55 protein-coding genes (2 of these 55 running past the window's edge) are annotated in these 55,281 nt (G+C 74.5%); 31 read left to right on the top strand and 24 right to left on the bottom strand.

Going from position 1 to position 55,281, the window contains the following annotated elements:
* Positions 1 to 139, top strand: the 3' end of a protein-coding gene (locus ACPPVO_RS38480) for a carbon-nitrogen hydrolase family protein (protein ID WP_426503487.1). Its footprint begins 779 nt before the window's first position; 139 of the gene's 918 nt are visible here — the last part of the coding sequence; its start codon lies off the left edge, out of view; its stop codon occupies positions 137 to 139.
* Positions 140 to 204: 65 nt separating this feature from the next.
* On the opposite strand, the gene ACPPVO_RS38475 is transcribed toward ACPPVO_RS38480, so the two are convergent.
* A complete protein-coding gene (locus tag ACPPVO_RS38475; protein WP_426503486.1) occupies positions 205 to 1,365 on the bottom strand; it encodes a 4-hydroxybenzoate 3-monooxygenase in 1,161 nt (386 codons plus the stop codon).
* A gap of 102 nt (positions 1,366 to 1,467) precedes the next feature.
* Here ACPPVO_RS38475 and pcaH point away from each other — a divergent pair, with 102 nt between their 5' ends.
* Genes pcaH through ACPPVO_RS38455 form a run of 4 tightly spaced genes read left to right on the top strand, consistent with a single transcriptional unit; the run spans position 1,468 to position 4,005 of the window.
* Positions 1,468 to 2,211, top strand: a complete 744-nt coding sequence (gene pcaH / locus ACPPVO_RS38470) for a protocatechuate 3,4-dioxygenase subunit beta (protein ID WP_426503484.1) — start codon at positions 1,468 to 1,470, stop codon at positions 2,209 to 2,211.
* Entirely contained in the window at positions 2,208 to 2,720 is a 513-nt protein-coding gene (gene pcaG, locus ACPPVO_RS38465) for a protocatechuate 3,4-dioxygenase subunit alpha (RefSeq protein WP_426503483.1), read from the top strand. Before pcaH ends, pcaG begins: the two co-directional genes overlap by 4 nt.
* A gap of 5 nt (positions 2,721 to 2,725) precedes the next feature.
* Complete coding sequence (locus ACPPVO_RS38460) at positions 2,726 to 3,376, top strand: 3-oxoacid CoA-transferase subunit A (protein ID WP_426503482.1); 651 nt, start codon at positions 2,726 to 2,728, stop codon at positions 3,374 to 3,376.
* Positions 3,373 to 4,005: a 3-oxoacid CoA-transferase subunit B gene (locus ACPPVO_RS38455; RefSeq protein ID WP_426503481.1), complete on the top strand. Its 633-nt coding sequence runs from the start codon at positions 3,373 to 3,375 to the stop codon at positions 4,003 to 4,005. The genes ACPPVO_RS38460 and ACPPVO_RS38455 overlap by 4 nt, the downstream gene beginning before the upstream one ends.
* Here ACPPVO_RS38455 and ACPPVO_RS38450 read toward each other — a convergent pair.
* The gene (locus ACPPVO_RS38450) at positions 3,988 to 4,800 is read right to left on the bottom strand and encodes an alpha/beta hydrolase family protein (protein ID WP_426503480.1); all 813 of its coding nucleotides are present in this window, start codon (positions 4,798 to 4,800) and stop codon (positions 3,988 to 3,990) included. The two genes, ACPPVO_RS38455 and ACPPVO_RS38450, sit on opposite strands and share 18 nt — an antisense overlap.
* Before the next feature lie 79 nt (positions 4,801 to 4,879).
* Between ACPPVO_RS38450 and ACPPVO_RS38445 the strand changes: the two genes are divergently transcribed.
* The 9 genes from ACPPVO_RS38445 to ACPPVO_RS38405 all read left to right on the top strand — a co-directional run bounded on the left by ACPPVO_RS38445 (position 4,880) and on the right by ACPPVO_RS38405 (position 12,719).
* A complete protein-coding gene (locus ACPPVO_RS38445; RefSeq protein ID WP_360372812.1) occupies positions 4,880 to 5,431 on the top strand; it encodes a TetR/AcrR family transcriptional regulator in 552 nt (183 codons plus the stop codon).
* A gap of 209 nt (positions 5,432 to 5,640) precedes the next feature.
* Positions 5,641 to 5,997 carry a hypothetical protein gene (locus tag ACPPVO_RS38440; protein ID WP_426503479.1) on the top strand — a complete coding sequence of 119 codons (357 nt, stop codon included), beginning with the start codon at positions 5,641 to 5,643 and terminating at the stop codon, positions 5,995 to 5,997.
* A gap of 16 nt (positions 5,998 to 6,013) precedes the next feature.
* A complete protein-coding gene (locus tag ACPPVO_RS38435; RefSeq protein ID WP_426503478.1) occupies positions 6,014 to 6,706 on the top strand; it encodes a class I SAM-dependent methyltransferase in 693 nt (230 codons plus the stop codon).
* A 161-nt stretch (positions 6,707 to 6,867) separates the two neighbouring features.
* Positions 6,868 to 7,506 carry a GntR family transcriptional regulator gene (locus ACPPVO_RS38430; protein ID WP_360372807.1) on the top strand — a complete coding sequence of 213 codons (639 nt, stop codon included), beginning with the start codon at positions 6,868 to 6,870 and terminating at the stop codon, positions 7,504 to 7,506.
* A gap of 115 nt (positions 7,507 to 7,621) precedes the next feature.
* Positions 7,622 to 9,358, top strand: a complete 1,737-nt coding sequence (gene atzF, locus ACPPVO_RS38425) for an allophanate hydrolase (RefSeq protein ID WP_426503477.1) — start codon at positions 7,622 to 7,624, stop codon at positions 9,356 to 9,358.
* Positions 9,355 to 10,050: a biuret amidohydrolase gene (locus ACPPVO_RS38420; protein WP_360372801.1), complete on the top strand. Its 696-nt coding sequence runs from the start codon at positions 9,355 to 9,357 to the stop codon at positions 10,048 to 10,050. Before atzF ends, ACPPVO_RS38420 begins: the two co-directional genes overlap by 4 nt.
* 11 nt (positions 10,051 to 10,061) lie before the next feature.
* Positions 10,062 to 10,748 carry a cysteine hydrolase family protein gene (locus tag ACPPVO_RS38415; RefSeq protein WP_426503476.1) on the top strand — a complete coding sequence of 229 codons (687 nt, stop codon included), beginning with the start codon at positions 10,062 to 10,064 and terminating at the stop codon, positions 10,746 to 10,748.
* A complete protein-coding gene (locus tag ACPPVO_RS38410) occupies positions 10,739 to 12,337 on the top strand; it encodes a regulator (RefSeq protein WP_426503475.1) in 1,599 nt (532 codons plus the stop codon). Before ACPPVO_RS38415 ends, ACPPVO_RS38410 begins: the two co-directional genes overlap by 10 nt.
* 10 nt (positions 12,338 to 12,347) lie before the next feature.
* A complete protein-coding gene (locus ACPPVO_RS38405) occupies positions 12,348 to 12,719 on the top strand; it encodes an AtzH-like domain-containing protein (protein WP_360372793.1) in 372 nt (123 codons plus the stop codon).
* Here the strand turns inward: ACPPVO_RS38405 and ACPPVO_RS38400 are convergent.
* From ACPPVO_RS38400 to ACPPVO_RS38390, 3 genes are read right to left on the bottom strand one after another with little or no spacing between them, the layout of a single operon-like run.
* Complete coding sequence (locus ACPPVO_RS38400) at positions 12,672 to 13,745, bottom strand: CapA family protein (protein ID WP_426503474.1); 1,074 nt, start codon at positions 13,743 to 13,745, stop codon at positions 12,672 to 12,674. The two genes, ACPPVO_RS38405 and ACPPVO_RS38400, sit on opposite strands and share 48 nt — an antisense overlap.
* Positions 13,742 to 15,151 carry a HAMP domain-containing sensor histidine kinase gene (locus tag ACPPVO_RS38395; RefSeq protein ID WP_426503473.1) on the bottom strand — a complete coding sequence of 470 codons (1,410 nt, stop codon included), beginning with the start codon at positions 15,149 to 15,151 and terminating at the stop codon, positions 13,742 to 13,744. Before ACPPVO_RS38395 ends, ACPPVO_RS38400 begins: the two co-directional genes overlap by 4 nt.
* Positions 15,148 to 15,852 carry a response regulator transcription factor gene (locus ACPPVO_RS38390; protein ID WP_426503472.1) on the bottom strand — a complete coding sequence of 235 codons (705 nt, stop codon included), beginning with the start codon at positions 15,850 to 15,852 and terminating at the stop codon, positions 15,148 to 15,150. The genes ACPPVO_RS38395 and ACPPVO_RS38390 overlap by 4 nt, the downstream gene beginning before the upstream one ends.
* A gap of 133 nt (positions 15,853 to 15,985) precedes the next feature.
* Between ACPPVO_RS38390 and ACPPVO_RS38385 the strand changes: the two genes are divergently transcribed.
* Complete coding sequence (locus ACPPVO_RS38385; RefSeq protein ID WP_426503471.1) at positions 15,986 to 16,447, top strand: hypothetical protein; 462 nt, start codon at positions 15,986 to 15,988, stop codon at positions 16,445 to 16,447.
* A gap of 41 nt (positions 16,448 to 16,488) precedes the next feature.
* On the opposite strand, the gene ACPPVO_RS38380 is transcribed toward ACPPVO_RS38385, so the two are convergent.
* Both ACPPVO_RS38380 and ACPPVO_RS38375 read right to left on the bottom strand, forming a co-directional pair.
* A complete protein-coding gene (locus ACPPVO_RS38380) occupies positions 16,489 to 18,147 on the bottom strand; it encodes a GAF domain-containing protein (RefSeq protein WP_426514775.1) in 1,659 nt (552 codons plus the stop codon).
* Positions 18,148 to 18,161: 14 nt separating this feature from the next.
* Complete coding sequence (locus ACPPVO_RS38375; protein ID WP_360372779.1) at positions 18,162 to 18,800, bottom strand: response regulator transcription factor; 639 nt, start codon at positions 18,798 to 18,800, stop codon at positions 18,162 to 18,164.
* A gap of 462 nt (positions 18,801 to 19,262) precedes the next feature.
* On the opposite strand from ACPPVO_RS38375, the gene ACPPVO_RS38370 reads away from it, so the two are divergent.
* From ACPPVO_RS38370 to ACPPVO_RS38335, 8 genes are all read left to right on the top strand, one after another.
* Positions 19,263 to 20,657, top strand: coding sequence for a cytochrome ubiquinol oxidase subunit I (locus ACPPVO_RS38370; RefSeq protein ID WP_426503470.1), 1,395 nt, complete (start codon positions 19,263 to 19,265; stop codon positions 20,655 to 20,657).
* Positions 20,658 to 20,672: 15 nt separating this feature from the next.
* Positions 20,673 to 21,677: a cytochrome d ubiquinol oxidase subunit II gene (gene cydB / locus ACPPVO_RS38365; protein WP_426503468.1), complete on the top strand. Its 1,005-nt coding sequence runs from the start codon at positions 20,673 to 20,675 to the stop codon at positions 21,675 to 21,677.
* A 29-nt stretch (positions 21,678 to 21,706) separates the two neighbouring features.
* A complete protein-coding gene (gene cydD, locus ACPPVO_RS38360) occupies positions 21,707 to 23,545 on the top strand; it encodes a thiol reductant ABC exporter subunit CydD (RefSeq protein WP_426503466.1) in 1,839 nt (612 codons plus the stop codon).
* Positions 23,546 to 23,858: 313 nt separating this feature from the next.
* Positions 23,859 to 25,664 (top strand): thiol reductant ABC exporter subunit CydC, encoded by a 1,806-nt coding sequence (cydC, locus tag ACPPVO_RS38355; RefSeq protein ID WP_426503465.1) that lies wholly within the window; start codon positions 23,859 to 23,861, stop codon positions 25,662 to 25,664.
* The gene (locus tag ACPPVO_RS38350; protein ID WP_426503463.1) at positions 25,633 to 26,043 is read left to right on the top strand and encodes a pyridoxamine 5'-phosphate oxidase family protein; all 411 of its coding nucleotides are present in this window, start codon (positions 25,633 to 25,635) and stop codon (positions 26,041 to 26,043) included. Before cydC ends, ACPPVO_RS38350 begins: the two co-directional genes overlap by 32 nt.
* 76 nt (positions 26,044 to 26,119) lie before the next feature.
* The gene (locus tag ACPPVO_RS38345; RefSeq protein ID WP_426503462.1) at positions 26,120 to 27,286 is read left to right on the top strand and encodes a hypothetical protein; all 1,167 of its coding nucleotides are present in this window, start codon (positions 26,120 to 26,122) and stop codon (positions 27,284 to 27,286) included.
* 74 nt (positions 27,287 to 27,360) lie between these two features.
* Complete coding sequence (locus ACPPVO_RS38340; RefSeq protein WP_426503461.1) at positions 27,361 to 28,665, top strand: sensor histidine kinase; 1,305 nt, start codon at positions 27,361 to 27,363, stop codon at positions 28,663 to 28,665.
* Positions 28,666 to 28,804: 139 nt separating this feature from the next.
* Positions 28,805 to 29,803 (top strand): CHASE3 domain-containing protein, encoded by a 999-nt coding sequence (locus ACPPVO_RS38335; protein WP_426503460.1) that lies wholly within the window; start codon positions 28,805 to 28,807, stop codon positions 29,801 to 29,803.
* 131 nt (positions 29,804 to 29,934) lie between these two features.
* On the opposite strand, the gene ACPPVO_RS38330 is transcribed toward ACPPVO_RS38335, so the two are convergent.
* The 6 genes from ACPPVO_RS38330 to ACPPVO_RS38305 all read right to left on the bottom strand — a co-directional run bounded on the left by ACPPVO_RS38330 (position 29,935) and on the right by ACPPVO_RS38305 (position 35,968).
* Positions 29,935 to 30,615 (bottom strand): DUF6518 family protein, encoded by a 681-nt coding sequence (locus tag ACPPVO_RS38330; RefSeq protein WP_426503459.1) that lies wholly within the window; start codon positions 30,613 to 30,615, stop codon positions 29,935 to 29,937.
* Positions 30,616 to 31,026: 411 nt separating this feature from the next.
* On the bottom strand, positions 31,027 to 31,959 hold the full coding sequence (locus ACPPVO_RS38325) for a GNAT family N-acetyltransferase (protein ID WP_426503458.1): 933 nt from the start codon (positions 31,957 to 31,959) through the stop codon (positions 31,027 to 31,029).
* A 118-nt stretch (positions 31,960 to 32,077) separates the two neighbouring features.
* Entirely contained in the window at positions 32,078 to 32,275 is a 198-nt protein-coding gene (locus tag ACPPVO_RS38320) for a hypothetical protein (RefSeq protein WP_426503456.1), read from the bottom strand.
* A gap of 243 nt (positions 32,276 to 32,518) precedes the next feature.
* Complete coding sequence (locus ACPPVO_RS38315; RefSeq protein WP_426503455.1) at positions 32,519 to 33,463, bottom strand: Lrp/AsnC family transcriptional regulator; 945 nt, start codon at positions 33,461 to 33,463, stop codon at positions 32,519 to 32,521.
* A 355-nt stretch (positions 33,464 to 33,818) separates the two neighbouring features.
* Positions 33,819 to 34,769, bottom strand: a complete 951-nt coding sequence (locus ACPPVO_RS38310; RefSeq protein ID WP_426503454.1) for a sigma-70 family RNA polymerase sigma factor — start codon at positions 34,767 to 34,769, stop codon at positions 33,819 to 33,821.
* The gene (locus tag ACPPVO_RS38305) at positions 34,769 to 35,968 is read right to left on the bottom strand and encodes an NAD(P)/FAD-dependent oxidoreductase (protein ID WP_426503453.1); all 1,200 of its coding nucleotides are present in this window, start codon (positions 35,966 to 35,968) and stop codon (positions 34,769 to 34,771) included. Before ACPPVO_RS38305 ends, ACPPVO_RS38310 begins: the two co-directional genes overlap by 1 nt.
* Before the next feature lie 193 nt (positions 35,969 to 36,161).
* Here ACPPVO_RS38305 and ACPPVO_RS38300 point away from each other — a divergent pair, with 193 nt between their 5' ends.
* Positions 36,162 to 36,986: an SDR family oxidoreductase gene (locus ACPPVO_RS38300; protein WP_426503452.1), complete on the top strand. Its 825-nt coding sequence runs from the start codon at positions 36,162 to 36,164 to the stop codon at positions 36,984 to 36,986.
* Here ACPPVO_RS38300 and ACPPVO_RS38295 read toward each other — a convergent pair.
* On the bottom strand, positions 36,983 to 39,505 hold the full coding sequence (locus tag ACPPVO_RS38295; protein WP_426503451.1) for a BTAD domain-containing putative transcriptional regulator: 2,523 nt from the start codon (positions 39,503 to 39,505) through the stop codon (positions 36,983 to 36,985). The two genes, ACPPVO_RS38300 and ACPPVO_RS38295, sit on opposite strands and share 4 nt — an antisense overlap.
* 248 nt (positions 39,506 to 39,753) lie before the next feature.
* On the opposite strand from ACPPVO_RS38295, the gene ACPPVO_RS38290 reads away from it, so the two are divergent.
* Entirely contained in the window at positions 39,754 to 40,221 is a 468-nt protein-coding gene (locus ACPPVO_RS38290; RefSeq protein ID WP_360393773.1) for an SAM-dependent methyltransferase, read from the top strand.
* Between the two features lie 11 nt (positions 40,222 to 40,232).
* Here the strand turns inward: ACPPVO_RS38290 and ACPPVO_RS38285 are convergent, their stop codons facing one another.
* The 3 genes from ACPPVO_RS38285 to ACPPVO_RS38275 form a co-directional block, all read right to left on the bottom strand.
* Positions 40,233 to 40,763 carry a DUF4760 domain-containing protein gene (locus ACPPVO_RS38285; protein WP_426503450.1) on the bottom strand — a complete coding sequence of 177 codons (531 nt, stop codon included), beginning with the start codon at positions 40,761 to 40,763 and terminating at the stop codon, positions 40,233 to 40,235.
* A 258-nt stretch (positions 40,764 to 41,021) separates the two neighbouring features.
* Positions 41,022 to 41,597, bottom strand: a complete 576-nt coding sequence (locus ACPPVO_RS38280; RefSeq protein ID WP_360393764.1) for a hypothetical protein — start codon at positions 41,595 to 41,597, stop codon at positions 41,022 to 41,024.
* A gap of 19 nt (positions 41,598 to 41,616) precedes the next feature.
* Positions 41,617 to 42,390 (bottom strand): class I SAM-dependent methyltransferase, encoded by a 774-nt coding sequence (locus ACPPVO_RS38275; RefSeq protein WP_426503449.1) that lies wholly within the window; start codon positions 42,388 to 42,390, stop codon positions 41,617 to 41,619.
* A gap of 53 nt (positions 42,391 to 42,443) precedes the next feature.
* Here ACPPVO_RS38275 and ACPPVO_RS38270 point away from each other — a divergent pair, with 53 nt between their 5' ends.
* Positions 42,444 to 43,274 (top strand): hypothetical protein, encoded by an 831-nt coding sequence (locus ACPPVO_RS38270; protein ID WP_426503448.1) that lies wholly within the window; start codon positions 42,444 to 42,446, stop codon positions 43,272 to 43,274.
* Here ACPPVO_RS38270 and ACPPVO_RS38265 read toward each other — a convergent pair.
* On the bottom strand, positions 43,267 to 44,148 hold the full coding sequence (locus ACPPVO_RS38265) for an EamA family transporter (RefSeq protein WP_426503447.1): 882 nt from the start codon (positions 44,146 to 44,148) through the stop codon (positions 43,267 to 43,269). The genes ACPPVO_RS38270 and ACPPVO_RS38265 overlap by 8 nt on opposite strands.
* Positions 44,149 to 44,218: 70 nt before the next feature.
* Here ACPPVO_RS38265 and ACPPVO_RS38260 point away from each other — a divergent pair, with 70 nt between their 5' ends.
* From ACPPVO_RS38260 to ACPPVO_RS38250, 3 genes are read left to right on the top strand one after another with little or no spacing between them, the layout of a single operon-like run.
* Entirely contained in the window at positions 44,219 to 45,079 is an 861-nt protein-coding gene (locus tag ACPPVO_RS38260; RefSeq protein WP_426503446.1) for a LysR family transcriptional regulator, read from the top strand.
* Positions 45,080 to 45,089: 10 nt separating this feature from the next.
* The gene (locus ACPPVO_RS38255; RefSeq protein ID WP_426503445.1) at positions 45,090 to 45,674 is read left to right on the top strand and encodes an FhaA domain-containing protein; all 585 of its coding nucleotides are present in this window, start codon (positions 45,090 to 45,092) and stop codon (positions 45,672 to 45,674) included.
* Positions 45,675 to 45,708: 34 nt separating this feature from the next.
* Positions 45,709 to 48,741 (top strand): NACHT domain-containing protein, encoded by a 3,033-nt coding sequence (locus tag ACPPVO_RS38250; RefSeq protein ID WP_426503444.1) that lies wholly within the window; start codon positions 45,709 to 45,711, stop codon positions 48,739 to 48,741.
* Here the strand turns inward: ACPPVO_RS38250 and ACPPVO_RS38245 are convergent.
* From ACPPVO_RS38245 to ACPPVO_RS38225, 5 genes are read right to left on the bottom strand one after another with little or no spacing between them, the layout of a single operon-like run.
* Complete coding sequence (locus tag ACPPVO_RS38245) at positions 48,715 to 49,629, bottom strand: quinone oxidoreductase family protein (protein WP_426503443.1); 915 nt, start codon at positions 49,627 to 49,629, stop codon at positions 48,715 to 48,717. The two genes, ACPPVO_RS38250 and ACPPVO_RS38245, sit on opposite strands and share 27 nt — an antisense overlap.
* Positions 49,630 to 49,672: 43 nt before the next feature.
* A complete protein-coding gene (locus ACPPVO_RS38240) occupies positions 49,673 to 50,035 on the bottom strand; it encodes a hypothetical protein (RefSeq protein WP_426503442.1) in 363 nt (120 codons plus the stop codon).
* Positions 50,032 to 50,895: an extradiol ring-cleavage dioxygenase gene (locus ACPPVO_RS38235; RefSeq protein WP_426503441.1), complete on the bottom strand. Its 864-nt coding sequence runs from the start codon at positions 50,893 to 50,895 to the stop codon at positions 50,032 to 50,034. The genes ACPPVO_RS38240 and ACPPVO_RS38235 overlap by 4 nt, the downstream gene beginning before the upstream one ends.
* A gap of 11 nt (positions 50,896 to 50,906) precedes the next feature.
* Positions 50,907 to 51,698 (bottom strand): citryl-CoA lyase, encoded by a 792-nt coding sequence (locus tag ACPPVO_RS38230; RefSeq protein WP_426503440.1) that lies wholly within the window; start codon positions 51,696 to 51,698, stop codon positions 50,907 to 50,909.
* The gene (locus ACPPVO_RS38225) at positions 51,683 to 52,804 is read right to left on the bottom strand and encodes a CaiB/BaiF CoA transferase family protein (RefSeq protein ID WP_426503439.1); all 1,122 of its coding nucleotides are present in this window, start codon (positions 52,802 to 52,804) and stop codon (positions 51,683 to 51,685) included. The genes ACPPVO_RS38230 and ACPPVO_RS38225 overlap by 16 nt, the downstream gene beginning before the upstream one ends.
* A 186-nt stretch (positions 52,805 to 52,990) precedes the next feature.
* Between ACPPVO_RS38225 and ACPPVO_RS38220 the strand changes: the two genes are divergently transcribed.
* Together ACPPVO_RS38220 and ACPPVO_RS38215 are read left to right on the top strand one after the other, a co-directional pair.
* The gene (locus ACPPVO_RS38220) at positions 52,991 to 54,415 is read left to right on the top strand and encodes an amidohydrolase family protein (RefSeq protein ID WP_426503438.1); all 1,425 of its coding nucleotides are present in this window, start codon (positions 52,991 to 52,993) and stop codon (positions 54,413 to 54,415) included.
* 11 nt (positions 54,416 to 54,426) lie between these two features.
* A complete protein-coding gene (locus ACPPVO_RS38215) occupies positions 54,427 to 55,230 on the top strand; it encodes an IclR family transcriptional regulator domain-containing protein (RefSeq protein WP_426503437.1) in 804 nt (267 codons plus the stop codon).
* Here ACPPVO_RS38215 and ACPPVO_RS38210 read toward each other — a convergent pair.
* Positions 55,214 to 55,281, bottom strand: partial view of a ribokinase gene (locus tag ACPPVO_RS38210; RefSeq protein ID WP_426503436.1) — the end only. The gene runs 757 nt beyond the window's last position; 68 of the gene's 825 nt are visible here — the last part of the coding sequence; its start codon lies off the right edge, out of view — the gene reads right to left on this strand; the stop codon is at positions 55,214 to 55,216. The two genes, ACPPVO_RS38215 and ACPPVO_RS38210, sit on opposite strands and share 17 nt — an antisense overlap.

Here is a 55,281-nt window from a genome sequence, read left to right as displayed (position 1 = left end):
GGAAGCTCTTGTAGTAGTAGGTGCTCAGGAGCGCGTCGAAGACCTCGCCGGTCGGGGGTGCCACCACGGACGGGCGTGCAGCCTCTCGGCGAAGCCCGATGGGCCGGCGCCGCCGGGCCCCGCGCGGCCTGGCGCGTGAGGCGCAGATCGTGAGGGGGTGCGGGTGGAGGCGAAGCCTCCCCCGCCAAGGCTGGGAGGCACAGCTCATATCGGTAGGCCAGCATAGTTCTCGGCCAGGCCCGTCGCGCCCGCGGTGCTCGTCGTCACCCACCGTAGCTGGGACAGCTGGAGCTCCGCGTCGAACGGGTCGCCCGAGGCGTGCAGCATCGTCGTCATCCACCACGAGAAGTGGGTGCAGCGCCAGACCCGGCGCAGGGCGTCGTCCGAGTACCGGTCGGCCGGTCCGGCATCCCGCTCCTTGACGAGGGCGATCAGCGCGCGCGCCAGCAGGGCCACGTCCGCGATCGCCAGGTTCAGGCCCTTCGCGCCCGTCGGGGGCACGATGTGCGCGGCGTCGCCGGCCAGGAACAGGCGGCCGTACCGCATGGGGGTCTGCACGAAGCTGCGCATGGGCAGGACCGATTTGTCGGTGATCGGGCCCGGGGCCAGGGTCCAGCCGTCCTGGCCGTGGCCGAGCCGTTTGGCGAGCTCGTCCCAGACCTGGGCGTCGGACCAGGCGGCGGGGTCGGTTCCGTTGGGCACCTGGAGGTACAGCCGCGAGACCGTCTCCGACCGCATCGAGTGCAGCGCGAACCCGTCGGGGTGCCAGGCGTAGATGAGCTCGTCGGTCGACGGGGCCACGTCGGCCAGGATGCCCAGCCAGGAGTAGGGGTAGGTGCGCTCGAAGACCCGCCGCGCCGGCGCCGGGACGGCCGCGCGGCTCGGGCCGAAGGAGCCGTCGCAGCCCGCGATGACGGACGCCTCCAGCGTCACGGCCGCGCCGTCGCGGTCGCGGAACGTCACGTACGGGCGGTCCGTGGTCAGGTCGTGCAGCCGCGTGTCCGAGACCTCGTACAGGACCGGGCCGGAGTGCGCGGCCACCAGGTCCTTCTGCATCTCGGTCTGCCCGTACACCCACACGCTGCGGCCCGCGAGGTCGACGAAGTCGAGGTGGTGGCGCTTGTGCGGCCACTGCAGGTACACCCCGCGGTGCTGGTGGCCCTCGACGCGCAGGCGGTCGCCGAGGCCGGCCTCGGTCAGCAGCTCGACGCTGGAGTGCTCCAGGATCCCGGCCCGGATGCGCGAGGCCACGTACTCCTTCGACCGCGTCTCCACCACGACGGACTCGACGCCGGCCCGGGCCAGCAGGTGCGAGAGCAGCAGTCCGGCGGGGCCGGCGCCGACGATGGCGACCTCGGTGCGCATGTCCCCCAGCCAACCCCTCCGGGCCGGGCGCGACAAGGCCCGGGTTCCACTGAACGGAAGGGACTGCTCGCGGCGACGGCCGCGGGCGCATACGGTTCGGACGTGAGCAGTTTGCCGACCCAGGCCGACATCGACGAGGAGATCGCGGCGATCGCTGCGGCGCGCACGGCCGACAACGGGACGCGGCTGGACTATCCGCCGTACCGCAGCACGATCCTGCGCCATCCGGCCCGCCCCCCGGTGCCCGTCGACCCGGAGGGGGTGGAGCTGTGGGCGCCCGTCTTCGGCCCCCGCGACGTCGCCGCCGACGAGGCCGACCTGACCGTCCAGCACGCGGGGGAGCCGATCGGGGAGCGGATCGTGCTGACCGGGCGGGTCGTCGACGGCGGCGGCCGGCCGGTCGCCCACCAGCTCGTCGAGGTGTGGCAGGCGAACGCGGCCGGGCGGTACCGCCACCAGCGCGACCAGCACCCGGCGCCGCACGACCCGAACTTCACCGGCCACGGGCGCTGCATCACCGGCGCCGACGGGAGCTACCGGTTCGTCACCGTCAGGCCGGGTCCGTACCCGTGGCGCAACCACGTCAACGCGTGGCGCCCCGCGCACATCCATTTCTCGCTGTTCGGCACCGACTTCACCCAGCGCCTGGTGACGCAGATGTACTTCCCCGGCGACCCGCTGTTCGCCCGCGACCCGATCTTCCAGTCGGTCACCGACCCGAAGGCCCGGGAGCGGCTCATCGCCGCCTACGACCACGATCTCAACACGCCGGAGTGGAGCCTGGGCTACCGCTGGGACATCGTGCTGACCGGCACGCACCGCACGCCGATCGAGGACGAGGCATGAGCGAGTTCACGCCCGGGCAGACCGTCGGGCCGTTCTTCCACCTGGGGCTGCCGTACCCCGGCGACAGCGAGCTGGTGCCACCCGGGCACGCGCAGGCGGTACAACTGCGGGGCAACATAACCGACGGGTCCGGCGAACCCGTGCCGGACGCGCTCGTGGAGCTTTGGCAGGCCGATCCCGAGGGCCGGGTCGTGCGCGAGGCCGGCTCGCTGCGCCGCGACGGCTGGACGTTCACCGGCTGGGGGCGTGCCGGCACGGACGCGACGGGGCGGTACACCTTCTCGACGCTCGTGCCCGGCGGGCCGCGCCCGTTCTTCGCCCTGACGGTGTTCGCGCGCGGGCTCACCGACCGGCTGTTCACGCGCGCCTATCTGCGCACGGAGGACCTGCCGCCGGTGGACCGCCGCGAGACGCTGCTGGCCGTCGCCGAGCCGCGCGGATGGCGCTTCGACATCCGGCTCCAGGGCGACGACGAGACGGTGTTCCTGACGTTCCCGGGGCAGCAGTGACTTCGGTGTGTACCGCGGACGAGGCCGTCGCCTCCGTGCGCGACGGCGACACCGTGCTCGTCGGCGGGTTCGGGATGGCCGGCATGCCGGTCACGCTCATCGACGCGCTCATCGCCCACGGCGCCGCCGGGCTGACCATCGTGTCGAACAACGCCGGCAACGGCGACACGGGCCTCGCCGCGCTGCTGGCGGCCGGGCGGGTCCGCAAGGTGATCTGCTCGTTCCCGCGCCAGGCCGACTCGTGGGTCTTCGACGGGCTCTACCGGGCCGGGAAGATCGAGCTGGAGGTGGTACCGCAGGGGACGCTGGCCGAGCGCATGCGCGCCGCGGGTGCGGGCATCGGCGCCTTCTACTGCCCCACCGGCGTGGGCACGCCGCTGGCCGCGGGCAAGGAGACGCGGGTCATCGACGGGCGCGCCTACGTGCTGGAGTACCCGATCCGCGGCGACGTCGCCCTGATCCGCGCGCACACCGGCGACCGGATGGGCAACCTCGTGTACCGCAAGACCGCCCGCAACTTCGGCCCGGTGATGGCCACGGCGGCGGCGCTCACCGTCGCCGAGGTGCGGCACGTCGTCGAGCCCGGCGCCATCGACCCGGAAGCGGTGGTGACGCCGGGCATCTACGTCGACCGGCTCGTGGAGGTGGCCGGATGACCCTGTCCCGCTCGGACATGGCGGCCCTGGTGGCGCGGGACATCCCCGACGGCGCCTACGTGAACCTGGGCATCGGCCAGCCCACGACCGTCGCGGACCATCTCGCCCCGGAGCGCGGGATCGTGCTGCACACCGAGAACGGCATGCTGGGCATGGGCCCGCTGAACGAGGACGACCCCGACCCGGACCTCATCAACGCGGGCAAGCAGCCGGTGACCGAGCTCCCCGGGGCCGCCTACTTCCACCACGCCGACTCCTTCGCCATGATGCGCGGCGGCCACCTGGACGTCTGCGTGCTCGGCGCCTTCCAGGTGTCGGCGGGCGGCGACCTGGCCAACTGGCACACCGGCGAGCCGGGCGCGATCCCCGCCGTCGGCGGTGCGATGGACCTCGCGATCGGGGCGAAGGAGGTGTACGTCATGATGAGCCTCTTCGCCCGGGACGGCTCCCCGAAGCTGGTGCCGGCGTGCACGTACCCGCTGACCGGCCTGGCCTGTGTGAGCCGCGTCTACACCGAGCACGCCGTGTTCCACCTGGGCCCGTCCGGCGTGGTCGTGGCCGAGACCTTCGGCACCACCGTGGGCGAGCTGCGGGCCCGCCTGGCCGTGCCCCTACTTGGCGGCGAGTGAGCCGAGGGCGCCGTCCGCGTCGAGGGGCTCGCCGCGCAGGTACGCCGTCGTGAGCCGCTGGATGAGCGCGACCCGCTCGGGGTTCTCGTCGGTGGTCTCGGCCGACTCGTAGCCGGAGATGCCGCCGAGGGAGTGTTCGGCCCCGAACAGGGTCAGCAGGTGCTTGGGGCCCGGGCTGAGGTGGTAGGCGTCGGTGAACCAGTCGGGGCCGCGCACCGACAGCGCCGACTGGTCGCGGTCGCCGGCGACGATGAGCGCGGGCGTCTCCATGTGTTCGAAGTCCGGGCTCATGAACGGGAAGTGCTCGGCCGCGAACGGCGTCAGGTCGTCGCCGCCCGTGCCGGTGAGGGCCAGCAGTACCCCCGCGGAGACCCGCTTGTCGGTGAAGTCCTCGCCGCTCGGGGTGCGCGCGCCGAGCAGGGTGCTGGCGGTCTGGGCGCCCCAGGAGTGCCCGGCCACGGCGATCCGCGAGTGGTCGACCCGGTTCGCGAGCCCGGGCACGGCCGCCTCCAGCTCGTCGAGGCGGTCGATGGCCTCCTTGAGGTCGTCGATGCGGATGCGCCAGACGTCGTCGGTGAGGGGCCGGTTCAGCGTCCGGGAGTCGAGGTGCGTCGGCTGGACGACGACGAAGCCGTGCGCGGCCCAGTACGCCGCGAGCGGCTCGTAGCCGCGCGCCGACTGCCCGAACCCGTGCGAGAACACGATGACGGGCAGGCCGGTGCCGGTGACGGGCGCGGAGACGCGGACGGGCCGGGTGAGGGCGATCGGGTGCACGGAGACGACGGGCGTGGGCATGGAGGTCCTCCGGTATGCTGTCTTAACGGAACCTGGTTCCGCTAAGTTATCCGGAACCTGGTTCCGGTATCCACTCTTTGTGACGGGGGTTACGGTGGCCGATCCGCCGCGCAAGCGCCGCTCGGATTCCCGCCGCAACGAGCAGGCCCTGCTCGAGGCGGCGGCCGCGGCTTTCGTCGCGTCGGGCGTCGACGCGCCCGTGCGCGACATCGCGGCCCGGGCCGGGGTCGGCGTCGGCACGATCTACCGCCACTTCCCGACCCGCGCCGACCTCGTCGTGGCCGTGTACCGCCACCAGGTCGAGGCGTGCGCCGAGGCGGGCCCGGCGCTGCTGGCCTCGAGCCCGTCGCCGCACGCCGCGCTGGCCGCGTGGATCGAGCTGTTCGCCGACTTCCTCGTGACCAAGCACGGCCTGGCCGACCAGAGCCTGCACGGGTACTTCATCGAGCGCCTCGTCCCCGTCTGCGCCCAGCTGCTCGAGGCCGCCGCCGGCTCGGGCGAGATCGAGCCCGGCATGGACGCGCTGGTGCTGATGCGCGGGGTCGGCAACCTGTGCATCGGCGCGGCGGACCCCGGCTACGACGCCCGGCGCATGATCCGGCTCGTCATCGCGGGACTGCGCGCGCGGTAGGGCCTTCCCCCGCGGCGGTACTGCGGGCAGCGGGATCGAAGTCGGTCACTGGGCGCCATAGCGTTCGGGTATGAGATTGCTGAAGCACGCGATGATCCTCGGATTGGCCGGCTCGGCACTGCTGTTCGCGACCCCGGCGCAGGGCCAGGACGACGGGCGCGGCACGGTCGTGGCCGTCCAGCCGCTGCGGGGTCTCGACGCCTGCGGAGGTGCGCGCGGCCCTCACCGAGGCGCAGTTCGCCCCCGGCGACGTCCGGTTCGGCGTCGACACCTTCCAGGTGGTGTACCGCACGATCGACGCCCGCCGCCGCCCGTCGGGCCCGCTGGCCGCGGCCCTGGCCGAGCACGACGCCTCCTGCGACGGCCTGCGGGCCCCGGCCCGGCTGTTCGTGGACCGCGCGGACGAGCAGGTCCCGGCGGCGAGCAGCGACTACTGCGCCGCGCGGCTGCGCTCGGCCACGGTCGTCGACCTCGGCTCGCACCCCTGGGAGGGCTCGGCCCACCTGGGCTCGAACGTCACCGGGGCGACGGCCGCGCTGGCCTGGTTCCGCGGGCTCGGCCGGTAGGTGGTTCACTGCACCGGTGCCGCTTGACTACGACGCCGAGCTGACCAGGTACGGCGCGGTGCTGCGCCGTACCTGGGGCATCCGGCCGCACGACAACGTCCTCGACATCGGCTGCGGCGCGGGGGAGACGACCCGCGCCGCGGCCGATGTCGCATCCGCCGGTCACGTGCTCGGCGTGGACGTGTCGGCCGATGCCGTCGCCCGGGCCCGGGAGGCGGGCGGCGCGGCCTACGAGTGCGCGGACGCGCAGACGTACGCCTTCGCGCCGGCCTCCTTCGACGTGGCGATCAGCCGCTTCGGCACCATGTTCTTCGCCGGCCCGGTGGCCGCGTTCGCGAACATCGGCCGCGCACTGCGCCCGGGCGGCCGCCTGGTGATGCTGGTCTGGCAGGCCGCGGACCGCAACGAGTGGGCCGTGACGCTCCGCCGCGCGTTCCCCCTGCCGGAGTCCCCGTTCTCGCTCGCCGACCCGGCCCCGATCCTCACGGCGGCGGGCTTCGCCGGCGTGGCGTGCACCGAGGTCGAGGAGCCCGTGTACTACGGCCCGGACGCGGACGCGGCCCTCGGCTTCGTCCGCGGCTTCGCCGGGGCCGGCGCCGCGACGGAGGACGCGCTCACGCGCCTGCGCGCCGACCTCGCCGCACACCTGACCGGCGACGGCGTCTGGCTCGGCGCCCGCGCGTGGCTCGTCACGGCGTCCCGGGCGTGACCGCAGAAGGTCATCGGCGAGTCCTGGCCCGGCGAGATCGTCGCCTAGCTCGCCACCATCGACGAGGCCGGGGCCCGCTTCGCCGCCGTGCGCGGGGCCGTCCGCTCGTGACGGCGGAGCTGAGCTGACGGGTCTCCCGTCACGTCTGCCACACTGGGCCGATGAAGGAGAGCGAGGAGCTGCCCGGCGCGAGCCTGGTCGAGCTCGCGGCGCTCCGGCTGACCCGGGAGATTCTCGGCGGCGGCACCGAGCCCGGCGAGCGCCTCGTCGAGGAGCAGCTGACCCGGCGCTTCGGCATCAGCCGCGCGCCGCTGCGGGAGGCGCTGCGGCTCCTCGCGCAGCAGGGCCTCGTCGAGCACCTGCCGCGGCGCGGGGTGCGCGTGGCGATCCTCTCCGACACCGACATCCAGGAGCTGTACGCGGTCCGCGACGTGCTGGAGCGCCACGCCGTGCAGGCCACGCCGCCCGACGCCGACCTGGCCGGCGTGGCCGCGGCGATGAAGGCGATGCAGGCCGCCGACGCCCGGGGTGACCACTTCGACGTGGCCACCGCGCACCGCGAGTTCCACGTCGCGGTGGTGGCGCTGGCCGGGAACCGGCAGCTGACCCTCGTGTACGAGTCGGTGCTGGTGAAGATCCAGCTGTACATGGCGCTCAACCTGCGCCGCGAGGCCACTGTCGCCCGCCCGCACGACGGCGTGCACCGCCACGAGCGCCTCCACGAGGCCGTCGGCACCCACGACGGCGAAGCGGTCCTGCGGGCGCTGGCCGGGCACGGGGCGCGCTCCTACCTCGCCTGAGGCGCTCCTACCTCGCCTGAGGCGCTCCGGGGGAAGCCGGCGAAGTGAGACGCCGGACATCGATGCGTTACACGGCGTGGCGGTTCGTGTAACAGAATTGTCGACAATCGACAGCATGACCAGCATCGCCGCCCGCAGCGGGATCGCCGCTCTCCGCGACGCCTACCGGCGCGGTGAGGTCGAGCCCGCCGACGTCGCGGAGCAGGTGATCGCCGCCGATGCCCCGGACGGGGTGTGGATCGGCCGGACCGAGCCCGAGGCGCTCCGCCGCCGGGCGCGGGAGTTGCAAGGCAAGGAGCATCTGCCGCTGTACGGCATCCCGTTCGCGGTCAAGGACAACATCGACGTCGCCGGCCTGCCCACCACGGCCGCCTGCCCCGCGTTCGCCTACCCGGCGCCGCGCACGGCGCCGGTGGTCGAGCGGCTCCTGGCCGCGGGCGCCATGCTGGCCGGCAAGACCAACCTCGACCAGTTCGCCACCGGCCTCACCGGCTCCCGCTCGCCCTACGGCGCCGTCGAGAGCGTCTACGGCGGCGGCCTCATCGCCGGCGGCTCCAGCAGCGGCTCGGCGGTCGCGGTCGCGGCCGGGGCGGTCGCCTTCGCGCTCGGCACCGACACCGCCGGCTCCGGCCGCGTGCCCGCCGCGCTCAACGGCATCGTCGGGCTCAAGCCGACCCGGGGGCTGCTCAGCACGCTCGGGGTCGTGCCCGCCTGCCGGTCCCTGGACTGCGTCTCGGTCTTCACGCGCGACGTCGCCGACGCCGCGACGGTCCTGGGCGTGGCGGCCGGGCCGCACCCCGAGGACCCCTGGTCCCGCACGGGCCGGGCCCGGAGGAAGGACCCGGATTCGGTACGGCTGGCCGTCGCCCGGCCCGAGGCGCTGGACTTCGAGGGCGACCGGGGCCAGGCCGAGCGCTACGTCGCCGGCTGCGTGGCCCTGGCCCGGCTCACCGCCGGGGTGGACCCGGCCGGCATCGAACCGCTGCTCGAGGCGGGCGGCCTGCTGTACCAGGGCCCGTGGGTCGCCGAGCGCCTCGCCGACCTGGAGGACTTCCTGCGCGGGCACGCCGGCGAGGTGCTGCCGCTGACCCGGGGCATCATCGAGGGCGGGCGCCGCTACACCGCCGCCGACACGTTCCGCGCCCAGCACCGGCTGCGCGAGCTGCGGGCCGCGGCCGACCGGCTCTTCGAGCGCCACGACGTGCTGGCGCTGCCGACGGTCCCGACCACGTACACGCTCGCCGACATCGCCGCGGACCCGCTGGGCCGCAACGCGGTCCTGGGCCGGTACACGCAGTTCGCGAACCTGCTCGACCTGGCCGTGGTGAGCGTCCCGAACGGGCACACCCCGGACGGGCGCCCGGCCGGCCTGCAGCTGATCGGGCCCGCGTTCAGCGAGCCGACGCTGCTGGCGCTGGCCGCCGCCCTGCTGGGCGAGGCCCCGGCGGCCGCCCCGTCCGGCGAGGACCTGGTCGAGCTCGCGGTCGTCGGGCACCACCTGCGCGGCGAGGCCCGCAACGGGGAGCTCGTCGCGCTCGGCGGGCGGTTCGCGCGCACCACCCGTACCGCGGACTGCTACCGGCTGTACCGGCTGCCCAGCGGCGTGCCCGGGCTGGTGCGGGTCGCCGCGGGCGCGGGCGCGGCGATCGAGGTCGAGATCTGGCGGCTGCCGGGCACGGCGCTGGGCGCGCTGCTGGCCGGCGTCGCCCCGCCGCTGTCGATCGGGTTCGTGTCCACCGTGGACGGCCCGGTCACCCCGGGCTTCCTGTGCGAGGCGTACGCGGCCGCCGGCGCACGGGACATCACCGCCGGCGGCGGCTGGCGGGCCTACCGGCACGAGGAGGGACCATGAGCGCAACCATCGGCCCGGTCGTCGGCGCGAAGCCCTACGCCTGGCCCTACGACGGGCAGGTGCCGGTCGGGCGCACCGCCCTGCTGTGCATCGACTGGCAGACCGACTTCTGCGGGCCCGGCGGCTACGTCGACAGCATGGGCTACGACATCGGCCTGACCCGGGCCGGCCTGCCGGGCACGGCGAAGCTGCTCGACCACGTCCGCGGGCTGGGCATGCTCGTCGTGCACACCCGCGAGGGCCACGACCCGGACCTGAGCGACCTGCCGCCGAACAAGCGCTGGCGCTCGGCCCGGATCGGCGCCGAGATCGGCTCGGCCGGCCCGTGCGGCCGGATCCTGGTCAGGGGCGAGCCCGGCTGGCAGATCGTGCCCGAGGTCGCGCCGCTGGCCGGCGAGGTGGTCGTCGACAAGCCCGGCAAGGGCGCCTTCTACGCCACCAACCTCGACCTCGTCCTGCGCACGCACGGCATCACGCATCTGATCCTGACCGGCATCACCACCGACGTCTGCGTGCACACCACGATGCGCGAGGCGAACGACCGCGGGTTCGAGTGCCTGATCCTGTCCGACTGCACGGGCGCCACCGACCCGTCCAACCACGCCGCCGCCCTGCACATGGTCACCATGCAGGGCGGGGTCTTCGGCGCCGTCGCCACCTCCGGCGACGTCATCGCGGCAACAGCCGGCTAGGAGTGTCCACTGTGGCCCTTGTCGACGCACTTCCCGGACCGTACCCCTTCGACCCCGCGACCACGGCGCTGATCGTCATCGACATGCAGCGCGACTTCATGGAGCCCGGCGGCTTCGGCGAGACCCTCGGCAACGACGTCGCCCAGCTGCGCCGCACGATCGAGCCGACGCGGGCCCTGCTCGCGGCGGCCCGCGCGGCCGGCCTGACGATCATCCACACCCGCGAGGGGCACCGGCCGGACCTGTCGGACTGCCCGCCCGCGAAGCTCAACCGCGGCGACCCGAGCCTGCGTATCGGCGCGCCCGGACCGATGGGCCGCATCCTGATCCGCGGCGAGCCCGGCCACGACATCATCGACGAGCTCGCCCCGGCCCCGGGCGAGCCGGTCATCGACAAGCCCGGCAAGGGCGCGTTCTACGCGACCGACCTCGGCGAACGGCTGACCGCCGGGGGCATCCGCAGCCTCGTCGTCACCGGCGTCACCACCGAGGTCTGCGTGCACACCACCGTCCGGGAGGCCAACGACCGCGGGTACGAGTGCCTCGTGCTCGCCGACTGCGTCGGGTCGTACTTCCCGGAGTTCCAAGCGGCGGGCCTGAAGATGATCGCCGCGCAGGGCGGCATCTTCGGCTGGGTCGCCGAGTCCCCGGCGTTCATCGCCGCCCTGCAGCCGGTCAAGGAGCCGACATGGAACTGAAGATCCCGTGGTGGGTGCGCGGCGACACGAACGCCTTCTTCGGCTTCGGCGTCAACGTGCTCGTCAACGTGCTCACCCTGACGTCGCTGTGCCTGTTCGTGGTGAAGCTCAGCGAGCACGACGTGTTCCACGCGATCCTGCCGGCGCTGGGCATCGCCCTCGTCGTCGGCAACGTCTACTACACCTTCCTCGCCCGGCGCCTGGCCCGGCGGGAGAACCGCACCGACGTGACGGCGCTGCCCTACGGCCCCAGCGTCCCGCACATGTTCATCGTCATCTTCGTCATCATGCTGCCGGTGTACCTGCGCACGCAGGACGCGACCAAGGCGTGGAAGGCCGGCCTCGCCTGGGCGTTCATCATCGGCGTGATCGTGCTCATCGGCGCGTTCGTCGGCCCCTTCATCCGCAAGTACGCGCCGCGGGCGGCCCTGCTGGGCACCCTGGCCGGCATCTCCATCACGTTCATCGCGATGCTGCCCGCGGCCCGGATGTGGAACCTCGCGTGGGTCGCCCTGCCGGTCTTCGCGCTGCTGCTCATCGGCCTGCTCACCGACACGAAGCTGCCCGGCAACTTCCCGATCGGCCTCGCCGCGCTGCTCGTCGGCACGGCCGTCGCCTGGATCGGCGGGGCCATGCACGGCAACGCGGTCAGCGCGGCCGCCCACGACATCGGCTTCGCGCTGCCCGGCCTGCACCTGAACCTGCTGTTCTCCGGCCTGTCCGACGTGGCCCCGCTGCTGGCCACCGCCATCCCGCTCGGCGTCTACAACTTCACCGAGGGCATGTCCAACGTGGAGAGCGCGGCGGCCGCCGGCGACAACTACAACCTGCGCAGCGTGCTGCTCGCCGACGGGGCCGGGGCCATCATCGGCGCCGCGCTCGGCTCGCCCTTCCCGCCGGCGGTCTACGTCGGCCACCCGGGCTGGAAGAAGGCCGGCGGGCGCAACGGCTACTCGATGGCCACCGGCGTCGTCATCGCGCTGCTGTGCTTCCTGAGCATGTTCGGCCTGCTCGGCGCGGTGCTCCCGATGCCGGCGATCGTGCCGATCCTGCTGTACATCGGCCTGCTCATCGGCGCTCAGGCCTTCCAGTTCACCCCGAAGGCGCACGCCGCGGCGGTGATCGCGGCCCTGGTGCCCAACATCGCGCAGTGGGCGACGAGCCAGATCGACAACTCCCTGGCCGCCGCCGGCACCACCGCGGCGAAGGTCGGCACGGCCGCGCTGGAGGGCAACGGCGTCATCTACGGCGGCCTGCTCACCCTCGGCCAGGGCGCCATCCTGGCCGGGCTGGTCCTCGGCTCGATCGTGGCCTTCATCATCGACAAACGCTTCGTCCACGCGGGGATCTTCGCCCTGGCCGGCGCGCTGCTGTCCTTCGTCGGGCTCATCCACGCCGCGAAGGTCGGATGGAACGCCAGCGGCCCCGTCGCGCTGGGGTACCTGTTCATCGCGGTGGTCTGCGGCCTGTTCGCGCTGACCCGCCCGGCCCCGCGCGCGAAGGAGCCCGACGAGATCGAGCTCGACCGGCTGCACGGCGCCGAGGACCCGGCGCCCGCCGCCGCCCCCGAACCGGCCCCGGCCGTCTAGAGAGGAACCCATGGACATCGATCGCCCGGACGTCGTCGCCGAGGTCGCGGCCGCCTTCACCGACTACGAGAAGGCGCTGGTCGCCGGCGACGTCCGGGCGCTCGGTGCCTGGTTCTGGGACTCACCGGCGGTGACCCGCTTCGGCATCGCGGACCGCCAGACCGGCGCGGCCGCCCTGCACGAGTGGCGGGCCGCCCAGCCCCCGCTCCCGGCGGGCCGGCGCCTCTTCGACACCCGGATCACCGCCTTCGGCCCGGACCTGGCCACCGTGACGACGCTGTTCGCCTATCCGGGCGGCGCCGGCGAGGGCCGCCAGTCCCAGACGTGGGTCCGGCTACCGGAGGGCTGGCGAATCGTCCACGCCCACGTATCGGTCTGCTAGCCCGGTGCAGCCGCGCAGGTCGGTGAAGCGCTTGACCGCCGCGGGGCCGGTCACCGGCCGGGGCTGGCCCGTCCCCGAGACGACCGCCGGCACGAGCGTCGCCTGCGTCGCGGTGCGGCCGTGGACCTTGACCTGCAGGACGCCCGTGTCGCCGGAGCCCACGTACCAGACGAAGTTGCCCAGCCCGTAGGCCACGTACGTGCGGCCCAGCCAGCCGTCGCCCTGCAGGACGTGGGCGTGCGCGCCGATGATGAGGTCGGCGCCCGCGCCGGCCAGGGCCGCGGCGAAGGACTTCTGGTCGGCGTTCGGGCACGAGACCGTCTCGGTGCCCCAGTGGTTGAACACGATCACGATGTCGGCCTGCGCACGGGCCGCCCGGACCGCGGCGGTGGCGCGCGGCACGTCCCAGGCCATCGCGATGCCCGGGGTCGCCGGCCCCGCCTTCCAGGACTCGGCCAGGGTGTGGATCTGGCTGAAGCCGAGCAGCGCCACCCGCACGCCGCGCACGGGCAGGATCAGCGGCGCGTAGGCCTCGTCGATCGTGCGGCCGCCGCCGAAGACGGGCAGGCCCGCCGCCGCGGCGAGGTCGAGGGTGTCGGCGAAGCCCACCCGGCCGTAATCCAGGGCGTGGTTGTTCGCGATCGTCACGGCGTCGATGCCGGCCGCCTTCAGGGCCGTGTACGCCGTCGCCGGGGCGCGGAAGTGGTACTCCTTCGGCTCCGGCGTGCCCCGCTCGGTCACCGCGCTCTCCAGGTTCACCACGGCGAGGTCGGCCCCGGACAGCACCGGCGTCATCGGGCCGATCGCGGTCGCCGGGTTCCGCAGCAGCGCGGCGGTGCGGCCGGTGAAGTGCACGTCACCGGCGAAGGCGAACGTCAGGTCCACGGGCGCGGCCGGCGGCGCGGAAGACGGGGCGGCGGACGGCGACGCCGGCGCGGACGGGAGCGAGGTCGGCGGCGCCGGCACGGCCGGCGCGGCGGAGCAGCCGGCCAGCAGCACGACCAGCGCCAGCGGGGCCGCCCTCATGCGAGCACCGGCAGTTGGATCGTGAGGACCGTCCCCCGCGGGTCGCCGGGCGCGACGGAGACGGTGCCGCCGTGGTGCGCGGCGGTCTGCGCGACGATCGCCAGGCCCAGCCCCGAGCCCGGCATGCCCCGCGCGGCCGGCGCCCGGTAGAAGCGGTCGAACACGAAGGGCCGGTCGGCCTCGTCGATGCCGGGGCCCTCGTCGCGCACGGTCAGGCGGCCGCCGGCGGTCAGGACCACGGCGACGGTACCGCCGGCCGGGCTCCACTTCGCCGCGTTGTCGAGCACGTTGACCGCCATCCGCTCCAGCTCGCCCGGGCGCCCGTGCACCGTCACCGGGGCCAGGTCGGCGGCGAACGTGAGGCCCGGGGCCCGGATGCGCACCCGCTGGACCGCCGCCGCGACGATCTCGGCGAGGTCGACGGGCTCGGGCTCCTCGCGGGCCGTCTCCTCCCGGGCCAGCTCGACCAGCTCGGTGGTGAGTGTGGCCAGCTCGCCGACCTGCGACTCGAGGTCGGCCAGCAGCCGGGCGCGCTCCTCGGGCGGCAGCCGGTGCGCGAGCTCGGGCCGCCGCTCGACCGCCAGCAGCAGCTCGACGTTCGTGCGGATGCTGGTCATCGGCGTGCGCAGCTCGTGGCTCGCGTCCTCGACCAGGGTGCGCTGGGCGCGGCGGGACGCGTCGATGGCGCCGAGCATCGTGTTCACCGAGCGGCCGAGGCGGGCGATCTCGTCGACGCCGTGGACGGGGACGGGCCGGGTCAGGTCCATCGTGACGGCGACCTCCTCGACCGCCTCGGCCAGGCGGGACACGGGCACCAGGCCGGCCCGGGCGACGGCCCGCCCGAGCAGGGCCGCGCCCGCGATCCCGACCGCGCACCCGGCGGCGAGCAGGAGCCCGAGCTGGCCCAGGGTGCGCCCGGACGGGTCCTGGTTGATGGCGACCTGCACCGCGCCGCCGCCGGTGGCCGGGAGGGTCAGCATCTGGTACCGGTCCCCGTCCAGCATCACCATCTCCTGCACGGACGCGCGGCGGCCGGCGAGGACCTGGCGCACCCCGGCGGTGATCGGCAGCGAGGCGGAGTCGCTCACCGTGGCCCCGTCGCCGTCGATGATCTGCCAGCGGGTGCCGAGGTCCTTGGGCCGGTGCCAGGGCGGGCCGTGGCCGTCGGGCGGGCCGAACTTCGGCTCGGGGTCGGGCAGCTGCGCCCCGCCGGCGCGCCACTGGTCGGGCTGGGCGGCGATCGCCTGCGCGTCGGTGGTGAGCTGGGTCTGCAGCTGCCGGTGCTGGATCTCGAACACGGCCGCGAACGCCACCGCCGCCACCGTGAGCACCGCGACCGCGACGGCCCCGGAGACCAGGATGGAGAGCCGGTCACGCAGGGTCCGGCGGTGCCACCAGGCGGTCACAGCGGCTCCTCCCGCAGCACGAACCCGACCCCGCGCACCGTGTGCAGCAGCCGTTGCTCGCCGTCGGCCTCCAGCTTGCGGCGCAGATACCCGAGGTACACGTGAATGCTGTTGCTCGTCTCCCCGAAGTCGTAGCCCCACACGTGCTCGAAGAGCAGCTCCCGGGTCAGCACCTGCCGGGGGTGGCGGAGGAACACCTCGAGAATGGCGAACTCGGTGCGGGTGAGCCGCATCGGCCGCTCGCCGCGCCAGACCTCGCGGGTCTGCGGGTCCAGGCGCAGGTCGGCGAAGCGCAGCTCGCCCGACGGCGCGGCCGCGGTGCGCTGGGCCCGGCGCAGCAGTGCCCGCAGCCGCGCGAGCAGCTCCTGCAGCGCGAACGGCTTCACGAGGTAGTCGTCGGCGCCCGCGTCGAGCCCGGCGACCCGGTCCCCGACGCTGTCGCGGGCGGTGAGCATGAGCACCGGCACGAGCACCCCCTCGCCCCGCAGCTCCCGGCAGGTCTCCAGGCCGTCGATCACCGGCATGCTCACGTCGAGCACCACGGCGTCGGGCTCCGCGCCCCGCACGGCCAGGATCGCCGCGGCCCCGTTGTCGGCGGTCTCGACCTGGTACCCCTCGAAGCGCAGCGTCCGCGCGAGGGAGTCCCGCACGGCGGCGTCGTCGTCGACCACCAGAATCCGCAAGCCCGCCCCCTCGTCCACGGCCCGAGTCTGGCCACCGCGGGTGAGAGCGGCGGCGGGGCGGGCCTAAGAATTGCCTAAGAGCTCGACTCTCTCACGCAATTCTTAGGTGTGGGACCGCGCACTCCTTAAGCGGGGGATCGATGCTTGATGCATGACCGACGACGACCTCTCCAAGCAGCCTCCGCCGCCCGCGGAGCCTGCCGAACCGGTGGAGCCCGTGGAAGCACCGGCTCCGCCACCGGCGCCCCAGCCGCCCCCGCCGCCTCCTCCGCCCGGCCGTCCGGCGTGGGGCGGTTGGCCCGGGGGCTGGCGCGGCGACCGCGGGCGCCGCAACGGCGTGCTGATCGCGATCGTGGCCCTGGTGGTCGGCTGCTGCCTGGGCGCGGGCGTGACGGCGGTCGGCGCGGTGGTCTTCGGCCACCACGGCGGCCCGCAGCGCGTCGGGCCGGGCCACGACCGCTACGAGCACTACCGGGGCGGCGACCCCCGCGACCCGCGCGGTCCCGGCGGTCCCGGCGCGCCCGGCAACGGCCGCTTCGACCGCAACCGGCCGCCGGCTCCGGCCCCGACGACAGCCCGGACGACGGCCGTACCCACGCCGACGGCCTCCTGACCGCCGGGCGGCACGGACCCGGACGGGTCCGTGCCGCCCGGTCAGACCGGCACCTTCCAGATCACCCGGGTACCCCTGGTCTCCACCGGCCCCACCGTGCACTCCCCGCCCAGGTCGGCGGCGCGCGCCCGCATGTTCGGCAGCCCGTGCCCGGCCGAGGACCCGCCGGCCGGCCCGACGCCGTCGTCCTCGACGGTCAGGTCCAGCGAGCCGCCGCCCACGGCTACGAGCACCCGCGCCGACGCGGCCCGGGCGTGTTTGGCGATGTTGCTCAGCGACTCCCGCAGTACCGCCAGCAGGGCCGTCCGCTGCGCGTCGGGCACCGCGGTGTCGACCGGGCCGTCGATGCGCAGCACCGGGCGGAACCCGAGCGCGTCCTCGGCCTCGTCGACCTGGTCGCGCAGGGCCTTGCGCAGGCTGTTGCCAGGCACACCGCGCAGCTCGAAGATGGCGCCGCGGATCTCCCGGATCGTCGTGTCCAGGTCGTCGGTGACGCGGCCGATGCGCTCGCGGACGTCCTCCTGGGAGCTGCGGTACGCCGCCCCCTGCAGCTGCATCCCGGCCGCGAACAGCCGCTGGATGACGACGTCGTGCAGGTCGCGGGCGATACGCTCCCGGTCGCCGACGACCGCGAGCATCTCCCGCTGGTCCTGCGCCCGGGCGCGCTCCAGCGCGAGGGCGGCCTGGCCCGCGAAGGTCTCCACCATCGCCAGCTCCAGGCCCTCGGTGATCGGCGCGCTCTCCTTGCCGAACGCGACCACGAGCGCACCGAGCGCCACCCCGCCGACGGCGAGCGGCACGAGCAGCGCGGTGCCGGTCGGCAGCAGGATCGGCCAGCCGGCCGCGGCCCCGAGGTCGGTGACGACGGCCACGTGCCGGTGCTCGAGCACGTCCGCGAAGTCGCTGCCGGCGATCGGGATCGACCATCCGGCCGCGCCCACCGGCCCGCCGACCGCGACCTCGACGACGAGCCGGTCCTCGGCCGCGAGCAGCACCATGGCCAGCTCCGCCCCGGCGACCTCGCGGGCGCGGGTCGCGACGAGCTCGAGCGCCTCGGTCTGGCGCACCTCGCCCAGCAGTACCGAGGTGATCTCCGCGGCCGCGGCGAGCCACCGCTGGCGCCGCTCGGCCTGGGCGTAGAGGCGGGCGTTGTCGATCGCCGCGCCGGCCGCCACCGACAGCGCCGCGACCAGGTCCTCGTCGTCCTGCGTGAACTGCTCGCCGCCGCGCTTCTCGGCCAGGTACAGGTTGCCGAACACCTGGTCGCGGATGCGCACCGGCACGCCCAGGAAGCTGTGCATCGGCGGGTGGTTGGCGGGGAAGCCGTAGGCGCGCGGGTGCTGCGTGATGTCCTGGAGCCGGATCGGGCGCGGCTCGTCGATCAGCAGCCCCAGCACGCCGTGGCCGCGGGGCAGGTCGCCGATCGCCGCCCGCTCCTCGGCCGAGACGCCGTGGTTGATGAACTCGACGAGCATGCGGTCGGAGCCGATCACGCCCAGCGCGCCGTACCGCGCGTCGGCCAGCCGGCACGCCGCCTGCACGATGCGCTCCAGCGTGCTGTGCAGGTCGAGGTCGGAGCCGATGGCGACGACCGCGTCGAGCAGCGCGCGCAGCCGCTCCCGGCTGGTCATCACCTCGCCGACGCGGGCGAGCAGCTCCTGCAGCAGCGCGTCGAGGTCGACACGGGACAGTTCGGGCAGCGGCAGCGGCGAGTTCACGGCTTCTTTTGTAGCAACCGCGACGCGAGCACCGCCGCCTGCGTCCGTCGTTCCAGCCCCAGCTTGGCCAGCAGGCTGGAGACGTAGTTCTTGACCGTCTTCTCGGCCAGGAACATCCGCTCGGCGATCTCGCGGTTGGTCAGCCCCTCGGCGACGTGCAGCAGGATCTTGCGCTCCTGCTCGGTGAGGTGCTTGAACTCGTCGGGCTGCTCGGGCCCGTTGCGGATCCGCTCGAGCACGCGCGCGGTCACCGCGGGGTCGAGCAGCGACTGCCCGGCCGCGACCCGGCGCACCGCGTCGACCAGGTCGGTACCGTGGATCTGCTTGAGCACGTACCCGGCCGCGCCCGCCATGATCGCCGCGAACAGCGCCTCGTCGTCGTCGTACGACGTCAGGATCAGCGCGTTGATGGACGCGTCGATCGAGCGCACGTCGCGGCACACGTCGATGCCGCTGCCGTCGGGCAGGCGCCCGTCGAGCACGGCGACGTCCGGCCGCAGCGCTGGAATGCGGTGCGTGGCCTCGACGGCCGAGCCGGACTCGCCGACGACCTCGATGTCGCCTTCGCGCTCGAGGAGCTCGCGCAGGCCGAAGCGGACCACCTCGTGGTCGTCGAGCAGGTACACCCGGATCATGTCTTCTTTCTACCAGCATTGCGGCGCGGCGCCAGGGAACAAGGTCCCGTCTTCGGGACCTTCGGCCCTGTCCCGCGGTCGCGGCGCCGTGGATTTGTAGTGGAAGCGGTGCGGTCCGTGGAGGCCGCGCGCCAAAAACGAACCCGGCCCCTTCGCCGCGGACGGCGACCGACGTGTGGGAGGGGGTCCGGGTGGGGCGGAGCTCCCCCAGGAAAGGCAGCACAGTATGGACGTCATCACTCGCGGGTTGCTCCCGCACGAGCGGACCGCGGCCGAGGCGCTGTTCGGGGCGCTCGCCGTCCGGCACCTTCCTGTTCTTCACCGACGCCGGCACGGGACGGGGCGGCCTGGTGTACCGCCGCTACGACGGCGGCACCGGGCTCGTGCGGCCCGCGGAAGTCCCGCCCGGGACGTGACCTTCGGCCCTGCTCGAGCGCCGGGCCGGGGTCGCAGACTCGCCGCATGGACACGCTCGACCTGGCGCGGTGGCAGTTCGCGATCACCACCGTGTACCACTTCATCTTCGTGCCGATCACGATCGGCCTCTCGGCGCTCGTCGCCGGGCTGCAGACCGCGTGGGTGCGCACTGGCAAGGAGCAGTACCTGCGCGCCACGAAGTTCTGGGGCAAGCTGTTCCTGATCAACTTCGCGATGGGTGTCGTCACCGGCATCGTGCAGGAGTTCCAGTTCGGGATGAACTGGAGCGCGTACTCGCGGTTCGTCGGCGACGTCTTCGGCGCGCCGCTGGCCATCGAGGGCCTGCTCGCGTTCTTCCTGGAGTCGACGTTCCTCGGGCTGTGGATCTTCGGCTGGGACCGGCTGCCCCGGCGGGTGCACCTGGCCACCATCTGGCTCGCCGCGATCGGCACGATGCTCTCGGCGTACTTCATCCTGGCCGCCAACTCGTGGATGCAGCACCCGGTCGGGTACACGATCAACGCCGCCCGGGGCCGGGCCGAGCTCACCGACATCGGCGCCGTGCTGACCAACAGCACCGCCCTGGTCACCTTCCCGCACACCATCGCCGCGTGCTTCCTCACCGCCGGCGCGCTGCTGCTGGCCGTCAGCGCCTGGCACCTGCGCCGCCGCCACCAGGCCGAGGTGTTCCGCCCCGGGCTCCGGCTCGGCGCCTGGGTCGTGCTCGTCTCCGGCCTCGCCGTGCTCATCACCGGCGACCTGCAGGCGCGGGTCATGACCGAGCAGCAGCCGATGAAGATGGCCGCCGCCGAGGCGCTCTACGACACCAGCCGGCCCGCGTCCTTCTCGGTGTTCACGATCGGCTCGCTGGACGGGCGCGAGGAGGTGTACAGCGTGCGCATCCCGTCGCTCCTGTCGTTCATGGCCACCGCCGACCCGCAGGGCGAGGTCGAGGGCATCAACGACCTGCAGCAGCGGTACCGGTCCGAGTACGGCGAGGGCGACTACGTGCCCTACGTGCCGGTCACGTACTGGTCGTTCCGGCTGATGATCGGCTTCGGCGGCCTGGCGATGGCCGTCGCACTCCTGGCGCTCTGGAGCACCCGCAAGGGGCGCCTGCCCGGCGGACGCTGGCTGTGGGTCGCGGCGGTGTCCACTGTCGCGATGCCGCTGCTGGCCAACTCGTTCGGCTGGATCTTCACCGAGGTCGGCCGCCAGCCCTGGACCGTCTTCGGGCTGTTCCGGACGGCCGGGAGCGTGTCGCCGTCGGTGGCGACGAGCCAGGCCGCGCTCTCGGTCATCGTGCTGACGCTGCTGTACGGCGGGCTGGCCGTCATCGAGCTGATGCTGATGCTGCGGTACGCCAAGCAGGGTGCGCCCGAAAATGTCGTACCCACCGACGAGGATGACCCCGACCGCCCGCTCGCATTCGCGTACTGAAGGGAGGCACCTCAAATGGAGCTCACCACCGTCTGGTTCATCCTCATCGCCGTGCTCTGGGCCGGGTACTTCCTGCTCGAGGGCTTCGACTTCGGCGTCGGCCTGCTGCTGCCCGTGCTGGGCCGCGACGACCGCGAGCGCCGGCTGCTCATCAACACCATCGGCCCCGTCTGGGACGGCAACGAGGTGTGGCTCATCGTGGCCGGCGGGGCCACGTTCGCGGCGTTCCCGGAGTGGTACGCGACGCTCTTCTCCGGCTTCTACGTGCCGCTGCTGCTCATCCTCGTCGCGCTGATCCTGCGGGGCCTCGCATTCGAGTACCGCGGGAAGTCCGACAGTCCACAGTGGAAGTTCTGGTGGGACCTCGCGATCGTCGGCGGCAGCCTGGTGCCCGCGGTGCTGTGGGGCGTCGCCTTCGGCAACATCGTGCGCGGCGTGCCGATCGGCCGCGACCACGAGTACGTCGGCGGCTTCTTCAACCTGCTCAACCCCTACGCCCTGCTCGGCGGGCTCACCACCCTGACCCTGTTCCTGCTGCACGGCGCGGTGTTCCTGGCGCTGAAGACCGACGGCGAGATGCGCGAGCGGGCCGGCCGGCTGGCCGTGCGGGTCGCCGGGCCCACGATCGTCATCGCCGCCGGGTTCCTGCTGTGGACCCAGCTGACCCACCGCGACGCCTGGGGCTGGGCGCTGTCCGGCGCCGCGGCGGTGGCCCTGGCCGGCGGCGTGCTCGCGGCCCGGGCGCGCCGGGAGGGCTGGGCGTTCATCGCCACCGGAGCGACAATCGTGCTCGCGGTCGCCGCGCTGTTCGTCACGCTCTTCCCCGACGTGATGCCCACGACGCTGCCCGGCGGCGACTCGCTCACGACGGCGAACGCCTCCTCCACGCCCTACACGCTGAAGGTCATGACCTGGGTCGCGGCGGGCTGCACCCCGATCGTGCTGGTCTACCAGGCGTGGACCTACTGGGTGTTCCGGCGCCGGCTGCGCGTCGAGCACATCCCCGCCGGCGGGCACTGATGCGCCCCCGAGGGGCTGTATCGAAGTGGATGGCCGGGCTGCGGCGGACTCAGACGCCGCCTGGAACCACGCCGGTCACACCCCGATACAACCCCGGTATCGGGGCGCGCCCGGCGCGGCCCCAGCCGACGCCTGAGCCTCGCCTCGCTCCGGCCCCCACTTCGATACAGCCCCTGGACCCGCGGCTGCTGCGCTACGCCCGGGCGACGCGCGTCTTCCTGGCGCTGTCGGTCGCCCTGGGCGTGGCCCTGGCCGGGCTCGTCGTCGCCCAGGCGACCCTGCTCGCCGACGCGATCACGCGGGTCTACCTGCAGGGCGCGGACGTGCGCGCCATCCGCGGGACCCTGCTCGGGCTGGCCGCGGTGGTCGCGCTGCGCGCCGCCGTCGCCTGGGCCCAGCAGGCGGCCGCCACCCGGGCCTCGGCCGCGGTCAAGCGCGAGCTGCGGTCCCGGCTGCTGGCCCACGCCGCCGCGCTGGGCCCGGCCGCGGCCCCGCCGAGCGGCCGGCTCGCCACCCTGGCCACGCGGGGGCTCGACGCCCTCGACGCGTACTACGCCCGGTACCTGCCGCAGCTCGTCCTCGCCGCGCTGGTCCCGCTGATCGTGCTCGCCCGGCTGGCCCCGGCCGACCTGGTCGCGGCCGGCACGGTCGCGCTCACGCTGCCGCTGATCCCGCTCTTCATGACCCTCGTCGGCCGGCACACCGAGGCGGCCAACCGGCGCCAGTTCCGGCTCCTGACCCGCCTGTCGCACCACTTCCTCGACGTCGTGGCGGGCCTGCCGACCCTGCGCGTCTTCGGCCGGGCCCGGCGCCAGGCCGCCGTGATCGCCGCGCTCAGCGCCCAGCAGCGCCGCGTCACCATGCGCACCCTGCGCGTGGCGCTGCTGTCGTCGCTGGTGCTGGAGCTGCTGTCGACGCTGTCGGTGGCGCTGGTCGCGGTGGGCATCGGCCTGCGCCTGGTCGACGGCGCCCTCCCGCTCGCCACGGCGCTGCTGGTGCTGATCCTGGCCCCGGAGGCGTACGTGCCGCTGCGCCAGGTCGGCGCGAACTACCACGCGAGCGCGGAGGGCCTGGCCGCGGCGGAGGAGGCCTTCGCCATCCTGGAGACGCCGCTGCCGGTGCCGGCTTCGGGCGGTTCCGCCGGTGCCGGTGGCGCGGTGGCTTACCCGGGCCGCGCGCCGGTGTCGGCTTCGGGCGGGTCCGCCGGTGGCGCGGTGGCGTTCGCGGACGTGGTGGTCGCCTACCCGGGCCGGCCGCCGCTGCCCCCGTTCACGGCCACGGTCGCGCCGGGCGAGCTGGTGGCGCTGACCGGCCCGAGCGGCTGCGGCAAGTCGACCCTGCTGTCGGTGCTGATGGGCTTCGCCACCCCGTCGTCGGGCCGCGTGACGGTGGGCGGCGCGGACCTCGCCGCGCTGGACCTCGCCGCGTGGCGCCGCCGGGTGGCCTGGCTGCCGCAGCGCCCCTGGCTGGGCGCGGGAACGATCGCCGACAACATCCGCCTGGGCGCCCCGGACGCCACCGCGGCGGCCCTGCGCGACGCCGCCGCCCGGGCCGGCGCCCTGTCCTTCATCGACGCCCTGCCGGACGGCTTCGACACCCCCCTGGGCGACGACGGTGCCGGCCTGTCGGCGGGCCAGCGCCAGCGGATCGCGCTGGCCCGCGTCTTCCTGCGCGACGCGCCGCTGGTACTGCTGGACGAGCCGACGGCGGGCCTCGACCCGGCAACGGAGGCCGAACTCCTGGTCGCGATCCGCACCCACGCCGCCGGCCGCACGGTCATCATGGCCGCCCACCGCCCGACCCTCGTGGCCCTCGCCGATCGCGTGCTCGCGCTGACCCCGGCTCCGGCTCCGGCGGTCGCGCCATGACCGCCCACGCATCGGAGTCGACGGGCGCGTCATCGGCTCACAGCCCGGGCGGCCGGGTGCTCGTGCCGGGCTGGGCGTTGACCGGCCTCACGTCGCCGTCGATGCGCCGCGCGCCGGCCGCTCAGGTCTCCGGCGGCCGGGCGTTGGTGGCCGTCGTCGGCCGTGGGCCTGCGCTGGTGCCGGCCGCTGGAGGTTGCGCGATGACCGGCCTTGCCTCGGCTCATGTCTCCAGCCGCTCGATTGTCTCGGGCCGCTCGGTTGTCTCCGGCGCGGGTCCGGCGGGCCTTGGGCGGCTGGGGTCGGGGGTGGGGCGGTGAGCGGGACGGTGCGGACCGGGCTCGGGCTGGTGCGGCCGGCGGCGGGGCGGCTCGGCCTGGCGCTGCTGGCCGGGGTGGCGGCCGCGGGGTGTGCGGTCGGGCTCATGGCGACGTCGGCGTGGCTCATTTCGCGGGCCGCCGTGCATCCGCCGGTGCTGCACCTCATGGTGGCGATCGTCGCCGTGCGGGCGTTCGGGATCGGGCGGGGTGTGCTCCGCTATGCCGAGCGCATCGCCGGGCATGACGGGGCGCTGCGGGTGCTGGGGGAGCTGCGGGTCCGGGTGTTCCGGCGGCTCGAGCGGCTCGCGCCCGCGGGGCTGGCCGGGTTCCGCCGGGGCGACCTTGCGGTCCGGCTCGTCGACGACGTGGAGTCGGTCGTGGACCTCGTCGTTCGCGTTGCGCTGCCGATCGCCGTCGCCGGGGTGACGGGGCTTGCGTCGGTGTTGCTGGTGTGGTCGCTGCTGCCCGCGGCGGGGCTGGCGCTGGGGGCGGGGGTGCTGGTTGCCGGGGTGGCGGTACCGCTGCTGCAGGCCGCTCTTGTCCGGCGGGCCGATGCGCGGCTGGCTCCGTTGCGGGGTGCGCTCGCGGCCGGGACCGTCGATCTCGTGCAGGGGTTGCCCGACCTGATCGCGTACGGCGCGGTCGGCGACGCCCTCGCGGCCCTCGACCGCACCGACCGTGAGCTGCTGGGCGCGGCCCGCCGGTCGAGCGCGGCCACGGGCGTCTCGGCCGCGGTGACCTCGCTCTGCACGGGGCTTGCGGTGCTCGCGGCCCTGGTCGCGGGGGCGCTGGCGGTCCGGGGCGGGACGCTGGCCGGTGAGCTGCTCGCGGTCGTCGTACTGACTCCGCTGGCGGTCTTCGAGATCGTCGGCGCGGTGCCGCTCGCGGCCCAGCACTGGGCGGCCGCCCGGGCTGCCGTGCGCCGGCTGGCCGAGGTGGCCGCTACGCCGGACCCGGCGCCCGACCCCGTGGGCGTGGCGTCGGACTTCGCGGGCGTGGCGCCGGACTCCGTGAGTGCGGCGCCGGACCTTGCGGGCTTGGCGCCCGAACCCGCCGTCGCGGCGTCCGAACCCGCGGAGCCGGGCGTTCTGCGTGGCGGGGTCGGCGGGGCCGGGCCGGTCGTGCGGGTCGAGGGGGTCGCGGCCGGGTGGGTGCCGGGGCGGGCCGTCGTGCGGGACGTCTCGTTCGTGCTCGAGCCCGGGGCGCGGGTCGCGCTGGTCGGGCCCAGCGGGGCCGGGAAGTCGACGATCGCGGCGCTGCTCGTGCGGTGGCTCGACCCGTGCGCGGGGCGGATCACGGTCGGCGGGGTCGATCTGCGCTCGGTGCGCGGGGACGAGGTGCGACGGGTCATCGGGTACCTCGGTGACGACGCGTACCTGTTCGACAGCACCATCGAGGCCAACCTGCGCATCGGTCGGCCCGACGCCACCGCGGACGAGCTCGCGGCGGCGCTGGAGCGGGCTCGGCTCGGGGAATGGGTGCGCGGGCTGCCCGACGGGCTCGGGACCGCGGTCGGGGAGCACGGGGTGGCCGTCTCGGGCGGGCAGCGGCGGCGGATCGCGCTCGCGCGGGTGCTGCTCGCGGACTTCCCGGTGCTCGTGCTCGACGAGCCGACCGAGCACCTCGACGAGGAGAACGCGGTCGCGTTGCTGAAGGACCTGATGGACGCCACGCGCGGGCGGACGGTGCTGCTGATCACGCACCGGACGGACGCCCGCGACCACGTGGACTCGATCGTGACGCTGGAGGGTGGTGATGGCGATGGGGTCGATGCGCGCGTTGGGGCGGCGGCGGTGTCTTGAGCTGCTCGGGTCCGTGGCCGTGGGGCGGGTGGTGTTCACCGACCGGGCGCTGCCGGCGATCCGGCCGGTCAACCACCTGCTCGACGGGGAGACGATCGTGATCCGCAGCAGTCTCGGGGGCGGGCTGGCGTCGGCGGCGACGGCGTACGGGGCGCTGGTGGTCGCGTACGAGGCCGACGAGATCGACGCCGGGACGCACGCCGGGTGGAGCGTCGTGGTGACCGGGACGGCGCGGCTGGTGCTGGACGAGGAGCGGCTGCGGCGGTACGAGGCGGCGCTGCAGCCCTGGGTCGACGAGCCCGTGAACTGCGTCATCGGGATCGAGTGCGACCTGGTCAACGGCTTCGAGCTGGTCGGCCGGGTCCCGGGGAATCAGTGACTTTCGGCCCTGCCGGCGGGGGCGGGGCGGAGCGACCGTGGGAGGTGACACCGGTACGCCGCCAGAGGAGAACGCCATGAACCGCAACCTTCGGGCCGAGATCGACCTGGTGGCCGAGGCGTCCGTCGCGGCGCTGCGGGCCCCGTCGATCCTCAACAGCCAGCCGTGGCGCTGGCGGCTCGCCGGCGACCACGCCGAGCTGTGGGCCGACCGGTCGCGGCAGCTCACCGGGCTCGACCCGGACGGGCGGCTGCTCCTGCTCAGCTGCGGCGCCGCGCTGCACCATGCGGTCGCCGCGCTGCACGCGGCCGGGTTCGAGGCCGACGTCGACCGGCTCCCGGACGCCGACCGGCCCGACCTCGTGGCCCGGTTCGGCCGCGGGGGCGAGCGCCCGGCCGGGGACGGCCGGGGCGCCACCGGCGGCGGCGTCGCCCGGCCCGGCGACGCCGAGGCGGCCGCGGCGACCGGGCCCGACCGTGTCGGCGACGCCCAGGTGGCGACGCCGACCGCGCCCGACCGGCTCGGCGAGGCCGGGGTGGGCGCGGCGGTCGAGTCCGAGCGGTTCGGCGACGCCGGGGTGGCGGCGGCGGTCGAGCCCGGCCGGCTCAGCGATGCCGACGTGGCGGCGGCGATCGAGCGGCGGCACACCGACCGGCGGCCCTTTGGCGACGAGCGCCCCGCCGAGGCGGTGCTGGACGAGCTGCGGGCGGTGGCGGAACGGCATGGGGTACACCTGCAGGTTGTCCGGGAGGATCAGGTCACCGCGTTTGCGGGCGCCGTCGCCCACGCGGCCGAGGTGGAGCGGGACGATCCGCGGTTCCGCGCCGACCTGCGCGCCTGGACGAACCGGGCCCACGGGGACGGGGTGACGACCGAGAGCGTCGTGGCGACCGCGCGGCGGACCGTCGCGCCGCGGGACTTCGCGATCAAGGCGGGGCTGGCGGCCGGGGGCGGGAGCGACCGCGGCACCGTGTACGTGCTGTTCGTCACCGACGGCGACGAGCCCCGCGACTGGCTGGCGGCCGGCGAGGCGCTCTCCGACGTGTGGCTCACGCTCACCGCGCGGGGGCTGGCCGCGTCGCCGATCAGCGAGGTCGTGGAGGTCGCCGGGGTACGCAACGCGCTGCGGTCGCTGCTCGGCGGGGTCGGCAACCCGGCCGTCGGGATGCGCATCGGGGTGCCGGGGCCGGACGACGCGCCGCCGGCCACCCCGCGCCGGACGCCGTCGGCGGTGCTGAGCTGAGGGTTTCGACCACGAGGTAGCGTCGGGGCGTGTCTGGGTTTGCGGGTCGGATTCGGCAGCGGCTCGGGGTGCGTATGCGCTCGGCGCTCGCCGCGTCCGCCGTCGTCGCGGTCGCGTCCGTGTTCACCGGGGTCGCGTTCGTGGTTGCCGCGCGGGTCATCCTCACCGGCAACGTCGACCAGGACACCGGCGACCGCGCGGCCCAGGTGGCCGGGGAGCTCGACGACGAGGCGGCGCTCGCGGCGGTGATGCGGCCTTCCCTGCGCGACCGTACCGTCGTGCAGGTCCTCGGCCCCGACGGCCGGGTGCTGCGCGCCTCCGCGCTGATCATGGGCGCCCAGCCGATCTCGTCGCTGCGCCCGCCCGCCGGTCAGACGCGCCGGGAGCAGCGGCGGCTGGCCGTGGCCCACGACGAGTACTTCCGGATCACCGCGCTCGGCGTCGCGACCGATGCCGGGCCGCGCACCGTGCTCGTCGGGCAGTCCATTGACGAGATTGACGACGGTACCGAGGCCGCGGTCGGGGCTCTTGCGGTCGGGTTGCCGTTGTTGACGGTGATCGTGGGTGTCGCGACGTTCTTGTTTGTGGGGCGGTCGTTGCGGCCGGTGGATGCGATGCGGCGGCAGGCGGAGACGATTTCGGGGCGGAATCTGGATTCGCGGCTGCCGGTACCGCCGACGGGGGATGAGATTGCGGCGTTGGCGGTGACGATGAACGGGATGCTGGATCGGATCGAGGCGGGGGCGGCGGCGCAGCGGCGGTTTGTGGCGGATGCGTCGCATGAGTTGCGGAGTCCGTTGTCGACGGTGTTGGCGGGGTTGGATCTGCTGGGGGAGGGTCCGCATGTGGTGCGGATGCGGCGGGAGAGTGATCGGATGGCGCGGTTGATCTCGGACTTGTTGTTGCTGGCGCGGGTGGATGAGAAGGGGTTGCAGCTGCGGCGGGAGGATGTGGATCTCGACGATCTGGTGTATCTGGAGCGGGAGCGGCTGGCGGTGGAGCGGCCGGGGTTGAAGGTGGTGGCGCGGTCGGCGCCGGTGCGGGTGAGCGGGGATCCGCATCATTTGCAGCGCGTATTGCGCAATCTCATGGACAATGCGGCGCGGCATGCGGTGGGTGTGGTGGAGGTGACGGTGGAGGCTGTTGACGGTACCGCCGAAATCACGGTGTCCGATGACGGGCCGGGAATCCATCCGGTCGATCGGGATCGGGTCTTCGACCGGTTTGTCCGGCTGGATCAGGATCGGTCGCGAACCGGTGGGGGGAGTGGGCTCGGGCTGCCCATTGCGCGGGACATTGTCGCGGCCCATGGGGGCACGCTGACGATCGAGGAGTCCCCGGCCGGGGGCGCGCTGCTCCGGCTTCGTCTGCCCCTGTAGCGCCTCAGGTTTCGCCGCGCCCGGTCGATGGGGCGGTTGGGATGGGATCTCGGACCGGCGGATGGACGGTGGCGCGCCTGCTCGCCGCCGGGTACCTGCTGGCCATCGGGGGCTGCTGCTCGTGGGCGGATCCGCGTACGTGCGCATTGGCACGCTCCTCGACGCCCGCGCCGAGGTCGAGGCCAGCCACGCGGTCATCGACGACATCGACGCGCTGCGCGACGAACTGCAGGACGCCGAGCGCGGGCAGCGCGGCTATGTGATCACCGGCAACGAGGAGTACCTGACGCCGTACAGCAGCGCCGTCGCCCTCATCCCGAAGACCCTCGAACGGCTGGCCGTCCGCGCCGCGGGCGATGCGCGGGAGACGGCGGCGCTGGCCGGGGTGCGCGAGTCGGTGCTGGACAAGCTCACCGAGCTCGCCGACACCGTCGACCTGCGCCGTACCGAGGGCTTCGAGGCGGCCCAGCGGATCGTCGACACCGACCGGGGCGCCGCGGACATGGCCGCTATCGAGTCCGGGCTGGAGCGGATGCGGGCCGTCGAGCAGACGCAGCTCGACGCGGAGCAGCGCGAGACCGCGGCCGAGGCGAGGTCGACCCGGCGGTCCATTCTCGGCGTGGCGCTGCTCACGGCGGTGCTCACGGCCGCCGGCGCGTGGTGGGCGACGCGGCAGGTGTCCCGGCCGATCGCGGCGGTGACCGCCGCGGCGCGGCGGGTCGCTACCGGCTCGCGCGTCGCCGGCTCGCGTTCAGCCGGCGGGATCGGCGGCCGTGTCGTCGGCTCGCGTGTCGTCGGCTCGCGTGTCGTCGGCTCGCGTGTTGCCGGCTCGCGTGTTGCCGGCTCGCGTGTTGCCGGCTCGCGTGTCGTCGGCTCGCGTGTCGTGGGCTCGCGTTCAGCTGGCGGGATCGGCGGCCGTGTCGTCGGCTCGCTTTTGGCCAGCCGGGTGGAGGTGCGTGGGCCGGCTGAGCTCGCCGAGATGGCCGACGCCGTCGAGGAGGCGACCCGGGTCGTACTGCACGCCCGCGACGAGGCGATGGCGGCCACCCAGGCCAAGCACGGACGGGCCTGCCGGACGACGCGACGGTGGCGCTGGACGAACTACGCCACGAGCTCGACCGCGTGGTGGCCGCGGTGATAACGGTCCGGTCGCAGCTGGCCGGCTCCTGAGCGTTTTTTGTCGTACCCCGGGTCTAGCGTCAGGGCCATGGAGAGAATGCCGAGGATTTCCAAGGCCGACCGGGACTCGTGCTGCAACGCCGGCGCGGGTCAGAAGCCGATGATCGGGACGGACTCGATGGCGCTCCAGGCCAGGGCGCCCGCGGTGCCGGCGGCCAGGGCGGCGCCCACGTAGACCATCCACGCGCGCGGGCTGCGGCGGCGCGCGAAGGACCACGTGGCGACCGCGATGCCCGCCGCGGCCTGCAGCGTGCCCTGACCGAGTTCGCCGCGCGCGGGGTCGCCGGTGACGAGCAGCGTCGTGACGATCGCGATCCCGGCCCCGGCGAGCAGCCCGCTCGTGAGCCCGGCGGCAACCGCGGCGCGGCGGGCCCCGTCGGCGCGCACGGCGTGGGCGAGGGCGCCGAGCACGGTGCCGCCGGTGATGGACAGCAGCATCCAGTACGCGAAGGCCCTGAACAGCGGCCCGGACTCCCCGCCCGGGCGAAGGCCGCCGGGAAGGTTGAGCCAGTAGTAGCACCCGGTGGCGGTGCACAACACGATGACGGCCGCGGCCGCCGCGCCGCGCCGGGTGCGCGCGGGGGAGGCCGCCACGAACGCGGCACAGCCCCAGGCGAAGCCGGTGCTGGCCACGAACTGCAGGACGGTACGCAGCGTGCCGTCAACGAGATCAGCACAGAAGGAGGCGATGCCGAGCGCCACGCCCGCGGTCAACGGCCAGCCGATACCGATCCGCTGCCGGGCGGACGCGCCACTGTTTGACTGCAGCATGAAGCCATGACCCAGCCCCACGCCCCGCCGCGGGCGCCCTTCGCCGGAAACAAGACTCCGTACCGCGCCGTCGTATCGGGCCGCGCACACCGGCAGCGCGCCGTCGCGTGGGATTGCTCGCGTCGGTCGGGCGCAGCGTGTGTCGTCGTTCTCCGCGCCGTGCGTGTCGGTCGCGGGGCGTTGCGTGGGATTGTTCGGGTCGGTCGGGCGCAGCGTGTGTCGTCGGTCTGTGCGCCGTGCGTGTCGGTCGCGGGGCGTTGCGTGGGATTGTTCGGGTCGGTCGGGCGCAGCGTGTGTCGTCGGTTTGTGCGCCGTGCGTGTCGGTCGCGGGGCGTTGCGCGGGCGGGTGGCGTTGCGGGCGGTCCGCTAGGACGGCCCAGGCGTGGGCAGGCGTGGGCAGGCGCGGCGTGCTCACGGGACGCGGTAGCCGTGGAATCTCACACGTGTTCGGACGACGAAGCCCAGGCGCTCGTAGAGGCGGATCGCGTCGAGATTGGTGTCGACCACGTGCAGGAACGGGCGCTCGCCGCGCGCGGTGATCCTGTCCGCGGCCGCGCGCACGACCTGGGCGGCGAGTCCGCGGCCGCGGGCCTGCGGGGCGGTGCACACGCTGCTGATCTCGGTCCAGCCGGGCGGGCGCAGTCGTTCGCCGGCCATGGTCAGCAGGGCGCCGTTGTCGCGTACGCCGTAGAAGGCGCCCAGCTCGATCGTGCGCGGCCAGAAGGGGCCGGGGCGGGTCGCGTCTATGAGGGCCAGCATGTCCGGTACGTCGGCTCGGCCCAGTTCGGCGACCGCGAAGTCGGCCCCGCGGTCGAGCGTGGGGTCGGCCCGGCGACCGGCTCCGCGGTCCTTCGCCCGGTCGGCCCTGGGCTCGGCTTCGCTGTCGGTCGTGCGGTCGGTCGTGCCGTCGGTCTCGCGGTTGGGCCGGAGGGTGGTCGGGTCGGCTCCGCGGTCGGTCGTGCCGTCAGCCACGCTGTTGGCTCGGTGGGCGGTCGGATCGGCTCCGCACTCGGTTGCGCTGCCGGTCCCGCGTTCGGCCCGGCGTTCGGTTGCGCATTCGGCTTGACTATCGGCTTCGCGGCCGATCGCGCTGGCGGCTTCTCGGTTGAGCGCGCTGGCGGCCCCGCGGCCGGTCGTGTTGCTGGCTCCGCGGTCGGCCGCAGTGCCCTGTGCGGCGGGGGTCCAGGTCGGTCGGGACAGGACCATCTGGAAGCCCGCCATGTCGAAGACGTTCCTCCAGTCCGCGGGCGGCGTTACCGGCGCGGTGAACAGATCCGCCAAGGCGCCCCGGCCCAGCAGGCGCGCCAAGTCATCCCAATCGGCTGATGTCGGCTCGGCGGGCACGGTGGCGAATGTCGACACGTCCGTCTGGTAGGTGGCCGTGTTGCCCGCGCGGCGGGCCAGGTGTGCGTGCCGGCCGTTCAAGGAGCGGCCGACCGGATCGTCCAGGGCCGCGAAGTCGTCAGGCACTCCAGTTCACAGCAGACGACTCTACGACACAGGCCAGGAGCAGGGCGCAGTTGGCGATCTCGACCAGGCCGACGCGCTTCGGGGGCCAGCCCCGGCCCGGCAGGACGGCCGCTCGCACCAGGAGCCATGCGAACAGCGGGGCCGCCCACCAGGTCGGGCTCAGCTGCGCCGGGCTCGTCGCCGCGCTCACGCTGCTGCGGCCGCTGCTGGAGGCGATGACCGGCGCCCCCGCCGCGCCGCCGCTGCGGATGCCCGTCAGCGGGCCGGCGCGGGTGCCGGACGACGGCGTGCGGCTCGTGCCCGTGCGCCTCGACGGCCCGGTCGCCCTGGGTCCTCACCGACGCGCGCGCGGCCAGCCTGCGCGCCGCGGCGGGCGCCGACGCCCTGGCCGTGATCGAGCCGGGCTGGACCGACGGCGCGCCCGCGGAGCTGCTCACAGGCTTTTGAGGGTCTGGATCACCGGCGCCGTCTCCAGGTGCTGGATCGCCGGCAGGGCGGCGACGCGCGTGGCGAGGTACCGGTAGAACGCCGCCGGGTCCGGGCACAGCACCGCCGCGTACAGGTTCGTCGAGCCGGTCGTGGCGCCCACGAACGCGGCCTCCGGGTGCCTGGCCAGGGCCTCGCCCGTCTCCACCATCCGGTCGGGGGCGACGGACAGCCACAGCATCGTCTGCATCGGCAGCCGTAGGGCGCGGTGGTCGACGTCGACGTCGAAGTACAGCGCGCCGCACTCCCGCAGCTCCTGCACCCGCCGCCGCAGGGTGGTGTGCGGCCGCCCCGTGGCCGCGGCCAGCTCGGTGAAGCCCGTCCGGCCGTCGGCGGCGAGCAGGCCGACGAGCCGCCGGTCGTCGTCGGAGAGCACCGCCCGGCCGTCCGGGGGCGCCTCCGGCCAGCGGATCGCCGCGGCCTGCTCCGGGCTGAGCGCCTCGACGGGGCTCTGCGGGCCCCCGAAGTACACGTGCAGCAGGCAGTTGGCGGTGACCCCGGTGACGTTCGGCGTCTTCGGCAGCTGCTCGAGCAGCAGCGCGGACGAGTCGCGGTCGGAGACGGCGCGGACCATGCACGAGATCTCGGTGCCGCCCGAGGCCAGCTTCACCCACGACGTGTCGGCGCGGCGCGCCAGGGCCCGGCCGACGGTCACCGCCACGCTCGGCACGCACTGGATGCGCACGCACCACGACACCTCGCCGACCCGCGCGGCATCGGTCCGCGCGCTCACCCGCACCCGGAAGTCGGCGCGCAGCCGTGCGTAGCGGCGGGCGACGGTCTGGTCGGAGACCCCGAGCACCTCGCCGAGCCGGGTGAACGACGCCCGCCCGTCGAGGTGCAGGGCGTGGATGATCCCCAGATCGAGCTCGTCCAGGTCGGATCTCGCCATCTCGCTCGATCCTACAGGCCGCCGGAGGCGGTTGGAACGTCGCTGAGCTGGGCACGCGCGGCCCGAACGGGTACGTGGCGTCCGAGGTTGCCGGCGAGGCACAGCAGTACGCCGAGCGTGAGCCACGGGGCGAGGACGATCACCGAATGCGCGGCGCCGTGGCCGTCGAAGAAGGCGGTGGACCGCAGCCGCCGGCCACCCGTTGGCGGACTGGCGGCTCATCCGCAGCGGCAGAGCCGACGGCGCGGCCGAGTCTCCGGCGGCGACGATGCGGTCGTCGCCGATGCTGGTGAGCGTCTCGTCCGTCAGGAGCCGGCCGGCCGCGTCGGTGGTGAGCCCGGTGCGGGCCGCCAGGTCACCACCGCGTGATGAGCGGCGGGCCCGGTTCGTGCTGCCGCCAGGCTTCGGTGAGGCGGGCGAGGCGGGCGGGGGCGGCAATGCCGCGCACGGTAGCGATCCTGCCGTTGGTGATGTCGAACGTCACGGCGCCGGCGACCCGGTCGCCGAGCACGAAGAGGATGGCGGGGGCGCCGTTGACGAGCGCGTAGTGCACGGCGGGCGTTCCGCCGGCAAGTCGCCGTTTCGCGGGCGTGGGTCTGAAGCCGGCCCGTGCGACGGCGGCGATGCGCTGCGCGGTGTCGTACCGCAGCAGCGTCCCGGTCAGGCCGGCGCCGTCGGAGATCGCGATCGCGTCGTCGGTGAGCAGCGCCACCAGCCGTTCGGTGCGGCCCGAGGCGGCCGCGGCGAGGAACTCCTCGACGATCCGGCGGGCGGATGCCGGGTCGACCGCGCCGCCGCGGCGGCGGGCGGCGGTGATGCGGCGCCGGGCCCGGTGCAGGTGCTGCTGGCTGGCGGACTCGGTGACGTCGAGGATCTCGGCGATCTCGGCGTGACTGCAGGAGAACGCTTCGCGCAGCACGTAGACGGCTCGCTCGAGGGCTGACAGGCGCTCCATGAGCGTCAGCACGGCCAGGGAGACCGATTCGCGCTGCTCGAAGGTGTCGGCCGGGCCGAGCATCGGGTCGCCGTCGAGGAGCGGTTCGGGCAGCCAGGCGACGGTCCGCTCGCGCCGGGACTGTGCCGAGCCGAGCCGGTCGAGGCACAGGTTGGTGGCGACCCTGGTCAGCCAGGCCTCCGGCACCTTGATCTGCTGCCGGTCGGCGGCCTGCCAGTGCAGGAACGCATCCTGCACGGCGTCTTCGGCGTCGGCGGCCGAGCCCAGCAGCCGGTACGCCAGTGCGGCCAGCCGGTTCCGGCTGGCCTCGAACCGGCTGGTGTCGAAGCGATCAGGGGCGGTGCTGTCCACTAGGCGGCTACGCGGCCGCGGTCCCGGCGGGACGCATCCGGCGCGGCGGTCAGGCGGCGCTTGCGCGTGGGCAGGCCGAAGGTCGGGTGGGAGACGGTCCACAGCGCCATCCTGTTGATGCCCTCCTTGATCCGCGCGGCCGTCCGGCCGCCCTGATGCTTCGGCCTGGGTCGGCCCTCGTCGTCGACCGTCTGCAGCAGCCCGTCCTTCCGCCCGAGGGCGATGTAGTTGTACGTGTACACCAGCCTGGTGTTCTGGATCTCGCGGCCGGTCAGGCGGCCGACGATCGCCTCGATGGCCTGCCGGCCGGTGAAGCCGGCCGAACCGCAGGACATCGGCAGCGGCCGGCCGTTGTCGCCGATGGCGTGGACGCTGTCGCCGATGGCGTAGACGTTCGGGTGCGAGACCGACCGCATCGTGCGGTCAACGACGATCTGGCCGGTTCCGGTGACCTCCAGCCCGCCGGTGGCGGCGATGGGGCCGGCCACGAACCCGGCCGCCCACACGGTCGCGTCGGACGCCAGGGCGGTGCCGTCGGCGCACAGCACCCGCGTCGCTTCGACGGCTTCGACGCCGGTGTGCTCCAGGACGGTGATGCCGAGCCGGTCGAACGCCTGGCGCAGGTGGCGGCGGGCCCCGGCGGAGAGCCGGGCCCCCAGTTCGCCGCGGGCGACGAGCGCCACGGACAGGCCGGGCCGGCCTTCGGCGATTTCGGCGGCGCTCTCGATGCCGGTCAACCCGTCGCCGACGACGAGCACCCGCCCGCCGTTGCGCAGACTGTTCAGGCGCTCGCGCAGGCGCAGCGCCGAGGGCCGGCCGGCGATGTCGAAGGCGTGTTCGGCCACGCCGGGGACGCCGTGGTCGGCGACGTGGCTGCCGAGCGCGTAGACGAGCGTGTCGTAGCCGAGCTCACCGCCGCCACCGGCGTCGGCCACCGTGACGACCCGGCGCCCGGGGTCGACGGCGGTTACCCGGGCCACGAGCAGCCGTACCCCGGTGCCCGCGAAGGCGTCGGCGAGGTTCCGGGCCTTGAGCTCCCGGCCGGCGGCGAGCTCGTGCATCCGCATCCGCTCGGCGAAGTCCGGCTCAGCGTTGACCACGGTGATCTCGGTGTCCGCCGGGGACAGCCGGCGGGCCAGGTTTCCGGCCACGTAGGCCCCGGCGTAGCCGGCGCCGAGAACGACGATGCGGTGCTTCATGGGCTGCTCCTGTCGGCTCGCTTGCTCTCGGTGGATTGAGCGGAACGGCGCCGCGATTGCTGACAGGAGCTGCGTGTGGCGTGGGTCACAGGGCAGGCGTGGATAATTCCCAGATCGGGCTCGCCCAGGTCGGATCTCGCCATTTCGCCCGCACCGGCGTGGCCTCGCGCCGGACACCGGCCACGATCTACCCATGACGACCTTGGTGATCGGTGCCCGCGGCTCCATCGGCCGGCACGTGCTCGACCAGCTGCACGCGGCCGGCGAACCCGTCCGCGCCTCGGTGCGCGACCTGTCCACGGCCGGCGACCTTCCGGCGGGTGTACCGGTGGTGGAGGCCGACCTCACCCGCCCCGCGACGCTCGGGGCCGCCCTCGACGGGGTGCGGCGCGTCTTCGTGTACGCGCTGCCCGCCGACCCGGCCCCGTTCGCCGCCGCGGTCGCCGCGGCCGGGGTCGAGCACGTGGTCCTGCTCTCCTCGGGCAGCGTCCTGCTGCCCTGGACCGCGGACAACGCGATCGCCCGCGAGCACCGCGAGGTCGAGGCGGCCCTGCCCGCGACCCCGGTCCGCCCGCTGGTCCTCGCGAACAACGCGCTGGCCTGGGCCCGCTCGATCCGGGCCGAGGGGGTCGTCCGCGTGGCGTACCCGGACGCGGCGACCGCCCCGATCCACGAGCGCGACATCGCCGCCGTCGCCGTCGCGGCCCTGCGCGACCCGCGCACGCCCGGCGTCAGCGACCTGCTCACCGGCCCCGGCCCGCTGACCCAGCGCGAGCAGGTGCGGGCGATCGCGGAGGCGCTGGGCCGCCCGGTCCGGCTGGAGGAGATCGCCCCGGCCGAGGCGGAGGCGGCGTTCGCCCGGTTCACGGGGGCGGAGACGGCCGCGGCGATCCTCGAGTTCCTGGAGCACGCCCGCCGCCCGGGCGGGTCCCCGGCCACCGACACCTTCGAGCGCGTGACCGGCCGCCGCCCGGCGCCCTACACAGCCTGGGCGCGCGACCACGCCGCCGACTTCTAGGCGCTCAAAAGCAGGAAGTCGTCCAGGATCGGGGGTTCGACGACGCTGCCGCGGTACTCCCCGTTGCCGCCCAGCAGCACCAGCTCGCGGCGGCCGCGGCATTCGCGCTGGACGCGGTGGTAGCCGTACCGGCCCGCGGGCGGCACCAGGCGCAGCTGGTACGGCGTGTACGAGCCGGTGGAGCCGGCCAGGCCGATCGCCCGCAGCGGCTCCCCGCCCACGTACGCGTCGCTCAGCAGCGAGCGCGCGCCGATCGGGGTGTCCGCGGGGCCGGTCGACAACGCCAGGTCCCCGCGCGCGAATGACTGCACGCCGAGCACGCGCCGGCCGTCGTCGGCGAGGCGGCGCGGCAGCTCGGCCGGGCGCGGGTCCCGGCCGTCGGGCTCGGCGAGCGTCAGCGTGCCCGCCGCGTCGAGGTAGGCCAGGGCCCGGCCGCAGACGGAGAACATCGGGTGAGCGGCCCCGGCGAGGTCGGCGGCGAGCGCGGCGAACCGGCCGCTGCCGGCGTCGACGGTGCCGGCCGCGCCGCCGCCCGTGCGCACCAGGACGCGGCGCGAGTCGCGGGTCCACACCGGTGGGAACAGCCGGCCGTCGACGTCCCCGTGCAAAATACGCGGCGGCTGTACCCCGGTCAGGTCCCGCACGTGCAGAGCGCCCTCGTCGACCCAGCTGAGCCAGCGCGCGTCCGGCGACACGTTGGCGTTGTCGAACGCGGCCGGCGGCAGGGTCGCCAGCACCGCCGGCTCGGCCCGGTGCGTCGACCACACGACCAGGCGCGGCTCGGGGCCGGTGCGCTCCAGGTAGTACAACGGCGGCAGCTGCGCCTCACCGGACGAGCGGATGCGGGCCAGCGCGACCTCGTCCCGCGTGCGGCGGTGGAACGTCTCGGGGGCGAGCACGCTGCGCCGGTCCGCGCGCAGCCGCGCGATCTGTTCCCGCAGCGCCGCGGGGCCCGCGTCGCGCAGGTTCGCGCCCACGACCCGCAACGCGCGGGGGAGGTGCCCGCACAGCTCGGCCACGGTCTCGGCCAGCGGCTCGTCGCCGGGGTCGATCGGGTCGCGCAGCATGCCCCCGAGCAGCTCCCGCGCCGCGGCCGGGGCGAGCGGGCCGAGCTCGATGGGCACGGCGTCGCGGGCCGCGGTCAGCTCGGGCAGCGGGTGGCGCGTGGTGACGACGACGGCGCACCCGGGCGCGCCGGGCAGCAGCGGCTCGACCTGGTCGGCGTCGGCGGCGTTGTCGAGCACGACCAGCACCCGGCGGCCGGCGAGCGCGGACCGGTACGCCGCGGCCAGGCCCGCCACGGCGTCCCCGGCGCCCGGGCGGGGTTCGCGGACGCCGAACATGGCGATGAGCACGGCCCTGGTGGTGTACCCGGGCGCGACGCCGGGATCGTGGTAGCCCTCCGGGACGTCGGGCTCGTCGGCCTCGGGCTCGATCGCGGGCTCGTCCTCGACCCCGAGGGCGTGCAGGAAGCCGGTCAGGGCGTCGGCCGGGGTGCGCGGCGGGGCGTGGTCGAAGCCGTGCAGGTCGATGTACAGCCGGCCGTCCGGGTAGGCGGCCGCGTTGCGGTGGGCCCAGGCGAGCGCCAGGCCGGTCTTGCCGACGCCGCCGGGACCGGTGAGGACGGCGAGGCCGGTGGCGCCGACGGCGGCGTCGAGCGCGTCGAGCTCCCGGTCGCGGCCGACGAACAGGCGGACGGCCCCGGGAAGCTGCGACGGCGGTGTCCGGCCGGCCGCCCGGCCCGGCTCGCCTCTCATCGCCGCGTGGGTGGCCGGCGGCGCGGGGTCCGGCTCGCCGGTGAGGGCCGCGCGGGTGGCTTGCAGTGCGGGGCCGGGCTCGACCCCCAGTGCGGCCCGCAGGCGGGCGGCCAGGCCCTCGTAGTGCGCGAGCGCGTCGGCGCGCCGGTCCAGGCGGCTCAGCGCGACCATGAGCAGCCGCACCGGCCCCTCGCGCAGCGGCCGCTCGCCGACCAGCCGGGTCAGCTCGCCGAGCACCTCCCGATGCCGGCCCGCCTGCACCTGCAGCTCCAGCCACTCCTCGGTGACCAGGTCCCGCTCGGCGTCGAGGGCGGCGGCGGCCCGGGCCAGCACCGGCGTGTCCAGGCCCTCGAGCGCCGGCCCGCGCCACAGGTCCAGCGCCGCCCGGAGGCGGTCCGCGGCGCGGCGCACATCGCCGCCCGCGGCCGCCTGCCGTCCCTGCGCCACGAGGTCGTCGAAGACGGCCCGGTCGAGCTCGGCCGGGCCGATGCGCAGCGTGTACGCGTCGTTGTCCGCCCCGATCACCGACGACGACCCGAGCCGCGCGAGCACCCCGCGCAGCGCCGAGACGTGGTTCTGCACCTGCCGCCGCGCGAGCGCCGGCGCGCCCCCGTCCCACACCGCGTCGGCGAGCGCCCCGATGGTGACGGCCTGCCCGGCCCGCAACGCGAGCGCGGCGAGCACGCGCCGCTGCTGCCCGGGCAGATGTACCGCCCGCCCGCCCGCCTCCACCGAGAGCGGCCCGAGGATTCGAACCTGCATGACAACGACGCTATCGACGTGCGCCGCTGCCCGGCACCCCGAACCGTAGGACGTTCATGGGACGGGCCGGGCTAGGCTCTGTCCTGCCGATCATGCCGAGCCGAGACGAGGTCCAGATTTCGCCTGCGTGTGCCCCGCGGAGGCCTGGCTACCGGTGTTGTAACCCGGCCTTCGCGGGGTGCGCGCAGGTGGAATCTGGGCCCGGCGCAGGCCGGCATGATCGGCAGGACAGGGCCTATGGTCGAGCCATGATCAGCTTCGAGATCACCCCGATCGGCACGGTCCGCAACGACCGGACGGACATCCAGGACACTGACCACTGGGGCGCCGTACGCAGCGTCATCACCGTCGACGAGCGCTTCGGCGACGCCTGTCTGCAGGGCCTGGACAGCTTCTCCCACGTCGAGGTCCTGTTCGTCTTCGACCGGTTCCCGGAGCACGGCGACTTCCGCGAGCCGCGCCCGTACCGCGGCCGCGCCGACCTCCCGCCCTTCGGCATCTTCGCCGGCCGCGGCCCCCGCCGCCCGAACCGCATCGGGGTGACGACCTGCGCGATCGAGTCCGTGCAGGGCCGCGAGCTGACGGTGGCCGGCCTCGACGCGGTCTCGGGCACCCCGGTCATCGACCTGAAGCCGGCGATGGCGGAGTTCCTCCCGGCGGACGTCAGGCAGCCGGAGTGGGTCAGCCGCATGATGGCGGACTACTTCCGGCCGTGAGCGGGCCGCCGTCAGTGCTTGCCTATGGGCCGTTCGAGCCATTCCCGGAGGATGCCGCGCCCGACATCGGGCCGCAGCATCGCCGCGCGATGCGCCAGCGCCTCGACCACGGCCAGGAACTCCGGCCCCACCCGCGCGTTGATCTCCCGCTCCCGCTCGACGAACGGCCCGACGATCTCCCACACGGCGATGGCGCGGGCCCGGAAGATCGCGAGGAACGCGTCCTCGCGCAGGATGCCCAGGGTCAGCATGCTGCCGATCTCGTTCAGGAAGTAGCAGACGTTGTACGTGTGGTTCCGGACGCCCGCCGGCAGGCCGCCGAGGCCGAGCTCCGCGTCGTGGCCGGGCAGCTCGTTGAAGACGCACTCGAAGCTCTCGTGCAGCTTCGGGTCGCGGAACTGGGCCAGTATCGTGACGACCGCGCCGGCGTGGGTGGCCTTGTCCTGCATCGAGACCTGCCGCCTCGACATGTAGGCGGAGGCGACGGAGACGGCCAGGGCCAGCATGGACAGTCCGACGGTTCCCAGGTCCGACAACGTCACGGGCCCGAGACTAACGTGCCGTACGTCGATACCCGCCGGATGGACGGCCCGTCTTTGTGCATGATCGACCGAGCCCGTTCCGGGTCAGGTGAGGGCGAGCCAGTACCAGCCGTCGCCGAGGGGGTACGACACGCGGCACTCGGCGAGGAAGCAGTGCAGCCGCGCGTCCGGTGGCGTGCCCGGGTCGAGGTAGGCGAAGCCCACGGCGCCGCCGCTGCCGAAGGTGTCCGTGCCCGCACGACCCCGCGCGGGCGATGTTCACGGGATCTCCACGGCCTCCAGGGCGTGGACCGACTCGACGGCGAGCGGCTCGAGGTCGGCGCAGCCCGGCACGTCGTGTACGCCCGGGGCGAGGTCGGCGAGCAGCCGCGCGGCGTCCAGGGCCAGGCGGGCGGCCTCGGCCGGGTCGTCGTCGCCGAGGCGGGCCTTGATCTCGCCGCCCAGGCCGGGCAGCGTCGCCTCGTCGGTGTCGGGCGGGAGGCGCCGGGCCAGCGTCGGCGGGTCCGGGGCGTGGATCCGGCGCTGGGCGAGGGCGGCGACGACGGGGCGGCGGTCACCGTACCGGTCGAGCAGCGCCACGAGCTCCAGCGCCCGCGTCACCAGCCGCGGCCGGCCCGGGAAGCGGTCGAGCCAGGCCAGGAGGGCCTCGTCGCCGCCGACGTGGTCCATGACCCGCTGCAGGCCCGCGGCCACCGGGGTCGGGGGCGGCTCGAACTGGCCGAGCAGGTATGCCACCTGACCCGCCAGCGCCGCTTCGCCGTCCGCATCGAGGCGGCCGGACGTGAACGCTCCGGCGGCGCCGAGGTCGAGCCCGCCCAGTGGAGAGGACTTCACGGCGCAGCGCTACCCGGGGTCAGCCGGGCGAAACCGTGCGGGCGACGACCGTCCACGCCGTGGCGGTGATCTCGATGGGGCCGGTGCCCGGCAGCCGGGTCGCGCAGTGCTCGCGCAGGGCCTCGCGCCGCGGGTCGTCCAGGGTGCGCACGTAGTCGCCGGCCGGGCCCACGCCGAGCGTGAACGGCTCCCACCACTCGGCGAAGTCCGCGAACGTGGTGCGTACCGACAGCTCCGACGGCTCGATCGCGGTCAGGCCGGCCGCCGCGAACAGCTCGGCCAGGTGGCCCTCGCGGGCGCCGGCCAGGCCGGACTCGTCGCGGGCCTGCGGGTCGAGCTCCAGCACCGCGCGCCAGAACACGGCCAGGGGGCTGCCGCCGCCGGCGTGGTCCCAGACGCTCGCCGCGACCACGCCGCCGGGCCGGGTGACCCGGGCCATCTCCCGCAGGCCGGCGACCGGGTCGGCCATGAAGTGCACGACCAGCTGGGCGAGCGTGAGGTCGAAGGCCTTGTCACCGTACGGCAGCCGCTCCGCCGTCCCCGCCCGCACATCGGCAGCGGGGAAACGCTCGCGGACCACGGCGACGAAGGACTCGGACGGGTCGACCGCCGACACCGACGCGGCGCCGAGCCGCGCGACGAGCTCGGCCGTGAGCGCGCCGGTGCCGCAGCCGACGTCGAGCGCGCGCTGACCGGCCGCGACCCCCGCGAGCGCCGCGAACCGCTCCGCCAGGGGCTCGGAGTAGCGCCCCATGAACCGCCCGTAGGCGTCCGCGTGGACCTCGAAGCTCACCCGGGTGATCCTAGTCGCGCGTGGGGGTGGCCCGTACCGGGCAAGATGGGTACATGCGCCTGCCCCGTTTGTCGCAAGCCGTCGACCTGGCCGTCTCCGCCGCCGGGTCGGCCGTCGGGACCGCCGCCGCCGTCGTCGCGCTGCCCGGGCGGGTGATCCGGCTCGTCGACGGGGCCGAGGTGGTGCTGGCCCGGGCCGCGGCCGCCCTGGACGCCGCGGACGAGGCGATCGGGGAGGTGCGCACGGTCACCGCCGCCGCCGTCGGCCTGATGGAAGAGGCGAGAGGCGTGTCGTCGGGCGCCGCGACGATCGTGGTCCAGGCCGCGCGGACGGCCACCGCCGCCGACGCGATCGTGGTCCAGGCCGCGCGGACGGCCACCAATGCCGACGCGATCGTCGCCCAGGCCGCGCAGACCGCTACCGCCGCCGACGCGATCGTGGTCCAGGCCGCGCGGACGGCCACCAACGCCGACGCGATCGTCGCCCAGGCCGCGCAGACGGCCACCGCCGCCGACGGGATCGTTGCGCAGGCCGAGCAGACCGCCACCAACGCGGACGTCGTCGTGGCCCAGGCGGCCCGGACCGCCACCACCGCCGACGAGCTGCTCACCGCCTACGACCCGCCCCTGCGCCGGTTCGTCGAGAACCTCTCGGCCGAGGAGGTCACCGCGGCGATCCGGATGATCGACGAGCTGCCGCGGCTCGCGCACCACCTCAACACCGACGTCATGCCGATCCTCGCCACCCTCGACCGGGTCGGGCCCGACATCCACGAGCTGCTCAACGTCACCCGCGACCTGCGCCAGGCGATCGTCGGCCTGCCCGGCTTCGCGATGTTCCGCCGCCGGGGCGAGAAGGCCGAGACCGAGAGCGGCGCTACGTAGCCGGGAGCGGGTCGACCGCCCGGGCCGCCCGGGAGCCGGCCACGGCGACCGCCGCGGCGTTCGTGCCCACCACGATCGCGATGCCCGCCCAGACGTGCGCGGCCGGGACCTGGCCCAGGATCACCGCCCCGGCCAGCGCCGCCAGCACCGGGTGGACGCTCTGCAGCAGCCCGAAGAAGCGCGGCGGGACGCGGCGCAGGGCGACCAGGTCGGCCGCGTACGGCACCACCGAGCACAGCACCCCGGCGCCGAGCGCGTAGAGCAGCCCGGCCGCGGTGAACCGGCCCTGGACAGCGAGGACGACCGCGACCGGCAGGTAGAGCACGGCCGCGAACGCGGTGCCGACCGCCGGGCCCTGCAGGCCGGGCAGGCGGGCGCCGACGAGGCGGTTGAGCAGGATGTACGCCGCCCAGCAGGCCGCCGCCACGAGGCCCAGCCCGAGCCCGGGGAGGTCGGTGCTGGAGCCGGGGAGGACGAGCACGTACACGCCGATGCCCGCGACCACGGCGGACACCAGGTCGACCGGGGTGCGCGAGCCGCACAGCGCGACCGCGAGCGGGCCCAGGAACTCCAGCGTCACCGCGAGCCCCAGGCCGATGCGGTCGACCGCGGTGTACAGGCTGATGTTCATGGTCGCGAAGACCAGTCCGAGCAGCAGCGCCGGCCACCACTGCGACCAGGTCAGGCGGCGCAGGTCGGGGCGGGCCACGGGCAGCAGGACCGCGGCCGCCACCAGCTGGCGGACCGCGACGACGCCCGCGGGCCCGATCGCCGGGAAGGCGCGCGCCCCGAGGGCGGCGCCCGACTGGTTGCCGGCGGCGCTGGCGACCATTGTCGCGAGGGCCCCGCCGGTGCTGAGGTTCAGCCTGCTCACGACCGTGATTCTCGGCGCCCGGGGCGGGGCCGGGGAAATGCACGGGACGCACGATTCATACGCTGTACGCATGGATCTGGAGCTGCGGCAGCTGCGCGCGTTCGTCGCCGTCGTCGAGGCCGGGACGTTCACCGACGCGGGCGCGGCGCTCGGGCTGTCGCAGGCGGCGGTGTCGCGGTCGGTGGCGGCGCTCGAGGCGGCGCTCGGGGCGCGGCTGCTGCACCGCACCACGCGGCACGTGCGCCTGACCGCGACGGGCACGCAGGTGCTGGCCCGGGCCCGGGCGGTGCTCGACGAGGTCACGCACCTGCGGCGGGTGGTCGAGCGCTCCCGCACCGAGCTGCGCGTGGGCTACGCCTGGGCCGCGATGGGCCGGCACACGCGCCGCATCCAGCGGGCCTGGGCCGGGCGGCATCCGGGTGTACCGCTGGTGTTCGTCCAGCACAACAGCCTCGCCGCCGGGCTGACCGACGGTACCGCCGACGTCGCCGTGCTCCGGCGGGCCCTGGAGGATCCCCGGTTCGAGACCGCCGCGGTCGGACTCGAGCACCGCTGCGCGGCCGTCGCCACCGACCACACCCTCGCGCGCAAGCGCACCGTGCGGCTGGCCGACCTCACCCGGTACACCATGGCGATCGACGATCGAACGGGCACGACGAGTCTCGGGCTGTGGCCGGCGGGGGCGGGGCCGGCGTCGGTGCGCGCCACGCGGGGCACGGACGAGTGGCTCACGCTCATCGCGGCCGACCAGGCCGTCGGCGTGACGTCGGAGGCGACGGCGCACCAGAACCCGCGGCCGGGGGTGGCGTACCGGCGGATGAGCGACGCGCCCCCGATCGAGGTCCGGCTGGCGTGGTGGCGCGACGACCCGCCCGCGCACCTCGACGACCTGATCGCGCTCACCCGCGAGGCCTACGGTCCGCTCGGGTAGGCTCGCCGGCATGAGTCTGCCGCAGCGGACCGCGATCCTGGAGGCGATGCACCGCGAGGCGGAGGTCGGCGAGCAGACGCTGGCGCCCAACAGCTACCTGGTGCTCGTCGCCCCCGGCGACCACCCGCACCTGGTGCCGTTCGCGGGGCCGCTCGCCCGGGCCCAGGCCGAGTTCCTGGCCGAGCAGCGCTGGGGCGTCGCCGACGAGGTCGTGGTCGACCTGCAGCCCGACGACACCGTCCCGCCGGGCTCGTTCAAGATCATCGCTGACGTGCGCAAGGCCCGCACCCGCCGCGAGGACGAGGCCGGCCGGGGCGTCGGCCTGCTGGTCGACGACGGCCGGCGGTACACGGTCCAGGCCGGCGAGACCGTGATCGGCCGCGGCCGCCAGGCGGACCTGCGCGTGCGCGACGAGGGCGTGTCGCGGCGGCATGCGGCGCTGCGGTACGACGGCCGGAGCCTGGTCCTGATGGACCTGGACTCGACGAACGGCACCCTGCTCAACGACGACCCGGTGACCGAGCCGACGGCCGTGAACCCCGGCGACGTGATCACCCTGGGCGGCGTGACCCTGACGGTCCAGGGCGAGCGCTGAAGGGGCTTGCCGGGCTCGGCTAGGGTCGAGCGGCATGACCCGGTCCGCGGACTCCCTGGGCAACGCGCGCGAGATCCTGCTGGGCAAGCGCTCGCCGACGATCAAGGTGCTCGACCGGCTGCTCGGGGCCGGCATCCTCGCGGCCGGACCGGTCGGGGCGGCGACCGGGCAGCCGTGGCTGCTGGCCGCGTGGGGCTGGGTCGACCAGAAGAACGAGCTCGTCGCGCGGCTGGACGAACTGGTCGCCAAGGGCCGTGGGAAGCTGCGCCGGTCGGGCGGGCACCGGCGGCACGAGGTCCTCGCGGCCACGCACGCGGCGCTGGCCGTCGCCGCGTTCTTCACCGCCGTGCGCGACGTCGTCGGCCCGGTCTACGACGAGCTGGAGCTGAGCGAGGACGACCTGGCCCGCCTGTCCGCGCTGCCGGGGCACCGGGAGGAGCTGGGGAGCCTGGCCGGGCGGCTGCTGTCGCTGCCGGTCCGGCTGCCGCGGGCGGGCTGCGGGTTCCACGAGAACCTCGACGGCGCCCTGCGGCCGTACTACGACGAGCTCGCCCGCCGGTGCGTCGGGTTCTTCGCCGGGCTCGAGGCGTGGCGGCGCATCGGGCACCGCACGGGCGTCGCCGACGAGCTGCGGGACGGCGCGCTCGAGCGGTACCGGGCCGAGTACTTCCGCCTCGCCGCGGACGTGCCGGAGTTCCGGATCTGGGCGGTGTTCGGCGAGCACCGGGCCGAGCAGGACGCGCTCGCGCGGCTCGAGGAGCTGACCCGGTCGCTGGCCGGCTCGTCGCGGGTGGCGCTCGAGGCGCTGCGCGGCATCAACCGGGCGGTGCTGACGAGCCCGATCGTCAACCTCGACGAGGCGACCAGCGGGCCGCCGACCGTGCGGGTGCCGACCGTCCAGCGCGGGTACGTCGAGCCGCACTTCCGCTGGGCCGTCATGGGCCCGTCGTCCCGGCCGGCGCAGGAGGAGTGGTGGCAGCAGCAGCGCCGGGGCACCGACCTCGCCGGGTTCGTCGCGGCCCACGTCGTGTCGGCGGCCGCGGCCGAGCGCCCGCTCGTGGTGCTCGGCCATCCGGGCAGCGGCAAGAGCCTGTTCACCAAGGTCTGCACGGCGCGCCTGTCCGCGACCGACGCCGTCATGACCGTGCGGGTGCCGCTGCGCGACGTCGCGGAGCCGACCGCCAGCGTGTACCGCCAGATCGAGGACGTCCTGCGCGAGTCCACCCACGGCCGGGTCGAGTGGCGCACCCTCTGCGAGGGGAGCGAGGACTGCCTGCGGGTCGTGCTGATCGACGGGCTGGACGAGCTGATGCAGGCCACCGGGGCCACGGAGTCGCGGTACCTGCGCAACGTCATGGACTTCCAGCGCACCGAGTCGGCCGGCGGCGGGCCGGCCGCCGTGATCGTGACCTCGCGGACGCTCGTCGCCGACCTGGCCGCGATCCCCGAGGACTGCCTGGTCGTGCGGCTCGAGGAGTTCACCGACGAGCAGATCGGCACGTGGGCCGAGCGCTGGGCCGAGGCCAACGCGGGCGGCGCGAGCCGGCCGGTGGAGGCGGCGCGGCTGCGCGAGTACGGCGACCTCGCCCGCCAGCCGCTCCTGCTGCTCCTGCTCGCGATCGTCGCCGCCGGGCGGGAACTGCCCGCGGACGGCACCACCGCGGCCCTGTACCGCATGCTCCTCGACGACTTCGTCCACCGCGAACTGGCCCGCCCCGACAACCAGGCCCCCGGCCACCCGCAGGAGGAGCGGGTCGCGGCCGAGCTGTGGAAGCTGGGCCTGGTGGCGTTCGGCATGCTCAACCGCGGCCGCCAGCACCTCGCCGAGCACGACCTGGAGGCGGACCTGCGCGCCCTGCCCGGCCCCGCGGCCACGGTCCCGGTCCGCCCCCGGGACCTGGCCCGCCCGCTGGGCCCGGCCCGCCGCGTGATCGGCCGCTTCTTCTTCGTGGTGGCGGCCGAGGCCGACGCCGGCGCGGCCGGGCGCAGCTACGAGTTCCTCCACGCGACGTTCGGCGACTTCCTGGTGGCCTTCCAGGCGCTGGAGCTGCTGCGGGACGCGGCGAAGGCCCGGACGCTGCGCACCGCGTCGCAGGTCTGGGACGACGACCTCCTCTTCGCCCTGCTGTCGCACACGCTGCTGGCCACGGCCGGCTCGCGCACCATCGACCTCTTCGCCGAGCAGGCCCGCGGCGACGAGGCCGTCGCCGCGGTCCTCGAGCACATCGTGAGCGCGGCCCAGCACCGCTGGACGGCGGGCCGGCACGCGGCCTACGACCCGTCGGGCGCGCCGCCGGTCCGGCGGCTCGCCACCTACACCGCCAACGCCGTCGCGCTGCGCCTCGCGATGGCCGACGGCCCGGTGCCGCTGAGCCGCTTCGGCCCGCCCGGCGCCGAGACCGGCGAATGGTGGTCGGGGCAGGTGCGGCTCTGGGAGGCGATGCTCGCCCCGACGGCCGGTTGGGGCCCCTTCATCAGCCGCCTGCAGGTCACGGACGGCGAGCACCCGGCGGCGGCGTGGCAGTTCCCGGCGGGCGGGTGGGCCGAGGACATGGTGGAGATCGCGGCGCTGCGCACCGACCGGGCCATGCAGCTCGCCGCCGGGCGGACCGTGCTGCACGGCAGCCGGGAGGACGTGCACCACCCGAGCCCGCGAATCGCCCGCGACCTGGCCCTGCTGCTGCGGCGGTGGCTCCCCGACGGGCCGGAGCTGGCGGTGCTCACCGCGCCCGGGGAGATCCCGCCGGACCTGCACGGGCTGGCGTCGGTCGTCGCGGCCCGGCACGGCGGACGCCTGGACACGGAGCAGCTGCGCGAGCTGGCCCGCACGCTCGGCGAGGGCGCCGACCGCGCCCACACCGACCTGCTGGGGGGCCGGCGCCTCTTCACGATCTTCGCGAACATGATGATCGACTTCTCGGACCACCTCGAGTCCGGCGACCTGCGGGGGATCGCCGACACCAGGGAGGGGCGGGCCCTGCTGGCGCTGCCGCCGGAGCTGGCGCGGCCGCTCATTCCCGAGCTGGTGGCCTCGTTGCTGTCAACGCGGCAGCAGGACCTGGCGTGACGTTGCCGCGCCGGAGGACTGGGCCGTCCAGGCCGCCGGCGCCTCGGACAGGGGCACGGCCTCGTACGACACGCTCAGGCGGCCGGCCGCGGCGTGGGCCGCGATCGTGCGCAGGGTCTCCGCCCGCTCCGGCTTGGTCAGGGAGTTGTTGGTGTACCCCAGGATGCGCAACGAGCCGCTGCGCAGCGTCGCCGAGTCGATCGGGGCCGTCGGTGCGGCCGAGCCGCCCAGGTTGACCAGGCGGCCGCCCGGGTGCAGGACCTGCAGCGCGGCCGCGGCCGGGATGCCGAACAGCGGGTCGAGGACCAGGTCGAGGGGGCCGTCCAGGGCGACGCGCAGGCGGGCCGCCAGGTCCGGGACGGTGTCGTCGTCCAGCAGGGGTACGACCGCATCCGCGCCCAGTTCCGCGGCCCGGGCCTGGGCGCGGGCCGAGCGGCAGGCCGTCACCACGCGGCGGGCGCCCAGCAGGCGCGCGATCTGGATGGCGGCCTGGCCGACGATGCCGCCGCCGCCCAGGATGAGGACCTGCTCACCCCGGCGCAGGTCGCCGCACGAGGTGAGGGACTGCCACGCCGCGACGGCGGACAGGCCCAGTGCGGCGACCAGCGCCGGGTCGGCCCCGGGCGGCAGCTCGACGATGTCGGCCTCGGGGACGTTCGCGTACTCCGCCATGCTCCCGTCGCCGGGGCGCATGCCGGCGTCGGTGGCGAACCACACCGGTGTGCCGTCGGGGCGGGTGCCCACGCCCTGGACGCCGGGGACGTACGGGACGGGCGGGGAGCCGAAGTACGACGTGCCGGTCGCGCACAGCACGTCCAGCGGCGTGATCGGGGCCGCGGTCACGGCCACCCGGACGCCGCCGGAGAAGTCGGCGTCGTACGACGACACGACCGGCGGGCGTCCACACTGGAGGATCAGGGCGGCTTGCACGTCAGGTCGCGATGTCCGGGTAGGGCAGGTTGAAGTGCTGCAGGCGCAGCGCGTACTGCTTCTGGAAGCCCAGCGGCTCGTCGTGGTCGCGCTCGAACATGGCGATGAACAGCGTCAGCGTCAGGAACGGGTGCGCGCCGAGCTCGAACAGCGCCGGATAGTCGTGACTGACCAGCGCCGACCGCTCGGCGTCGTCCAGCCGAAGCCACGTCGAGGCCTCGCCGGTGTGGCAGTTCAGCAGCGAGTCGGCCATGTTCGCCTCCCACCACTGCACGGTGCCCGCGGGGTCGGTGCGGTAACGCTCCACCAGGTCGGGGTCGCGGTCGACGGTGAACAGGAACTTGTTCAGCAGATACTTGCTCATGCCGGAGCCCCCGACGGGTACCAGGTGAAGTACGCCTCCATGGTGTGGAACAGGTCGAAGGTGTCGACGTAGTCGGCCTTCCGCCCGGCCCCGGCCACGCCCATCATGAGCATGAAGTCCATGAACCCGTGGGTGGCGTTGCCCGGCGCGTGCAGGCTGTCCAGGGTCACCTCCGACAGGCACCCGTCGAGGTCCCCGTTGGCGATCCACTCCACGGCGCGGGCGTCGAACTCGGGGTCGGGGCCGTGCGGGCCGAACTGGCGCGGGCCGCCGAGCTCCAGCGACAGGTGCCCGGTGCCGACGACGGCCACGCGCAGGTCGCTGGGCCAGGACGCGACAAGCTCGCGGATGGTCTCGCCGAGCTGGACGAAGCGCTTGGGCTGCGGCAGCGGCGGGGCGAAGATGTTGGTGTACACCGGCACGATCGGCAGGTCCGCCTCGGGCCGCAGCGTGATGATCGGGCACGTGATGCTGTGGTCGATGCGCAGCTCGTTGCTGAACGCCAGGTCGAAGCCGGCGTCGAGGCCCTCCCGCAGCATGTACGCCGAGAGGTCCTCCTGCCCCTTGAGCTTCATGCGCGGCAGGCCGAACTCGCGCTCCTCGTTGTACCAGTTGGCGTCGTAGAACGGCGCCTTGCCGATGAGGAACTGCGGCATGTTGTCCAGCCAGAGCTGGTGGAAGTGGTCGGAGCCGACCATCACCAGCACGTCCGGGCGGGCCTTGGTCAGCGTCTCCCGGAAGCGCAGGATCTTCGCGACCCACTCGTCGGCGAAGGGCGGCCGGTCCTCGCCGGTGGCCGTGCTGGCCTTGTAGTAGAACGGGTGGTGCGTAGAGGCGATCACCGCGACGATCTCGGCCACGGCGGCTCCCTTCAGTCCGTGACGGGGGTGTACTTCGCGTTGCGGTCCACGGTCTTGTAGATCTCGAGACCGAGGTTGGTGCGCCGCTCCTCGGCCAGGTGCCCGAGCAGGCCGGCCGCGCGGGCCAGCAGCGCGAAGCCGCGCAGCATCTCCACGGGCAGGCCCAGGTCGGCCAGGGCGGCGCCGCAGACGCCGGCGCCGTTGAGCGGCAGGGTGCGGCCGAGGACCGCGGGGTGCACGCGGCCGACGGCCTCGAACAGGCGCAGGTGGGGCCCGCGCAGGCCTTCCTCCTCGGCGATCGCGATGAGGACGGGGGTGCGCGGGTCCTGGACCTTGTGCACGGGGTGGCCGAGGCCGGGCACGAACCTGCCGGCCGCGCGCTGGCTGCGCACCGCCTCCAGCGCGACCGCGTCCCAGTCGGCGTCGCTCTCCGGCCGGGGTGAAAGCTCGTGGAGTACAGCCGCCAGGAACTTCCCGCAGTCCTCGGTGACCCCCAGGAACCGGGACCCGCCGCCCAGCAGGCCCGCGGCCAGCGCGCCCTGGAGGGCCTCGGGGGCGCTGGCGTAGGTGACCCGGGCCGCGATCGCGGTGGGGGTGAAGCCGTGGTCGGCGAGGGCGACGAGGACGGCCTCGAACACGCGGGTCTCGCCGGGGGAGGGGCGGCGGCCGGCGACGAGCCAGAACGCCAGCTCGCCGAAGCCGACCTTGCCCATCAGGTCGGCCGCGAGGTCCTGGCCCAGCAGCCGGATATGGTCGGCGTCGGACGTGCCGATGCCGGTGGGGAAGCTCAGCTCTTCAGCCATTGCCGGATCTCCTCGCCGTGCTCGTCCAGGGCCGGGGGCGCCAGCTCGTACCGCGGGGGCGTCGCCGAGAACGTGATCGGGTTGCGCACGCCGGGGACGCCGCCGGTGACGACGACGGGGTCGAGCCCGAGGTTCTCGGCGTAGGCGACGCCGCCGTCGATGGTGTTGATCGGTGCGCACGGTACCCCGGCCGCGGTGAGCAGGTCGAACCACTCGTCCTTGCCCTTGGTGGCGAGCACCTCGACGAGCAGCGGGCGCAGCGCCTCGCGGTTGGCGGTGCGGTCCTGGTTGTGCGCGAAGCGCGGGTCGTCGAGCAGATGCTCCAGGCCCAGGACCCCGCACAGCTTGCGGAACTGCGGGTCGTTGCCGGCGATGACGATGAGCTCGCCGTCGGCGGTCGGCAGCGGCTCGTACGGGAACAGGCTCGGGTGCGCGTTGCCCATGCGGAACGGCACGGTGCCGCCGGCGACGTACCCGCTGCTGTGGTTGACGAGCCCGGACAGCGCCGAGGCGAGCAGGTTGACCTCGACGTGCTGGCCGCGCCCGGTGCCGGCGCGGTGGTGCAGCGCGGCGAGGATGCCCAGACCCGCGTGCATGCCGGCCATCACGTCGAACACGGAGATGCCGGCCCGGTAGGGCGGCCCGTCCGGATCGCCGGTCAGGCTCATGAGGCCCGAGATCGCCTGGACCATGAGGTCGTACCCCGGCAGAGCCGCTCCGGCCGCGGTACCGAAGCCGGAGATGGAGGCGTAGACGAGGCCGGGGTTGGCCGCGGCGAGCGAGTCGTAGTCGAGCCCGAAGCGCGCCAGGCCGCCCGGCTTGAAGTTCTCGATGAGCACGTCGGCGCGGCGGGCCAGCTCGCGGGCGGCGGCGAGGTCCTCCTCCACGCGGAAGTCCAGCGCGATCGACCGCTTGTTGCGGTTGATGCCGAGATAGTAGGTGGAGAGGCCGTCGCGGATCGGGGGCATCCACGTGCGGGTGTCGTCCCCGCCCGGCCCCTCAACCTTGATCACGTCGGCGCCGAGGTCGGCCAGCAGCATCGTCGCGTACGGCCCCGCGAGGATCCGCGAGAAGTCCGCGACCAGCAGCCCGTCCAGGGGTCCCACGGCGCCTCCGTCCGCTGTGCGGACGACTGTCCGCAACTCGTTGACACGATACAACGCCGAGAACAGAATGCCACTACATAGCCAATGCACCCAGTCCGATTCGGGGCCTGCTCCGCGGCGGGCCGAATCGGACCGGGGCCGCATTCTGGCCGCCAGGCGGACACATGTCCGAGATTGGAGCCCGCGATGGGCGCAGTCGTCTTCCGCAACGCCCTGGTCCTCACCATGGACGACACACACACCGTTCTTCCCGGCACCGACGTCCTGATCGTCGACGAGCGCATCGCCGAGATCGGCGTCGGGCTCACCGCCCCGCCCGGCGCGCAGGAGATCGACGCGACCGGCGGCATCCTCATGCCCGGCATGGTCGACACGCACCGCCACATGTGGCAGACCGCGATGCGCGGCTACGGCGCCGACTGGACCCTCACCCAGTACTTCGTCTGGTACTACCTCGAGTCGGGCAAGCACTTCCGCCCGCAGGACATCCACGCCGGCAACGTGCTCGCGGCCTGGGAGGCCCTCGACGCCGGCGTCACGACGACCGTCGACTGGTCGCACGGCCTGCAGACCACCGAGCACGCCGACGCCGCCGTGGACGCGCTGGAGTCGGTGCCGGGGCGGTTCGTGCTCGCGTACGGCAACATCCAGCAGGGCCCGTGGCAGTGGTCGGCCGCGCCCGAGTTCCGCGACTTCGTCACCCGCCGCATCACCGGCTCGGACCTGCTGGGCTTCCAGATGGCCTTCGACGTCACCGGCGACCCGGCCTTCCCCGAGAAGGCCGCCTTCGAGGTCGCCCGCGACCTGGGCGTGCCCGTCACCACCCACGCCGGCGTCTGGGGCGCGACGAACGACGACGGCATCCGGCTCATGCACGAGCACGGCTTCATGACCCCGCAGACGATCTACGTGCACGCGGCGACGCTGACGGACGACTCGTACCACCGCATCGCCGCGACCGGGGGCAGCGTCTCGGTGTCGACGGAGAGCGAGCAGAGCGCCGGGCAGGGGTACCCGCCCACCTGGGCGCTGCGCGACCACGAGATCCCGGTCTCGCTGTCGATGGACACCAGCGTGTGGTGGAGCGGCGACCTGTTCTCGGCCATGCGCACCACGCTCGGCGCCGACCGCTCCCGCGAGCACCTGCAGGCCCACGAGCGCGCCGAGACCGTCACCCACGTGCACCTGCGCGCCGAGCAGGTCGTGGACTGGGCGACCCGGGGCGGCAGCAAGGCCCTCGGCCTCGACGACCGGATCGGCAGCCTGGAGACGGGCAAGAAGGCGGATGTCGTACTGCTGAAGAACGACGCGAGCCCGGTGATGTTCCCGATCCTCAACGCGTACGGTCACGTCGCCTTCCAGGCCCAGCGCGGCGACGTGCACACCGTCGTGGTGAACGGCCGCGTGGTGAAGCACGAGCACCGGCTGGTCGGCGCCGATCTCGCGAAGGCCCGCGCCGACGTCGAGGCGACCGTCGAGCACCTCATCGCCACCATGGGCCGCGACGCCTGGGAGAAGGGCATGAATCCCGACGTTCCGGAGACCAAGGTGACGGACAATCCGTACACGTACACCGACTACGACGCCGGCTCGGCGCAACGGAAGCAGTAGGAAGGGTCTTCATGCCACGCGAAGCGGGACCGGACTTCATCGAGGCTCTCGCGCGCGGTCTGGACGTGGTGCGCTGCTTCCGGCCGGGCCGGCCGGTGATGACCCTGAGCGAGGTCGCCACCGCCACCGGCCTGGCCCGCCCCACCGCCCGGCGGATCCTGCTCACCCTGGAGGAGCTCGGCTACGTCCGCTCGTCGGGTGAGCGCGGCTTCGCGCTCACCCCGCGGGTGCTGGAGCTCGGCATGGCGTACGTCAACGCCCTGTCGATCTGGGACGTCGCCCGCCCGCACATGCAGCGCCTGGTCGCCGCGACGGGCGAGTCGACGTCCCTGGCCCAGCTCGACGGCTCCGACATCGTGTACGTCGCGCGCGTCGCGGTGCCGAAGATCGTCACCCTGGCCGTCACCATCGGCACCCGCTTCCCGGCCCCGGCCACCTCGATGGGCAAGGTCCTGCTCGCCGCCCTCACGCCGGCCGAGCTGACCGCCCTGCTGGCCGAGCCGACCCGCTCGGGCATCACGCCGCGCTGGCGCCCGCCGCGCGAGGAGCTGGACGCGGCCCTGCGCGAGGTCCGCACGAAGGGCTGGGCCCTGGCCGACCAGGACCTGGCCCCGGGCATCCGCTCGGTGGCCACGGGCGTGCGCAACGGCGACGGGCGGGTGGTGGCCGCCCTGAACGTGACGGTCCACGCGGCCGAGACGACGGTCGAGCACCTGCTGGAGCACCACCTGCCGCTACTGCTGCGCGCCGCGGCGGACATCAGCCACGACTGGTCCCTGCTCGACGCGGTCCCGCTGGCTATCGAAGCGCGGTGACCTCGGCGGCCGTGGGCAGGGCGGCCCGCGCGCCGACCGCCGTTGTGGCCA

Source organism: Dactylosporangium sp. McL0621 (assembly GCF_049995355.1).
Lineage (GTDB): Bacteria > Actinomycetota > Actinomycetes > Mycobacteriales > Micromonosporaceae > Dactylosporangium.
The sequence above is the reverse complement of the archived record's forward strand: the minus strand, read 5'-3'. Positions and strand labels throughout refer to the sequence as shown.

Coding starts and splice junctions, on each gene's coding strand:
- ACPPVO_RS38475 (WP_426503486.1), bottom strand. CDS start 1,365: ATGCGCACCGAGGTCGCCATCGTCGGCGCCGGCCCCGCCGGACTGCTG.
- pcaG (WP_426503483.1), top strand. CDS start 2,208: ATGAGCGAGTTCACGCCCGGGCAGACCGTCGGGCCGTTCTTCCACCTG.
- ACPPVO_RS38455 (WP_426503481.1), top strand. CDS start 3,373: ATGACCCTGTCCCGCTCGGACATGGCGGCCCTGGTGGCGCGGGACATC.
- ACPPVO_RS38450 (WP_426503480.1), bottom strand. CDS start 4,800: ATGCCCACGCCCGTCGTCTCCGTGCACCCGATCGCCCTCACCCGGCCC.
- ACPPVO_RS38430 (WP_360372807.1), top strand. CDS start 6,868: ATGAAGGAGAGCGAGGAGCTGCCCGGCGCGAGCCTGGTCGAGCTCGCG.
- atzF (WP_426503477.1), top strand. CDS start 7,622: ATGACCAGCATCGCCGCCCGCAGCGGGATCGCCGCTCTCCGCGACGCC.
- ACPPVO_RS38420 (WP_360372801.1), top strand. CDS start 9,355: ATGAGCGCAACCATCGGCCCGGTCGTCGGCGCGAAGCCCTACGCCTGG.
- ACPPVO_RS38410 (WP_426503475.1), top strand. CDS start 10,739: ATGGAACTGAAGATCCCGTGGTGGGTGCGCGGCGACACGAACGCCTTC.
- ACPPVO_RS38405 (WP_360372793.1), top strand. CDS start 12,348: ATGGACATCGATCGCCCGGACGTCGTCGCCGAGGTCGCGGCCGCCTTC.
- ACPPVO_RS38400 (WP_426503474.1), bottom strand. CDS start 13,745: ATGAGGGCGGCCCCGCTGGCGCTGGTCGTGCTGCTGGCCGGCTGCTCC.
- ACPPVO_RS38385 (WP_426503471.1), top strand. CDS start 15,986: ATGACCGACGACGACCTCTCCAAGCAGCCTCCGCCGCCCGCGGAGCCT.
- ACPPVO_RS38375 (WP_360372779.1), bottom strand. CDS start 18,800: ATGATCCGGGTGTACCTGCTCGACGACCACGAGGTGGTCCGCTTCGGC.
- ACPPVO_RS38370 (WP_426503470.1), top strand. CDS start 19,263: ATGGACACGCTCGACCTGGCGCGGTGGCAGTTCGCGATCACCACCGTG.
- cydB (WP_426503468.1), top strand. CDS start 20,673: ATGGAGCTCACCACCGTCTGGTTCATCCTCATCGCCGTGCTCTGGGCC.
- cydD (WP_426503466.1), top strand. CDS start 21,707: ATGGCCGGGCTGCGGCGGACTCAGACGCCGCCTGGAACCACGCCGGTC.
- ACPPVO_RS38350 (WP_426503463.1), top strand. CDS start 25,633: ATGCGCGCGTTGGGGCGGCGGCGGTGTCTTGAGCTGCTCGGGTCCGTG.
- ACPPVO_RS38345 (WP_426503462.1), top strand. CDS start 26,120: ATGAACCGCAACCTTCGGGCCGAGATCGACCTGGTGGCCGAGGCGTCC.
- ACPPVO_RS38340 (WP_426503461.1), top strand. CDS start 27,361: ATGCGCTCGGCGCTCGCCGCGTCCGCCGTCGTCGCGGTCGCGTCCGTG.
- ACPPVO_RS38330 (WP_426503459.1), bottom strand. CDS start 30,615: ATGCTGCAGTCAAACAGTGGCGCGTCCGCCCGGCAGCGGATCGGTATC.
- ACPPVO_RS38315 (WP_426503455.1), bottom strand. CDS start 33,463: ATGGCGAGATCCGACCTGGACGAGCTCGATCTGGGGATCATCCACGCC.
- ACPPVO_RS38305 (WP_426503453.1), bottom strand. CDS start 35,968: ATGAAGCACCGCATCGTCGTTCTCGGCGCCGGCTACGCCGGGGCCTAC.
- ACPPVO_RS38300 (WP_426503452.1), top strand. CDS start 36,162: ATGACGACCTTGGTGATCGGTGCCCGCGGCTCCATCGGCCGGCACGTG.
- ACPPVO_RS38295 (WP_426503451.1), bottom strand. CDS start 39,505: ATGCAGGTTCGAATCCTCGGGCCGCTCTCGGTGGAGGCGGGCGGGCGG.
- ACPPVO_RS38290 (WP_360393773.1), top strand. CDS start 39,754: ATGATCAGCTTCGAGATCACCCCGATCGGCACGGTCCGCAACGACCGG.
- ACPPVO_RS38270 (WP_426503448.1), top strand. CDS start 42,444: ATGCGCCTGCCCCGTTTGTCGCAAGCCGTCGACCTGGCCGTCTCCGCC.
- ACPPVO_RS38260 (WP_426503446.1), top strand. CDS start 44,219: ATGGATCTGGAGCTGCGGCAGCTGCGCGCGTTCGTCGCCGTCGTCGAG.
- ACPPVO_RS38255 (WP_426503445.1), top strand. CDS start 45,090: ATGAGTCTGCCGCAGCGGACCGCGATCCTGGAGGCGATGCACCGCGAG.
- ACPPVO_RS38250 (WP_426503444.1), top strand. CDS start 45,709: ATGACCCGGTCCGCGGACTCCCTGGGCAACGCGCGCGAGATCCTGCTG.
- ACPPVO_RS38240 (WP_426503442.1), bottom strand. CDS start 50,035: ATGAGCAAGTATCTGCTGAACAAGTTCCTGTTCACCGTCGACCGCGAC.
- ACPPVO_RS38230 (WP_426503440.1), bottom strand. CDS start 51,698: ATGGCTGAAGAGCTGAGCTTCCCCACCGGCATCGGCACGTCCGACGCC.
- ACPPVO_RS38220 (WP_426503438.1), top strand. CDS start 52,991: ATGGGCGCAGTCGTCTTCCGCAACGCCCTGGTCCTCACCATGGACGAC.
- ACPPVO_RS38215 (WP_426503437.1), top strand. CDS start 54,427: ATGCCACGCGAAGCGGGACCGGACTTCATCGAGGCTCTCGCGCGCGGT.